50 protein-coding genes (1 of these 50 running past the window's edge) are annotated in these 56,182 nt (G+C 43.2%); 35 read left to right on the plus strand and 15 right to left on the minus strand.

Annotated features, from left to right (window positions below; genetic code table 11):
- Positions 1-51, minus strand: the 5' portion of a protein-coding gene (locus tag FN961_RS15995) for an AraC family transcriptional regulator (protein WP_144041183.1). The gene continues 831 nt to the left of window position 1, outside the view; only the first 51 of its 882 coding nucleotides appear in the window; the start codon lies at positions 49-51; the stop codon falls past the left edge of the window.
- A 1,381-nt stretch (positions 52-1,432) separates the two neighbouring features.
- Here FN961_RS15995 and FN961_RS16000 point away from each other — a divergent pair.
- The gene (locus FN961_RS16000; RefSeq protein ID WP_144041184.1) at positions 1,433-1,831 is read left to right on the plus strand and encodes a hypothetical protein; all 399 of its coding nucleotides are present in this window, start codon (positions 1,433-1,435) and stop codon (positions 1,829-1,831) included.
- 85 nt (positions 1,832-1,916) lie between these two features.
- On the opposite strand, the gene FN961_RS16005 is transcribed toward FN961_RS16000, so the two are convergent.
- Both FN961_RS16005 and FN961_RS16010 read right to left on the minus strand, forming a co-directional pair.
- Positions 1,917-2,249, minus strand: a complete 333-nt coding sequence (locus FN961_RS16005; protein ID WP_144041185.1) for a hypothetical protein — start codon at positions 2,247-2,249, stop codon at positions 1,917-1,919.
- Between the two features lie 282 nt (positions 2,250-2,531).
- Positions 2,532-3,392 carry a LysR family transcriptional regulator gene (locus FN961_RS16010; RefSeq protein WP_144041186.1) on the minus strand — a complete coding sequence of 287 codons (861 nt, stop codon included), beginning with the start codon at positions 3,390-3,392 and terminating at the stop codon, positions 2,532-2,534.
- A 571-nt stretch (positions 3,393-3,963) separates the two neighbouring features.
- On the opposite strand from FN961_RS16010, the gene FN961_RS16015 reads away from it, so the two are divergent.
- Both FN961_RS16015 and FN961_RS16020 read left to right on the plus strand, forming a co-directional pair.
- Positions 3,964-6,234 carry a lipoxygenase family protein gene (locus tag FN961_RS16015; protein ID WP_144041187.1) on the plus strand — a complete coding sequence of 757 codons (2,271 nt, stop codon included), beginning with the start codon at positions 3,964-3,966 and terminating at the stop codon, positions 6,232-6,234.
- A 16-nt stretch (positions 6,235-6,250) separates the two neighbouring features.
- Positions 6,251-6,595 carry a hypothetical protein gene (locus FN961_RS16020; RefSeq protein ID WP_144041188.1) on the plus strand — a complete coding sequence of 115 codons (345 nt, stop codon included), beginning with the start codon at positions 6,251-6,253 and terminating at the stop codon, positions 6,593-6,595.
- Positions 6,596-6,979: 384 nt separating this feature from the next.
- Here FN961_RS16020 and fdxA read toward each other — a convergent pair whose 3' ends face one another.
- Positions 6,980-7,303 carry a ferredoxin FdxA gene (gene fdxA / locus FN961_RS16025; protein ID WP_144041189.1) on the minus strand — a complete coding sequence of 108 codons (324 nt, stop codon included), beginning with the start codon at positions 7,301-7,303 and terminating at the stop codon, positions 6,980-6,982.
- Positions 7,304-7,510: 207 nt separating this feature from the next.
- Between fdxA and FN961_RS16030 the strand changes: the two genes are divergently transcribed.
- Together FN961_RS16030 and FN961_RS16040 are read left to right on the plus strand one after the other, a co-directional pair.
- Complete coding sequence (locus FN961_RS16030; RefSeq protein ID WP_144041190.1) at positions 7,511-9,118, plus strand: NAD(P)/FAD-dependent oxidoreductase; 1,608 nt, start codon at positions 7,511-7,513, stop codon at positions 9,116-9,118.
- A 409-nt stretch (positions 9,119-9,527) separates the two neighbouring features.
- Positions 9,528-10,247: a pseudouridine synthase gene (locus FN961_RS16040; RefSeq protein ID WP_144041191.1), complete on the plus strand. Its 720-nt coding sequence runs from the start codon at positions 9,528-9,530 to the stop codon at positions 10,245-10,247.
- Positions 10,248-10,333: 86 nt separating this feature from the next.
- On the opposite strand, the gene FN961_RS16045 is transcribed toward FN961_RS16040, so the two are convergent.
- The 3 genes from FN961_RS16045 to FN961_RS16055 all read right to left on the minus strand — a co-directional run bounded on the left by FN961_RS16045 (position 10,334) and on the right by FN961_RS16055 (position 13,680).
- The gene (locus FN961_RS16045; protein WP_144041192.1) at positions 10,334-11,167 is read right to left on the minus strand and encodes a leucine-rich repeat domain-containing protein; all 834 of its coding nucleotides are present in this window, start codon (positions 11,165-11,167) and stop codon (positions 10,334-10,336) included.
- Between the two features lie 341 nt (positions 11,168-11,508).
- Complete coding sequence (locus FN961_RS16050; protein WP_144041193.1) at positions 11,509-12,702, minus strand: Nramp family divalent metal transporter; 1,194 nt, start codon at positions 12,700-12,702, stop codon at positions 11,509-11,511.
- An 84-nt stretch (positions 12,703-12,786) separates the two neighbouring features.
- A complete protein-coding gene (locus tag FN961_RS16055; protein WP_144041194.1) occupies positions 12,787-13,680 on the minus strand; it encodes an FAD:protein FMN transferase in 894 nt (297 codons plus the stop codon).
- A 154-nt stretch (positions 13,681-13,834) separates the two neighbouring features.
- On the opposite strand from FN961_RS16055, the gene FN961_RS16060 reads away from it, so the two are divergent.
- From FN961_RS16060 to nqrF, 8 genes are all read left to right on the plus strand, one after another.
- Complete coding sequence (locus tag FN961_RS16060) at positions 13,835-15,481, plus strand: amidohydrolase (protein WP_144041195.1); 1,647 nt, start codon at positions 13,835-13,837, stop codon at positions 15,479-15,481.
- Between the two features lie 278 nt (positions 15,482-15,759).
- Complete coding sequence (locus FN961_RS16065) at positions 15,760-17,121, plus strand: Na(+)-translocating NADH-quinone reductase subunit A (RefSeq protein ID WP_144041196.1); 1,362 nt, start codon at positions 15,760-15,762, stop codon at positions 17,119-17,121.
- An 85-nt stretch (positions 17,122-17,206) separates the two neighbouring features.
- Complete coding sequence (locus FN961_RS16070) at positions 17,207-18,418, plus strand: NADH:ubiquinone reductase (Na(+)-transporting) subunit B (RefSeq protein ID WP_144041197.1); 1,212 nt, start codon at positions 17,207-17,209, stop codon at positions 18,416-18,418.
- Complete coding sequence (locus tag FN961_RS25850; RefSeq protein WP_185972812.1) at positions 18,408-18,545, plus strand: hypothetical protein; 138 nt, start codon at positions 18,408-18,410, stop codon at positions 18,543-18,545. The genes FN961_RS16070 and FN961_RS25850 overlap by 11 nt, the downstream gene beginning before the upstream one ends.
- A gap of 2 nt (positions 18,546-18,547) precedes the next feature.
- Entirely contained in the window at positions 18,548-19,318 is a 771-nt protein-coding gene (locus FN961_RS16075) for a Na(+)-translocating NADH-quinone reductase subunit C (RefSeq protein ID WP_144041198.1), read from the plus strand.
- 1 nt (position 19,319) lies between these two features.
- Positions 19,320-19,943, plus strand: coding sequence for an NADH:ubiquinone reductase (Na(+)-transporting) subunit D (locus FN961_RS16080; protein WP_144041199.1), 624 nt, complete (start codon positions 19,320-19,322; stop codon positions 19,941-19,943).
- A gap of 9 nt (positions 19,944-19,952) precedes the next feature.
- Positions 19,953-20,561, plus strand: coding sequence for an NADH:ubiquinone reductase (Na(+)-transporting) subunit E (gene nqrE / locus FN961_RS16085; RefSeq protein ID WP_144041200.1), 609 nt, complete (start codon positions 19,953-19,955; stop codon positions 20,559-20,561).
- Positions 20,562-20,619: 58 nt separating this feature from the next.
- Positions 20,620-21,837 (plus strand): NADH:ubiquinone reductase (Na(+)-transporting) subunit F, encoded by a 1,218-nt coding sequence (gene nqrF, locus FN961_RS16090; RefSeq protein ID WP_144041201.1) that lies wholly within the window; start codon positions 20,620-20,622, stop codon positions 21,835-21,837.
- Positions 21,838-21,975: 138 nt separating this feature from the next.
- Here nqrF and FN961_RS16095 read toward each other — a convergent pair whose 3' ends face one another.
- The 3 genes from FN961_RS16095 to FN961_RS16105 form a co-directional block, all read right to left on the minus strand.
- Complete coding sequence (locus FN961_RS16095) at positions 21,976-23,148, minus strand: hypothetical protein (RefSeq protein ID WP_144041202.1); 1,173 nt, start codon at positions 23,146-23,148, stop codon at positions 21,976-21,978.
- A 25-nt stretch (positions 23,149-23,173) separates the two neighbouring features.
- A complete protein-coding gene (locus FN961_RS16100) occupies positions 23,174-23,932 on the minus strand; it encodes a hypothetical protein (protein WP_144041203.1) in 759 nt (252 codons plus the stop codon).
- 275 nt (positions 23,933-24,207) lie between these two features.
- Positions 24,208-26,025 carry an alpha-1,3-galactosidase-related protein gene (locus FN961_RS16105; protein ID WP_229814756.1) on the minus strand — a complete coding sequence of 606 codons (1,818 nt, stop codon included), beginning with the start codon at positions 26,023-26,025 and terminating at the stop codon, positions 24,208-24,210.
- 375 nt (positions 26,026-26,400) lie between these two features.
- On the opposite strand from FN961_RS16105, the gene FN961_RS16110 reads away from it, so the two are divergent.
- Positions 26,401-27,984: a methyl-accepting chemotaxis protein gene (locus tag FN961_RS16110; protein ID WP_144041204.1), complete on the plus strand. Its 1,584-nt coding sequence runs from the start codon at positions 26,401-26,403 to the stop codon at positions 27,982-27,984.
- 41 nt (positions 27,985-28,025) lie between these two features.
- Here the strand turns inward: FN961_RS16110 and FN961_RS16115 are convergent, their stop codons facing one another.
- Positions 28,026-28,526 carry a GNAT family N-acetyltransferase gene (locus FN961_RS16115; RefSeq protein ID WP_144041205.1) on the minus strand — a complete coding sequence of 167 codons (501 nt, stop codon included), beginning with the start codon at positions 28,524-28,526 and terminating at the stop codon, positions 28,026-28,028.
- Between the two features lie 420 nt (positions 28,527-28,946).
- Between FN961_RS16115 and FN961_RS16120 the strand changes: the two genes are divergently transcribed.
- Positions 28,947-30,266 (plus strand): coproporphyrinogen III oxidase family protein, encoded by a 1,320-nt coding sequence (locus tag FN961_RS16120; protein ID WP_144041206.1) that lies wholly within the window; start codon positions 28,947-28,949, stop codon positions 30,264-30,266.
- A gap of 530 nt (positions 30,267-30,796) precedes the next feature.
- Positions 30,797-32,440: an endonuclease gene (locus tag FN961_RS16125; RefSeq protein ID WP_144041207.1), complete on the plus strand. Its 1,644-nt coding sequence runs from the start codon at positions 30,797-30,799 to the stop codon at positions 32,438-32,440.
- Positions 32,441-32,522: 82 nt separating this feature from the next.
- On the opposite strand, the gene FN961_RS16130 is transcribed toward FN961_RS16125, so the two are convergent.
- Both FN961_RS16130 and katE1 read right to left on the minus strand, forming a co-directional pair.
- Positions 32,523-33,071, minus strand: coding sequence for an ankyrin repeat domain-containing protein (locus FN961_RS16130; RefSeq protein WP_144041208.1), 549 nt, complete (start codon positions 33,069-33,071; stop codon positions 32,523-32,525).
- A gap of 176 nt (positions 33,072-33,247) precedes the next feature.
- A complete protein-coding gene (gene katE1, locus FN961_RS16135) occupies positions 33,248-34,774 on the minus strand; it encodes a catalase KatE1 (protein WP_144041209.1) in 1,527 nt (508 codons plus the stop codon).
- A 275-nt stretch (positions 34,775-35,049) separates the two neighbouring features.
- On the opposite strand from katE1, the gene FN961_RS16140 reads away from it, so the two are divergent.
- The 11 genes from FN961_RS16140 (at position 35,050) to FN961_RS16190 (ending at position 45,371) form a co-directional block, all read left to right on the plus strand.
- Positions 35,050-35,634: a Crp/Fnr family transcriptional regulator gene (locus FN961_RS16140; protein ID WP_221936131.1), complete on the plus strand. Its 585-nt coding sequence runs from the start codon at positions 35,050-35,052 to the stop codon at positions 35,632-35,634.
- 81 nt (positions 35,635-35,715) lie between these two features.
- The gene (locus FN961_RS16145; RefSeq protein ID WP_144041210.1) at positions 35,716-36,234 is read left to right on the plus strand and encodes a YgjV family protein; all 519 of its coding nucleotides are present in this window, start codon (positions 35,716-35,718) and stop codon (positions 36,232-36,234) included.
- A gap of 311 nt (positions 36,235-36,545) precedes the next feature.
- Positions 36,546-37,271, plus strand: coding sequence for a sterol desaturase family protein (locus FN961_RS16150; RefSeq protein ID WP_144041211.1), 726 nt, complete (start codon positions 36,546-36,548; stop codon positions 37,269-37,271).
- 112 nt (positions 37,272-37,383) lie between these two features.
- On the plus strand, positions 37,384-37,872 hold the full coding sequence (locus FN961_RS16155) for a hypothetical protein (protein ID WP_144041212.1): 489 nt from the start codon (positions 37,384-37,386) through the stop codon (positions 37,870-37,872).
- Between the two features lie 133 nt (positions 37,873-38,005).
- Positions 38,006-38,500 carry a DUF3592 domain-containing protein gene (locus FN961_RS16160; RefSeq protein WP_144041213.1) on the plus strand — a complete coding sequence of 165 codons (495 nt, stop codon included), beginning with the start codon at positions 38,006-38,008 and terminating at the stop codon, positions 38,498-38,500.
- A gap of 255 nt (positions 38,501-38,755) precedes the next feature.
- Positions 38,756-39,277, plus strand: coding sequence for a M23 family metallopeptidase (locus FN961_RS16165; protein WP_144041214.1), 522 nt, complete (start codon positions 38,756-38,758; stop codon positions 39,275-39,277).
- 118 nt (positions 39,278-39,395) lie between these two features.
- Positions 39,396-39,722 (plus strand): DoxX-like family protein, encoded by a 327-nt coding sequence (locus tag FN961_RS16170; RefSeq protein WP_229814757.1) that lies wholly within the window; start codon positions 39,396-39,398, stop codon positions 39,720-39,722.
- 187 nt (positions 39,723-39,909) lie between these two features.
- The gene (gene sodC / locus FN961_RS16175; protein WP_144041215.1) at positions 39,910-40,422 is read left to right on the plus strand and encodes a superoxide dismutase family protein; all 513 of its coding nucleotides are present in this window, start codon (positions 39,910-39,912) and stop codon (positions 40,420-40,422) included.
- Between the two features lie 698 nt (positions 40,423-41,120).
- Positions 41,121-42,095 (plus strand): ferritin-like domain-containing protein, encoded by a 975-nt coding sequence (locus FN961_RS16180; RefSeq protein WP_144041216.1) that lies wholly within the window; start codon positions 41,121-41,123, stop codon positions 42,093-42,095.
- Between the two features lie 11 nt (positions 42,096-42,106).
- On the plus strand, positions 42,107-44,209 hold the full coding sequence (locus FN961_RS16185) for a LodA/GoxA family CTQ-dependent oxidase (RefSeq protein ID WP_144041217.1): 2,103 nt from the start codon (positions 42,107-42,109) through the stop codon (positions 44,207-44,209).
- A gap of 13 nt (positions 44,210-44,222) precedes the next feature.
- The gene (locus tag FN961_RS16190; RefSeq protein WP_144041218.1) at positions 44,223-45,371 is read left to right on the plus strand and encodes an NAD(P)/FAD-dependent oxidoreductase; all 1,149 of its coding nucleotides are present in this window, start codon (positions 44,223-44,225) and stop codon (positions 45,369-45,371) included.
- Between the two features lie 16 nt (positions 45,372-45,387).
- On the opposite strand, the gene FN961_RS16195 is transcribed toward FN961_RS16190, so the two are convergent.
- Both FN961_RS16195 and FN961_RS16200 read right to left on the minus strand, forming a co-directional pair.
- Entirely contained in the window at positions 45,388-46,068 is a 681-nt protein-coding gene (locus tag FN961_RS16195; protein ID WP_144041219.1) for a Fe2+-dependent dioxygenase, read from the minus strand.
- Between the two features lie 117 nt (positions 46,069-46,185).
- Entirely contained in the window at positions 46,186-48,414 is a 2,229-nt protein-coding gene (locus FN961_RS16200) for a TonB-dependent receptor (protein WP_144041220.1), read from the minus strand.
- A 115-nt stretch (positions 48,415-48,529) separates the two neighbouring features.
- Here FN961_RS16200 and FN961_RS16205 point away from each other — a divergent pair, with 115 nt between their 5' ends.
- The 8 genes from FN961_RS16205 (at position 48,530) to FN961_RS16240 (ending at position 56,042) form a co-directional block, all read left to right on the plus strand.
- On the plus strand, positions 48,530-49,513 hold the full coding sequence (locus FN961_RS16205; protein WP_144041221.1) for a DUF3450 family protein: 984 nt from the start codon (positions 48,530-48,532) through the stop codon (positions 49,511-49,513).
- Positions 49,506-50,837 carry a MotA/TolQ/ExbB proton channel family protein gene (locus tag FN961_RS16210; RefSeq protein ID WP_185972813.1) on the plus strand — a complete coding sequence of 444 codons (1,332 nt, stop codon included), beginning with the start codon at positions 49,506-49,508 and terminating at the stop codon, positions 50,835-50,837. The genes FN961_RS16205 and FN961_RS16210 overlap by 8 nt, the downstream gene beginning before the upstream one ends.
- A 309-nt stretch (positions 50,838-51,146) precedes the next feature.
- Positions 51,147-51,548 carry a MotA/TolQ/ExbB proton channel family protein gene (locus tag FN961_RS16215; protein ID WP_144041223.1) on the plus strand — a complete coding sequence of 134 codons (402 nt, stop codon included), beginning with the start codon at positions 51,147-51,149 and terminating at the stop codon, positions 51,546-51,548.
- Positions 51,520-51,921: an ExbD/TolR family protein gene (locus tag FN961_RS16220; RefSeq protein ID WP_144041224.1), complete on the plus strand. Its 402-nt coding sequence runs from the start codon at positions 51,520-51,522 to the stop codon at positions 51,919-51,921. Before FN961_RS16215 ends, FN961_RS16220 begins: the two co-directional genes overlap by 29 nt.
- Before the next feature lie 68 nt (positions 51,922-51,989).
- Positions 51,990-52,556 carry an energy transducer TonB gene (locus tag FN961_RS16225; RefSeq protein ID WP_185972814.1) on the plus strand — a complete coding sequence of 189 codons (567 nt, stop codon included), beginning with the start codon at positions 51,990-51,992 and terminating at the stop codon, positions 52,554-52,556.
- Positions 52,553-53,947, plus strand: a complete 1,395-nt coding sequence (locus FN961_RS16230; RefSeq protein WP_144041226.1) for a tetratricopeptide repeat protein — start codon at positions 52,553-52,555, stop codon at positions 53,945-53,947. The genes FN961_RS16225 and FN961_RS16230 overlap by 4 nt, the downstream gene beginning before the upstream one ends.
- A gap of 5 nt (positions 53,948-53,952) precedes the next feature.
- The gene (locus FN961_RS16235; RefSeq protein ID WP_144041227.1) at positions 53,953-55,101 is read left to right on the plus strand and encodes an alpha-hydroxy acid oxidase; all 1,149 of its coding nucleotides are present in this window, start codon (positions 53,953-53,955) and stop codon (positions 55,099-55,101) included.
- Positions 55,102-55,610: 509 nt separating this feature from the next.
- Complete coding sequence (locus FN961_RS16240; RefSeq protein WP_144041228.1) at positions 55,611-56,042, plus strand: GFA family protein; 432 nt, start codon at positions 55,611-55,613, stop codon at positions 56,040-56,042.
- Positions 56,043-56,182 lie beyond the last annotated feature (140 nt).

Raw genomic sequence — 56,182 nt, forward strand, 5'->3', positions numbered from 1 at the left:
GAGGGGAGGCTTATCTTCATTGTGTTCGAACTGAATGTTAGGGATCATCATATGCTCGCTTACTTTTCACTCTCATCGTTCAAGAGATTATCATGCGCGCTCGTCTGAATTGGATCAAATTTATCGGTGGCAAAGGTTAATTTGAGACTGACTTGTCCTATTATGAGCGCGTCTATCTCTATTCGCTTATTTGGATTAAGCGTGGTTAGATTTCGATGGGGTACACTGGTCGCCATGGTCTCTGTTTTCTGTTAGGCACTAAGGAGTGCGATTAGCAAATTTTTGGTGAGATGGAGTTTTTAATTTACTATTTGTGCCAGCTTAATATTATTGCCGAAATGACCTTGAAATAGCGATTATCTGTGGTGATAAACTGTCGCGAGTGTTAACGGTAAAACCAAGTTTACGCTGTTTTTGGCAGTGCTATTGTTATCGAGTCATTTAAGCTTATAAAAAAGCCCCGTTAAACATGAGTTTATCGAGGCTAGCTATTTAAGCCGCTTTATACAGTTCAGTATTAGACTGTGATTCACTCTGTTCTTCTTGCTGTTGATTGCTCTTCATCATCAGTAAACAGAGTCTTTTAGCTCGTCTCATTCTGATCTTCTGTACTCTGGTCTTTACTCTAATTGTTCTGGGTTTTCGCATGGCAGTTAGGTTATCTCTGTCATTAAAAAATTAAAGTTAAGCAATTATAGAATATTCTGCCGTTGAAATTAAGTCGTTGCTAAACTGTTTTCCGTCGATTGACGACGAGAAACAACTAAAATGCCTAAAAATAATGGTTTAATATCAATTCCGTTAAATAAGTGATCAATTCAGAGCTACTCAAGTTTTTCAATTCAAGGCGCATTGATGAAGGCATGGTTATTCCCTTTTAAGTTAATGCAAAGCAGAAGTGGAATACCTGAGACGCTCACATAGTGCGGCCGATGTTCAAAGCAAATGGTAAAGCGCTTTATGCTGCGTTTGGGGCTCTAGATATACGACTGAATGGATTCAGGAGGTAGAGTAACGCAGGAGCAATATATTGACCTTGCCTACAGGGCTTTGTACTCCCGCTGAAAGTTCACATTATTAGTGGAATTGGTATAAGTGACTGCAATGACATACATCAGCGTTTATAAAACCAAACCTTAGGCATAGGTTACATAACACCTCAATACACCTCATCTTCGATGGTGAGGTAGTGATTTAAATATTTTAAAACAAAAGCTTAAGCCGTTCCGTGAAAGTCATTGTAATCCGACTCACTCGATAGGGTATAGTGAGTCGGTTCAATGTGAGTATTTTTCAAGGTAGACTTTCTGCCAATGTATTCTATTGTGTTCCCATGTAATAATTTGGTATGTTAATAAAAAGTAAATATTGTTAATGGTTAGTCTTAAATACAAGGATGTATAAATGCCACTAGAAATGATGGAGCAGGGCTATGAATAAACAACTTACTGATATGACAAGTGTTAATGAAGAGCCCGTTTACAGCGAATTATCTTTATCTGATATCGTGGCAAATGGGGCTTTTCAGCACGAAAAGGTCAATAGCGATGAGAACGACGCTGCTTCTCCAGTCTTAGCGCGAATACATAAAGAGGGTGAATCAGGCTTTTTTGGGCAGTTCATATACCTTATCAATATGTTGGATGTCGCCATTGAGGTCACCCTCAGTAATGTGATGACCAGATACAACAATCAACCTGGCTGGGAAAAAACAGAATCATACGTCGTACCTGCAAAACAGAAGCTCCATTTGGGGATGAGTAGCTCAGGTAAGGTCACTAATGGTGCTGGTTTTGAATATGCAGTGCAGGCATCTAAAGTATTGGAATAAATCAAGCATATCTCTTAGCTGGCTTGAATAGGTCAGCTCGCTTAATCAAGCAGACCTAAGGCCATTGAAGGATAAACCAGACTGGCTAGGCAATCGCCATTTGTGGTGGAGGGCATATGGTAATCTTGGTTCCATCAGGAGTGATGATGGTGTAACAACCGCTGCCACTACTGGTACCACCGCCTCCTCCATTACCGCCGCACCACCCAGTTAACTTGCAACCGATATCAATAATATCTCCAATATCGTCTAGTATATTTTTGGTGAAGGCGACGTTTTCGGGAGCAATGAAGGTTGTTCCATTATCAAAATCCATCTGAATTGATGTTTGTTTACTTATCCTTCCTCCCATTTCTAATTTGCAATTTACACCTGTTTCTTTCCCTTTCTCTTTCTCTTTTGATTCGTTTGTCATCATAGACTCCGTTTGATTGTTAAATACAGATCCTGCTTAATTCATCACTCGATAGGGGGGTGATGTTGGGGATGCACAACCTAGTGACACTAAAAAGCGAAATAGGTGGATGCAGTAGGTAGGCTCGTTAGGAGTCGCCGATTGTGTGTTAATGAATCCATTCATATTCTTGCTCTCAGCATTTACTTAGTCGCAAACACCATATAAGGCTTAGAACGGCTTGTGAAATCGTCATTTTCTATTGAGTGATTAGCAAAATTAATTGCCTGCTTAGCAAAGAGGAGGTTATGGCCGTAAAAAAAGGGGCGCTCGATTAAGCAGAGTATCAATGACTTTTTGATAGAGTCGAGTTAAATACTGATTGCTATGGTAGTAAAGAACCAGAGGGTTACTTACCGTTTTTGAGTAGGGAATGATCGCTATTTCATCTAGGTTTTTTAGCAGATGACGAGAGACGATAGCTTGACCAAACCCTAGTTTTACTCCATCGATAACACCATAAATATCATCATAGTAGCAGCGCTTTAGGCACACATCGCCCAAGCCCTGATTCTTCAAGAAACTAAAGGTCGTCATATCCTGAATGTCATGATCTAAGAAAACCTGGTTTGCATCTTTATGATCCCGATGACGAGCGTGGACTATCTCCTCTTCACCTATCTTGACCTTGTTGAAGTTAACGAGATCGTTGAAGTGATCGAGCACAATAAAATCGGCTTCACCAGTTTTAAGCATGGTAGGCAGTTCGCGCATTTCACGACTGAAGAACTCAACATGGATATCAACTGAGCTATCTAATATAGGCTTAAGTGCTGGCATGATGACAGAGCGAAGCACTGAACTGTATGTCGCTATTCGTAAGGTGCCGCACATTCCACCATGACTCTGGCCTGATATTTTCGCTAGCACTTCTAGCTCCATACTGGATATGTTACGTACATATTCTAAGAGCAGTAAGCCCGATTGGGTAAGGGTGACACCATTATGTCCTCTGATAAAGAGCGTCGTCTCTAGTTCCTGTTCTAGCTTGAGCACTCTTTGGGAAAGGGCTGGTTGGGTAATACAAAGTGCACGAGCGGCTTTGTGGAAGTTTTTTGATATAGCAACCTGATAAAAAGCCGACAACCGATCTTTATTTATCTTCATGTAGACCTTATAAAACTCATTGCCAGCTGCTTATTTTTACATAAGTTAAAAGCGATGGGTAGTGTGTTTTTTGTACAATAAAATTTACGGGAAGGGAGTAGGTTTTTCAGTTTCAATTACAGAATATCTGTGGAGTTTTACCTTGGTTATTCTAAAAAATGAAGTCAAATCATGGCTTGTTAAACCTCAATCTGAACCAAATATCGCCTCAGAACAATAAAAACATGCTATCGATGATTTGTGTAACTAATTGTATCTGATTGACATTTGAAGACGTCATTTCTCAAGATAAGAGACTGGCATGCAATGACAAAGAAAGATGAATTAAATTGTGTAGATTAACTGCAGATGTGGTGCTTCACTAGGTTTGTCTATTGTCCGGTGCGTATATAGATAGGCGATAATTAACGTTTCACTCCTGCGGCCACATCCATTTCCCGAGAGGGTTTAGGGACAAGTAGTAAGTTGTATTGACTGCTTGTTGAAATTTAGGTTGTGGTTAGCTTAAGACAATTCATAACGATGATGAGTCATAGCTGATCACACTTTTTAGAGTGAGATAGGCACAGTTATGACAAACAAGAATGACAATCAAGCGTTTTTAGATTCGCCTGAATATCTTAAACTACAGGAGCAGCTAGCACTGTATGAAGATTTAAGAAAAAACGGTGTCCCTGAAAACACAGCTTTTCAGCGTAGTGCACAGTCAAATCGAAGTGCGCAGCGAGCTGCAGCGAGTGATTATGAAAGACTATGTGCGATTGGCTCAGATGATCCAGATTTTAGACCTGGAGCTGTTACAGGCGCTGGTATGCATGAATTACCAGAATTTCCATTTCCTGTGCTACCACAGAATTCTGATACAACCACCGAGATTTTACGTAAGCGTTTAGTTCAACTTGCTTCAGAAAATAACTGGCATGATTTTGATCGATTAAATGGCACTCCAGTTCATGGCAATGTGAACTCTGATGAAGTAGAAAACAACACTCCTTGGACAATCAGGGGAACGGCAGCATCTCGTGCAGACAGAGCCCAAGAGGGAGACTTTGGTGTCGATGATGCGTGTTTACAGCGTGAAGATGATTGGCAACTGTTTGATGCCAGTATTCGCTACGTTAGCGCTAACTTAGGGCGCTTAGTGCTCATAGGTGGCCCTGCACTGGTATCTGGTCTTATTTTTCTACTGACTAAGTTAATCGAATTAATCTTAACCGGTGGTGATGCAAAATTTGAGATCATTGAGCCTATCACTGCAGCGGTGCCACCAGTGCGCGTACATGATGCAAGCGATCTACTATTTTATCCTTACGATGTGGATTCTAACGGTCAAAGACATGATGATCCTCAGTACCCACGTCCTTCATGGCATGAAGATTGGGAAAATGATGATGTGATTGCGGATTTACAAACCTCTGCTCAAACCCCTGTTTTTGATTACTTTAAGCCTTACACTCAACACCAGGATAATTTTCCTATCACCAATACGATGTTTAGACGTATTGCTGGTTTTGAAAATGACAATCTCGATAGTGCGATGAATGAAGGTAGATTGTTCATTACCGATTTCCATGAGTTTAATGATGAAGTACTCGCTCAGTTCCAGCATGGACGTGATCAGTCTGATGTGCCTAATTCAGGTGGACGTCTCTACGCTTCTATCGCCTTGTTTGCGGTCGCTAAAAATAGCGACAAGCTTAAAATTATTGCGATACAACCGACTCAAAGACCGCCTGCAAGCGATTTTGAATGGTTTTGGTGGTACAACCTTGGCTGGGGCAACAAAGCCAATCCGCCTTCGAAAATCATTACTCCGGCAGACAGTGAATGGACATGGAAAATGGCCAAAAATACATTTACGACTATGTATTCGATGTCCAATGTTGTCGATCATCTCTCTACCCACGTATTTCTGTACCCAATAGCAACCGGGTTTTATCGTAATATTCCCGAAATGCACCCGCTTTCAGCGCTGCTCTTGCCACATTTGACGTCATTAGCCTTTAACAACTTTACTGGCATTTTCTTTGAGGTTGGCACTAAGTTGGAAGATGAAAATGGTGATGTAATTTACGGTGACCCACATAATGGTTTGTTGACTGGCGCGGTACGATTAATCTCTGGCTACAGCAGTAAATCATTCTTAGATGGCACGGTGAGACGTTCAAAGCACTATCACTTTGTTGAACATGGTCAGCCAGTAAATCGTGCTGAAGCGACTGAGTTTAACGCCATTGGTGATTTCCCTCACCATGATGATAACACAGAGACTTGGGGGGCTATTCGTCAATGGGTGAAAGGTTACATACGTCTTTATTATAAAGATAATGCCGATGTTAGAGATGATTATGAACTACAGGCATTTTTAACCGATGTTGCTGGTGCGGGAGTCAATGGTTTCCCTGATTCAGTGTCTAACAGGCGTGAGCTTATCAATACCTTGACCCACCTTATTTACTGGATGAGTGTCAATCACGCTCTGGGTAATTTCTCAGCATTTCAGCCTTTGGGCGCGTTGGGTTATTACTCATCTCTGCCGTTAGACCCTAATCATGGCCGCAGTAAGCATGATTGGCTTGGCGCAATACCGCGTCTAAATGTTGGTATGGCGCTGTTTGAGTTTACTCGGCTGTTTGTTGACCTGCCTACACCTTGGCATCGTTCTTTAGGCAAGTATCCGCAAGGAAATTTCATGCATGATCCGCGTGTGTACGCTCATTTACATCGTTTTCAGAACAGAATTCAAGAGATTGATGACGGGCTAAGAGAGAAAAATGATAACAGACGCTGGGCCTATGATCTTAGGTATCCTTCAACAATGACGGTGAGTCCTTGGAACTAATTAAGCGGAGATAAAAATGTCAGAAAATACAATAAGCCGTAGAAATGCGATGAAGTTGGTGGGTAATGTGACGGCAGCAGGCATTGTCTTGTCCTCCACGAGTGTGAGTGCAACATCTGCTTTACTATCTAAGGATGTTGATGAAGCAACGCTTACATCAGAAGAGTATATCGTTAAGGTTTTATCACGGAAATTTGCGAACAGTAAGCAAGTTAACCCCGCTGAAATAAGACTATTTTCACAGAGGTATGTTCAGCATCGAGGCAAAGACTTTAACGCTAAAGAGAGTTTGAAATCTCCTTTAGAAGAGTTGACCTTGATGAGGGAGTTTGTCGTCAGTGTGAAATATAGAGCTGTGTAGTTCCCAAAGTAATTAAGCTGTTTAATGGCTTTAAGCCAAAGGCCTGCCTCCTTTGGCTTATTTTTTACTTACTATATTGGTTTTAATACCAACTCCATTAAACAAGTGTTCAATTCAGAGCCACTCAGGCTTTTCAATTCAAGGCGTATTAATGAGGAAATGGTTGCTCCCTTTTAAGTCAATGCAAAGCAGAAGTGGAATGCCTGAGAGGCTCACGCAGTGCGGGTTTTAAAGCCCTTTATGCTACGTAAGACGTTTTCGATATAGAATAACTATTAGCTTCAAACATCCGCCTTGCCTACAGGGCTTTGAATTCCCGCTGAAAGAGCACATTGTTAGTGGAATTGGTATAACAGGGAAGTAGCGGACAAAAGTTTGGTTGAGCTAAAGGATCAAATGCTCTCTTTTATCTTTTACGCCATCCCACTCAGCCGCATCTAGTGGGGCTTCTTTTATCTCAGTGATCACAGGCCAGATCTCAGCCAGTTCAGCATTGAGTTCAAGATACTGCTCCATGCCTTCAGGCAATTCATCTTCTTGAAAAATAGCCGCCGCCGCACACTCGGGGACGCAAAGTTCACAATCAATACACACGTCAGGATTGATGGCTAAAAAATTAGGCCCTTCGTGGAACGCATCCACAGGACAAACTGCCACGCAGTCAGTGTATTTGCATCTTATGCAGTTATCTGTGACAACAAAAGCCATATTATTCTTCGCAACTTTGATTTGATTTCTGTTAAACTTCCGCCGAAAGTCTAACTCGCAGTGCCGGGATCATACGGATCCAATCACGAATTTCAATATTTTTCGACATCATCAAGCAAGATGAACTGACTCGATAAAAATATGAAAATCGTCTGCTCAGTATACCGCACCACTTTGACGGCCAAGTAACATAAATCTGGAAAAACCATGATACGCCTCTCTAATATAAAACTCGACCTCGATCACTCTCCAGAAGAGCTGACTCAAGCAATCTTAACCATGCTTAACATCTCGGCTGATGAGCTGGTTGAAACAGTGGTGTTTCGTCGTGGCATCGATGCACGAACTAAAAACCGTATCTTCCTGCTTTATACACTCGATGTAACCACATCGAAAGATGAAGCCTTGCTTGAACAGTTTGCTGACAATCAGTCGATTAAAGTCACGCCGGACATGAGCTATAAGTTTGTGGCTAAGGCACCTGAAGATTTAGGCGAGCGTCCTGTTGTTGTCGGTTTTGGTCCATGCGGCATTTTTGCCGGTTTAGTATTAGCGCAGATGGGTTATAAGCCTATTATTCTTGAGCGTGGTAAAGAGGTACGTGAGCGTACTAAAGATACCTTCGGCTTTTGGCGTACTAAGAAGTTAAACACAGAATCAAATGTACAATTTGGTGAAGGTGGCGCGGGCACATTCTCCGACGGTAAATTGTGGACTCAGATTAAAGATAAGAAACATTATGGTCGTAAGGTGCTTAATGAGTTTGTCGCAGCTGGCGCACCAGAAGAGATTTTGTATGTGAGCAAGCCTCATATCGGCACGTTTAAGCTGGTTAGCATGGTCGAAAAGATGCGCGCTAATATTATCGCCTTGGGTGGTGAGATCCGTTTCAGCACTCGAGTGGATGATCTTCATATCGAAAATGGCCAAATACTGGGGTTAACCTTAGCGGATGGCTCTGAAATAAAATCGAAGCATATCGCGATGGCTATTGGGCACAGTGCCCGCGATACGTTCCAAATGATCCACGACAGAGGCGTTTATGTTGAAGCTAAACCTTTCTCGGTTGGTTTCAGAATCGAGCATAATCAGTCGGTGATTGATAAGGCTTTGTTTGGTCAATTTGCCGGTCACCCGATTTTAGGCGCAGCGGATTACAAGTTGGTTCACCACTGTAAGTCAGGTCGCTCTGTGTACAGTTTCTGTATGTGTCCTGGTGGTACCGTTGTCGCGGCCACATCTGAAGAATTTGCCGTTGTGACTAATGGCATGAGTCAGTACTCACGTAATGAGCGTAATGCTAACAGTGCTATCGTGGTGGGAATTGACCCAAGTGATTATCCTGATCATCCTTTAGCGGGCATTGATCTGCAGCGTCAACTTGAAAAAGCGGCTTATGTACTTGGCGGCGGGAACTATGACGCACCTGCACAGCTAGTGGGTGACTTCATGCAAGGCACCTCTTCAGCCGCTATTGGTGGTGTCGAGCCTTCATATAAGCCAGGCATTAAACTGACCGACATGACCAAACTATTACCTCAATATTGTGTTGATGCCATTCGTGAAGCCATCCCTGAGTTTAATAAGAAGATCCGTGGCTTTGCCATGGAAGATGCTACCTTAACTGGGGTTGAGACGCGTACATCATCACCGATTAGCATTAAGCGTGGCGATGATTACCAGAGCATTAATACTAAAGGTTTCTATCCATCAGGTGAGGGCGCAGGTTACGCAGGTGGCATTATGTCATCAGCGATAGACGGCATTAAAGTGGCTGAGGCCATGGCATTAAGCATCAATGAGCAAGCTCAATAATACTGATTAGTTGATGTTTAATGACTAATAGGGCCTTTCGAGGCCCTTTTTGTTGCTGGTAAACTGCTCTTATACCAATCAGTATAAGAAGTTGATCTACTCAGAGTGTTTTTTGGCAAACTAATTCAAGGCGAATGGATGACATAATGGTTGTTCCCTTGTGAGTTCATTCAACGCAGAAGTAGGCAGCCAAAAACACTCCTTACAGGCGAGTTTTAGCGGTTCTGATGCTGTGTTAACGAGCTTAACCGTAGAATAACTATGCTCTTCACTCGCTGCCTTGCCTCAGAACCGCGAAACTCTCGCTGAGCGATCAAATCTTTATACTGATTGGTATTAGATCTTCAATAAATCCGTAGGTTATGAGTCAAGATTCTCGATAACGATTACCTTTTACAGAGTTTCAGATATGCGCCTCGATAAATTTATATGTAAAAGCACAGAGCTAAGCCGTAGCGAGGCTACGGGATTGATTCTGGCCGGAAGCGTACTGGTCAATGGTGAAAGTGTGAATATTGCTTCGGCTCAGGTTCATGAAAATAACCATATCACCTTAGATGGACAGCAACTTACTGCACGGCCTTCTCGCTATATCATGTTGCATAAACCTGCCGATACATTGAGCTCTAATGTCGATGGTGATCACCCAAGTGTGTTTAATTACATTCAACTGGATAAAACCAGTGAACTGCACATTGCAGGGCGTTTAGATGCCGACACCACAGGTTTGCTCTTGATAACAGATGATGGCCGCTGGTCATTTAATGTGTTTAATCCTAAATATCGCTGCGAAAAGGTCTACCGAGTTTACTTACGTGACTCCATTGAAGGCGACATTGTTGGAAAGGTTGCAGCGGACATTCGTCGTCGATTTGAGCAAGGCTTACAACTACAAGGTGAGGAAGCACTCACACTTCCGGCAAAGCTTGACTTTGTTTCTGCAAAGGAGGTGCTGTTAACGATAACGGAGGGGCGATATCATCAGGTGAAGCGGATGTTTGCTTGCATTGGTAATCGAGTGAATGGTCTGCATCGTGAAAGCGTGGGTGAGATAAATCTTGATATCCCCCTTGGGCAGTGGCGTTTCCTCACTGCAGATGAAATAAGTTCAATTCCGCAATATAGCTAGCTTTTATTATTAGTAGAGAGCGAAAGAGGCCTCACTACAGCCTCTCATGCTTGTTCGCTAAACCAGTTCTACTCGCCACATCAGGTTTATTCGCTTACTTCCACATCGTCATCCACTTCATAGTCATCAAGTTTGGGATTTTTTGTGATATCCAATTCGGCCAGCGGGTTTCCTGTTGCCCACAGATCCCTAAGTTTTGGGTTTTGACTGACATCAATATGGGTGAGTTTGTTATCGGTTAAATAGAGCTTGGTCAATTTGTGATTATGACTGATATCCAGTTCGGTTAACTGGTTATACATTAAACCTAAGCTGTTTAATTTAGTGTTTCTACTGACATTGATGTTAGCAACTTTATTGCTAGTTAAGCCTACTTGTACCAGTTCTGGATTGTGACTGAAGTCCAGAGAGGTAAGCCGATTCTCTTTCGCCCAAAAGTATTTGAGTTTTGGGTTATGGCTCAAATCTAACGTCTTGAGTTTATTGCCTACCACACCAATATCGGTCAACTTGGGATTATGACTTGAGTCTAATGAGGTCAATTGGTTGAAGCTGATATCGAGCTCTTTCAATTCGCTGTTGTTACTCAGATCGAGCTGAGTAATCTTAGTCTTAGTGATTGAAACTTCAGTAAGATTAGGATTATGACTTAAGTTTACGCTAGCCAGTTGAGGACCTGATAACCAAAGTTTCTGCAGTGCAGGAAAGTGACTGAGCTCGTCGACTTTATTTATCGACATCCGGCGACAGATGAGTTTCTTGATCGCCGCAGGATCGGTAATGTTTTGAGCTAATACACAGGTTTTAAAGTTACTGTCCTGAAACGGGATGTCGTTAACATTTTGATAATCGGCTGCGATGCAACTGCTACTAACAGCCAGAGCGATAAAGGTCATGGCTAGCGGTTGTTTATGGTCCATATTGTGGTTTAATCCTTTATGAAACAACGGAAGTATGAGCAAAAAACAGGATGTAGCTGTTGTTTAGAATATTACCTTTTATGTGCTGTAGGATAAAGAACTATTCCTTAATAGGTAGTTGAAAATTTATTGTATTTTGATAGGCAGCAACCTTCTCGCTAGCGCTAAGAATAACTTGCACTAAGGAGATAAGATGCACTGAGAGGTAATCAGTTTGAGTAAACGACTTAAAGGTGTTCATGAAGCTGAATTTACCCCATCGACTTGTCTAATTTATTCCTATTCCCCACCGTACATGCTCACTTAACCCATGGTCATTACAGTAGATCAACTTGATGATATTAAATAATCGTGTAGAGGGTTTTTACACTTAAAATCAAAGTGATAATAATGACGATAGCCCCGAATAGATTTTGTATCGGCGTGTTTTTGTATTGCCCCAGCACTTGAGTCTTGTTGACAATCCAAAGCAGTAGGCATGCAAGTAGCGGGAGTAATAAGCCATTGGTGATCTGAGCAAACTTAATTATTTCAATGGGTCTGAGTTGCAAAGAGGAGCAAATAACGCCAACAATGATCACCGTTAGCCAGATTAATCTAAATCTGAAGTCTTTTAAGTTCGCTTTCCAACCAAAACAGTGTTGACCCACAAATGCGGCAGCCAATGGCGCTGTGATGGCTGAGGTTATACCTGCTGCGAACATACCAATGCCCAGAAACAGCGTCGAGAAAGTGCCAAATAGGGGATTAAGTCCTTTGGCTAGATCCAGCAAATTCTCCACATTGCCACCCTGTATTGAAGCGGCGCAGATGATGATGGCTATCGAGATCACACCGCCAAATCCGACAGAGATAAAAGTGTCTTGTTTGACGGCCTTAAGTTCATTCGGGTGATGCCAGACCTCTTTGACCAGTGAGGCGTGCAGGAAGAGGTTATAGGGCACCACTGTTGTGCCAATCAGTCCTATGACCATTAACAAGTTTTGAGAGGAAACTTGCGGGGTGAATAAGCCGCTGAGTACCTCGCCCATATTGGGTTGAGTGAGTAGAGCGGTGATGAAGAATGAGAGGCTCATCGCCAGTACGAGCCCTATCAACACTTTTTCGAGCAGTTTGTAACTACCGATATACAGAAGTATGGCTGATATAGTGCCAATAAGCATAGGTAAGAAAGGTAAGCTGCCTTCACCTAATAGGGCGGACAAGCCCAGAGAAGCCCCGGATATGTTACCCGCTTCATAAGCGATATTACCGATAACGATGGCAGAGAAGATAAGCAAAACGATGACATTGCGTAGCCAACCTGAGGGGATCTGCTCCTTGATCACAGCCGCTAACCCTTTTTGGGTGATAAGGCCTAATCTGGCAGACATCTCTTGCAATGTATAAGTCGCTACAATCGACAGCAGTATAACCCACAGTAATCCATAGCCAAATTTTACTCCAGCTAAGGTACAAAGGGTCACAGTCCCTGGACCAATAAATGCGGCGGCAATAAAAGCGCCTGGACCTATCTTGAACGTTTGTTTCTGCATGGTTGCTTTATTGTTATCGTTGTTAACAAGCGTAATATTGCATAGACAGATCTGAATTGAAAGCTGTGGCTCAGTGGTTATCGGTTATCTGAAAACCTTAAATTCCACTTGTTGTTGATTTAAAAAGTGTTCTGCATCAACTCCCTCTAGCATCGCCATGGTGGCTAACATGCCTGCGGTGGTGCAGTTGTTAGCCAAAACGGTGACAGAACGTGGTGCTCCTTCGACAGGGTAGCCATCTTTAGGGTTGATGATGTGGCCAAATCGTCTGCCTCGATGTTCTATAAAACGTCGTGTATCGCCACTGGTCGCTAACCCACCTTGGCGGATTGATATCATGGCAGCAGCGTGATTGAGTGCTTGAGGGTTTTCAATACCCACTTGCCACGGGGAGTTATCATCGGCTTTTGCTATTGGGCAAGCAATATCGCCACCGAAATTGACCAATACTGCTATCTCTTGCCATATTGAGGCAAGTTGTTGGGCGACACGGTCAGCGGCATACTCTTTGCCTATGCCGCCAAAATCAAGGGTCATTCCTTTTGGAATGGTGAGTTGAGTTTGGTTGAGCTCGACACGGGAGAAACCGACAAACTGGCGGGCTTGCTCAAGCGCTGTTTCTGTTGGCGGTTGGCTTTTATCATCGAATCGCCATTGTGATATTAGGGGGCCTGCGGTGATATCAAATCTGCCCTCACTCATTTGATAGCAATGCTGTGCAAACTGGAGCAAGTTGGCTGTTTCAATATCAATATCGATGGCTTTTCCTTGTGAGTGGTTAATCTGCCAGAGCAAGTTGCCCTTGATAAATCGGCTATATTTTTGTTCAATGCGGGCAGCTTCTTTGCAGGCGAGGTGCATCATGGCATTCGCCACCGCTTCATCACGACTTTCAATCAATAGCTCACAGGGACTGGCCATAGCACTAAATTTGCCCATGTAACCCCAAGGCTTAGGCGTTAAATTGTACTGGAGCATCGTCTTTCCCTTTTCATTAATTGGTATAACCTTCCTTTATTTTATGACTCATGACTGTTCATTTACTTGTTTTCTTACACTCAGTTGCACAAAATTTAGCCCGTGTTAAAATCAAAAATAACGAAAGGAAATCGTTTTGAATGGATACATTATCATGATTGTATTTGCTAGGCCGCTAATAGCTTTTAGTCTCTTGTTCAGCTTCACTTCTCTTGCTCAGACTCATCTTATTACTGATATCTCTGGATATAGTATCAATGATGGTCAGCTTGTCGAATTCAGTGCTATGACATTTGATGACGACGGGGTGACACAACTCTATCGTCACGATGATCCCTTACCTAACGATGAAACCATGATACGTATTGATGGCAAGGGACAAACCCTGCTACCGGGGCTTATTGATGCCCATGGTCATGTTCTGGGGTATGGGTTGAGCTTAATGAGAGCACAATTGAGAGAGGCTCAGTCTGAATTAGAAGCGGTAGAGTGGGTCAAGCAGTTTCGTGACAAACAACCTGAGCTAAATTGGATCCAAGGGCGGGGTTGGAATCAAGTGTTGTGGGCCGATAAATCATTTCCTACGGCAGCATCGTTAGATCGATTATTCCCCGACTCTCCAGTATGGCTTAAGCGTATTGATGGCCATGCCGGTTGGGCTAATACGGCGGCGATGATCCTTTCCGGTGTGAATGTGCAGACTCAAGCGCCTGAAGGAGGGGAGATCCTGCGTGACGAAACAGGCAAACCAACGGGAGTCTTTATCGATAATGCCATGTCGCTTATCACTAAAAACATCCCACAGTTGACAGAAACAGAGCAAAAAGCAGTGTTGCTGACATCCATGCAAGCACTGGCCAAGCTGGGACTAACTGGCGTGCATGATGCTGGCGTGGGAGCTGAGACGTTAAAGGTGTATAAAGAGTTGGCCAAATCCGATGATATCCCCATTCGTATCTATGCCATGGTAGATGCCTTTGATGATCAATTTAACGACTTAATGAAGTTGGGGCCAATTAAAGATCCCGGTCAAAAGCTGGATATCATCAGCGTGAAAATCTCTGCAGACGGTGCTTTAGGCAGTCGCGGCGCTGCTCTGATTGACGATTATAGCGATCTTCATGGGCACAAGGGGTTACTGCTTCACTCTGAAGATGAGTTGAATAAACTGATGGAACTCGCCATGGAGTCAGGTTTCCAGGTCAATACCCATGCCATAGGCGACAATGCCAATAAACTGGTGTTGGATAACTATGAAAACTTAATTAAGCAAACTAGCACGGGGAGGTTAAGACACCGAGTTGAACATGCTCAGGTGCTAAGGCTGAAAGATATTCCCCGTTTTTCTAAGCTCAACGTGATTGCTTCTATGCAGGCGATCCATGCAACGAGTGATAAGAATATGGCATTGGATCGACTCGGTGAACAACGGATTAAAGGTGCCTATGCGTGGCGAAAATTGCTTGATAGTGGAGCTGTGATTGCCGCAGGTTCTGATTTCCCCATTGAATCCGCCAATCCATTCTTTGGTCTGCATGCTTCAGTTACTCGCCAAGATCAGCTAAATCAGCCTAAACGAGGCTGGTACGGTGATGAGATCATGACCTTGGTTGAAGCCCTTAATACCTTCACAAATGCTGCGGCCTATGCAGCCCATCAAGAGTCATTAGTCGGTCAACTCAAACCTGGGTTGAAGGCTGATTTTATCTTGGTCGATAAGAATATCTTCAAGGTTTCTCCTTCAATACTTTGGCAAACACAGGTGAATCAAACGTGGGTCGATGGCAAACGTATTTTTTAAATGGTGAATGCATTCATAAATTGTTTAAAAAATGATTATTTCAGGTGATTTTTAAGCCTAGGTTAAGACTAATTTAGTATGTGCTACAGCACGTTTATTTTGTCATAAAACAACATACCCATTGTAATGCTCTGATATTGATAGATCTTGGTCACATAAATGACTGAAATTCTGTTTGTTACTTACGGCTAGAGGGTGGAATGTGACCTCTTTATCGGAATTTAGATTAACAAACATTTAGAGTTAATCATCCAATTTTTTAACGGTTGATGTTTGTGATGGCTGAGTTCAAAGACCAGATAAAAACAGTAACAAAAGGGCTTAATGTGCCCATAGCCGGTGAACCTAAGCAAGTGATTGAAGAGTTGTTTAACGCCTCTCATGTCGCGCTTCTCGGTGAAGAATATGTCGGTTTAAAACCTACCATGATGGTTGAGATAGGTGATCTGGTTAAAAAAGGCCAACCACTTTTCGAAGATAAGAAGACACCAGGTGTCTTATTTACTGCACCGGCAAGTGGCGAAGTTATCGCGATTAACCGTGGTGAACGTCGCGTACTCCAATCGGTAGTTATCAAGTGTCACGGTGATGATGCTCTGGTATTTGAAGCCCATAAAGATGTGTCTCGTTTAAGTCGCGAACTTGTGCAGGCTAACTTAGTGAACAGTGGTTTGTGGACTGCACTTCGTACGCGTCCTTTTTCACGTTTAGCTCAGCTAGACACGCTACCTGCCGCTATCTTTGTGACCGCGATGGACACCAACCCTCTAGCAGCAGAGCCTCGCATCATTATTGCAGAGCATACCGATGCCTTTGCTATTGGTATGGCAGCGTTAACACGTTTGACTGAAGGCAAAGTGTACCTGTGTCAAGACAGTGGTGATGCGTTACCGGGTAATGAACTGTCTCAAGTTGAAATCAAACGCTTTGCAGGTGTTCACCCTGCGGGTCTTGTCGGTACGCATATACATTTCACACTGCCAGTGAGTCTGGAACGTCAGGTTTGGCATATTGGTTATCAAGATGTCATTGCCTTCGGTAAGTTGTTCCAGACCGGTGAACTCTTCACTGATCGCGTGGTGTCTATAGCGGGTCCTAATGTGATTAGCCCCCGTTTAATTCGTACCCAATTGGGCGCCGAGTTAACTGAGATTGTGAATGACCAACTTAAGCCTGGATTCTCTCGCGTGGTATCAGGTTCTGTATTGTCCGGACACACAGCAACGGGAGTGCACGATTACCTAGGTCGTTTCCACAATCAGATCTCTGCACTGACTGAAGATGCTCAACATGAGCTTCTTTCTTGGGTTCGCGGCGGCTCTGAAAAATTCTCTATCACTCGCGCAGTGACTTCACGCTTTAAAGGTGCAAAGAAACTGTTTGATATGACAACTCACACCGGTGGTTCTGCTCGCGCCATGATGGCTTTTGGCCAGCTGGACCGAGTGATGCCGCTTGATATTCTGCCAACCTTGTTAGTGCGCGATCTTGTGGTTCGTGACACCGATGAAGCACAACAGTTAGGCGCTTTAGAGTTGGATGAAGAAGATTTAGCACTTTGTACCTTCGTCTGCCCAGGCAAATACGATTTTGGTAAAGAGCTGCGTGCTTGCCTAGATATTATTGAGAGGGAAGGGTAATGAGTTCAAACAAAAAGCCTGATCTACAGGAAGTGTTAATGCATGCTCCTGGTTTTTTCGAGTTAGTGGCTGAGAGGGAAGGGTAATGAGTTCAAACAAAAAGCCTGATATACAGGAAGACTATTACGCTCCTGGTCAGGCGATGAAGGGCTATCTTAGATCCCTTGTGATAGCTAATGGTCGTAGCACCAAAGGAAAAGTACACGTTCGTGATGCCATTGACGTGAAACGTACCATGACCATGGTGGGTTTGTGTTTACTGCCTGCAATTCTATTTGGTTTATATAACTTGGGATTACAGGCGCAAATTGCCGTGGTATCTGGTTTATCAACGCCGAATGTGTGGCAGCTAGGTTTATTCAACCTGATTTCTGGTGGCTTAACTGAGCAAACCGGATTAATTGGCCTGTTCCTCTATGGCTTGAGTTTCTATTTCCCTATCTATCTTACTGCGCTGTTGGTGAGTCTATTTTGGGAGATGGTATTTGCTAAGGTACGTGGTCAAGAGCTGCACGAAGGCTTCTTTGTTACCGCACTGCTATTTACCCTAATTTTGCCAGTATCGACTCCGCTTTGGATTGTTGCCATGGGCATCACCTTTGGTGTTGTGATAGCAAAAGAGCTATTTGGCGGCATGGGATATAACTTCCTTAACCCAGCATTGGCGGGTTTATCGTTCATCTTCTTTGCTTACCCAACAGAAGTTGCCCACGTAAGCCAGCTTGTTGCTGTCGATGGTTTCTCTGGCGCGACAGCATTAGCGCAAACCGCGGCAGGCAAGCTTAGCTTTGTTGATTACACGTGGTTTGATGCGTTTCGCGATCCTAACTGGTGGAACTCTTTCCTAGGCTTTACACCGGGTGCCATTGGTGAAACCAGCACATTAGCTTTATTGATTGGTGGTGGATTATTACTGTTAAGCCGCTTAGCAGACTGGCGCATTGTTGCTGGTGTGATGCTAGGTATGGTGTTGACGGCCATCATGTTCAACCTGATTGGTTCAACTAAGAATGACCTGTTTGCAATGCCGTGGACTTGGCATCTTGTTACTGGTGGTTTTGCACTGGGTATGATGTTTATGGCCACCGATCCTGTGACCACCTCATACACCCGTAAAGGCAAAGTAGCGTATGGCTTGTTGATCGGCTTTATGACGGTACTTATCCGCGTGATAAACCCCAAAATGCCAGAAAGCATGATGTTAGCCATTTTATTCGCTAACTTGTGGGCGCCTATTTTTGATTACCTTGTCGCGCAAGCGAACATCAAGCGGAGACTGAAACGCCATGCTCTCTAACAACAAGGTTGGACCCGCAACAGGCATGTTGGCGATTCAGATTGCCAACATCTGGACATCAATATTTGAATACCTTTTGTTTGGTCGTTCAAATACATCGGATCAAGATAAAGCAGGGGTTAAGTAAGTATGGCCTTTAAGAAAGATACCATTGTCGGAACGATGATCTTTACCGTCACGCTCTGTTTACTGTGTTCATTTATGATCACTGGCACCGCTGAGCTGCTTAAAGAACGTAAGTTAGTCAAAAAACGCGATGAGCTTCAACGCTATGTGTTGATGGCTGCCGATGTTGATATGAGCGGGGATAAAGACTTCCGTGAAATATTCAAAACCTCGGTTGTCCCTATGCTGGTGGAACTCGACACCGGTGTGGTGAGCACTGAAGGTAACGTCATGGATTTTGATGATCGCATGGCGGCCATCAATCCTGAAACCTCTATCAAACCAAAGAAAGACACTGCCAGAATTAAAAGTCGTGCGAATCAAGTGCGTGTGTTTAAGATTCTTGACGATAAAGGCGAGCTTGCAAGCTTAGTCGTACCCGTTTATGGCAAAGGTCTATGGTCAATGCTTTATGGCTTTGTAGCAGTTAAATCTGACATGAACACCATAGGTAATTTGGTTATTTACGAGCACGGTGAAACCCCAGGTATTGGTGATTTTCTCAATGATCCTGAATGGACGGATAAATTCCGTGATAAGCAGATCTTTGACGAGAAAGGCAAAGTGGCGATTAAAGTCGTGAAAGGTGGCGCTAAAGAGGGCGACATTCATGGGATTGATGCCGTGAGTGGCGCAACCATGACAGGTCGTGGCGTACAACGTTCGATCCAGTTCTGGTTCGGTAATGAAGGCTACCAAACCTTCTTAAACAAGCTAAAAGCTTCGGAGGTTTAAGGTGAGTACTCATACAGCATCCACCCGCGATATACTGACTAGCCCAATCTTTGCCAATAACCCGGTCGCTATGCAGGTGCTTGGGGTCTGTTCGGCATTAGCCGTCAGTAACTCAATGAAAACAGCCTTGGTGATGACGTTAGCTGTGACCTTCGTATTGGTGTTCTCTAATCTGATCATCTCATCTATTCGCAGGCTCATCCCAAACAGCGTGCGTATTATTGCGCAGATGACTGTGATCGCATCCTTGGTGATCATCGTTGATATGGTGCTGCAAGATGTGGCTTACGAGTTGTCTCGTCAGCTGTCGGTCTTTGTCGGACTTATCATCACCAACTGTATCATCATGGGCAGAGCAGAAGCATTTGCCATGAAGAACCCGCCACATTTAGCTGTCGTTGATGCCTTAGGTAATGCGATGGGTTATGGCGTGATCTTACTTGGTGTTGCCTTTGTGCGTGAGCTACTGGGTAGCGGCAACCTGTTTGGTTATGAAGTGCTGCAAACCGTTGAAAATGGCGGTTGGTATCTGGCCAATGAGATGTTCAAACTCCCCCCAAGTGCGTTTTTCCTCATTGGATTAATGATCTGGTCCATTAACGTTATCCAACGTAAACGAGGTTAAGGAAGAGATATGGAACATTACATTAATCTGTTTATTCAAGCGGCCTTTATCGACAACATGGCACTGTCTTTCTTTATGGGCATGTGTACTTTTCTTGCCGTATCTAAGAAGGTCTCAACCTCCTTTGGTTTAGGTGTGGCCGTTATCGCCGTGATGATGATTGCAGTACCGATTAACCAAATGATCTACGCCAATGTGCTTGCGCCTGGCGCACTCGCTTGGGCTGGATATCCTGAGCTGAACTTGAGTTACCTGCAGTTGATCACCTTTATTGGTGTGATTGCCGCACTGGTACAGATTCTGGAGATGTTCTTAGACAAGTACATCCCAAGTCTATACGACTCATTGGGGATCTTCTTGCCGCTACTCACCGTCAACTGCGCCATCTTCGCCGGTGTGATTTTCATGGCTAACCGTGATTACAACTTAGGTGAGTCAGTGGTGTTTGCCGCGGGTTCAGGTTTTGGTTGGGCTATGGCCATTGTGATGTTGGCTGGCTTACGTGAACGAATGAAGTTTCATGCGATTCCTGAAGGATTGCAGGGAATAGGCATTGTCTTTATCACGACTGGCTTGATGGCACTAGGCTTTATGGCTTTCTCTGGTATTTCTATTTAAGTCGTTATCTTTAGAGAGAACATAACTTAAAGAAAACGAATAAGAAAAGGTAGATTCGATGGAAATGGCAATTGGTATCGGCATGTTCACCTTCGTGGTGAGTGTGTTGGTCATGGTGATTTTATTCGCCAAAAGTAAACTGGTCTCCACGGGAGATGTCAGTATTCGCATCAATGATGACGATGAAAAAAGCATTACTACGTCCGCGGGTGACAAGTTATTAGGTGCATTGGCTAACAAGGAAATCTTTATTCCATCGGCTTGTGGTGGCGGTGGTACATGTGGTCAGTGTCGCGTTATCGTTAAATCTGGCGGTGGGGATATTTTGCCGACAGAACGCGATCATATCACTAAGAAAGAGGCTAAAGAGGGCTGTCGTCTAGCGTGTCAGGTTGCAGTGAAAACTGACATGGAACTTGAAGTTGAAGATGAGATTTTTGGCGTGAAGAAGTGGCAGTGTGAAGTTATCTCTAACGATAACAAGGCTACCTTCATTAAAGAGTTACTACTGAAACTGCCTGAAGGCGAAGACGTTAAGTTTAAGGCCGGCGGTTATATTCAGATTGAAGCACCAGCGCATCAGGTGAACTACAGTGATTTCGATATTCCGACTGAGTATCGTGGTGATTGGGAAAAATATGAGTTATTCGACTTAGTTTCAAAAGTTGATGAAGATGTATTGCGTGCTTACTCAATGGCTAACTACCCAGACGAGAAAGGCCGCATCATGCTCAACGTGCGTATTGCTACGCCGCCATCTGCTGGGCTACCGCCAGGTAAGATGTCATCGTACATCTTTAACCTAAAAGCAGGCGATAAGGTCACGATTTCTGGGCCATTTGGTGAGTTCTTCGTTAAAGAGACCGATGCTGAGATGATCTTTATCGGTGGTGGTGCTGGTATGGCGCCTATGCGTTCTCATATCTTTAATCAACTTAAAGGTGTGAAGACTAAGCGTAAGATGACCTTCTGGTACGGTGCGCGTTCAACTCGTGAGGTCTTCTACCAAGAAGATTTCGATAAGTTGGCTGCAGAGAATGATAACTTCACTTGGCATGTAGCTTTGTCGGAGCCGCTTCCAGAAGATAACTGGACGGGTTACACCGGCTTTATTCACAACGTGTTGTTTGAGAACTACCTTAAGAATCATAAAGCCCCAGAGGATTGTGAATTCTACATGTGTGGACCTCCAATAATGAACAGTTCAGTGATTGGCATGCTTGAAAGCTTAGGTGTTGAACAAGAGAACATTCTGCTAGATGACTTCGGTGACTAGTTATTGTTAATCATTGTGATTGGCATGCTCGAAAGTTTAGGTGTGGAATAAGAGCATATTCTGCTCGATGACTTTGGTGACGAGTTCTAGTTTTTCGATAGATAAAAACGCAGCCATCTGGCTGCGTTTTTTTATGGGTTACTTGGTATTGGCCGTTTTGCTGTAAACGGTATTTTTACCTCTGGCACTGCTGTTGTTGGACTGACTGACTTTTTTGGCATAGTTGGACAGAATCATGGTGTTCTTACGTTGCTCTTTGCTGATCCCTGAAGAGTCGAGGCGTTCATCAAGCTGGGTTTTGATCACACTGGACCCTGAAAATTCAGACGTTAGAGTATTACTATTGATGGTGACTTTGTTGACATTATCCACAAAAATACCTGGTGCGTTCTTAGCTTGGTTATTGATGGTATTGTTGTTAATCGTGATGTTCTTTTGGCATTTGTCAGTGCTCTCAACATGACGTCCTCTAGCACTGTGGATTAGCACTGATGGACCATGAAGTTGTTCGTTGAAGGTGTTATTGCTGACCGTTACAGAGCTGTTGCACTGACCGTTGCTGCCATCATCACTTCCAAGCCACACACCGCCATTACCATTACGAGTAAGGGTGTTATTGGTGATATCACCAAAGGAAGCGTTAGCACGTATACCACGACCTTTATTGTGCCTCAGGACATTGTTTTGAATTTTAAAGCGATTTCCCGGTAAGCCAATGGTGGCACTGCGGCTACCTATATAATCGCCCGCATTCGCACCGCTAAACGCTTTATCTAGCGTAAGTACTAGATTTCCATCTCCTGTGCTGTTTATGCCTATTACCGTGAGCTTTGCGTGGCTTCGACGAAGAGTTTGAGAGCTGAAAATATCCAAGATGTCGTTGAGGTGAATCGACTGTGCTTTCTTCTCATTGACGGTCACTTGGTTTGAAGCTGAGTTGATTGCCGTCATCGCGATGTTTTGCGAAAACAGTCCTAAAGTATCGTCAGCATTGTGATCAATAAGGGAGTTTTTAATCGTCAATCCACCACGAAGGGCTTGGATGATATAGCCGCCTGCTGTTCCTGCCATTAATGGTGCGATATCACTGTTAGTATTGATGTGGCGGCGAATGTAGTTGACGTTATCTAGCATTAAATTGCTGCCCCCAGCCCAAGAGCGAATTGCGACAGCAGGTGCGTTTGAGATATCAATATTTCTACCGGTAATATTGTCGCTGTTGTAGAAATACAGGCTTTCCCCACCAATTTTAGGCGACAAAGTGACTTTGAGTGTCGTGTCATTACGGTGGTAGTTATACAGGAATCCCATATTGTCTCTGTTAATGTTGAGTAATTCATAGCGGCCCCCCCCCCAGATCAGTAAAGCCCTCAAATTGTATATCTGATGGTACCTTCTCGAAGGTCGTGTCCGATTTATAAGTTACGATAAAGCTTTTATCTGTGGTATTTCGGGCGAAAGGTTGTGGGGCACCATAACCAGCATCCATTTTGATTATCACATTAGTATCGGTTCTAGAATTGATAGAGCTCGGTTCAATGATCCCTTGGGAAAAGGGATATCTGTCATGAGTCAAACTCAAATCGCTGATACTGACATACTTGCTGGCAAGCACACTGATACCATTTAAACGTATGGTACTGATACCATTGTTTTGTTGAAACCCGATAAACTCGAGTCTGGTCATGTTAGCGCCATCTTTTCCCCGCCCTTTTATCTGTAAAAGGTTGTTTGAGGTTTTATTGGCAATGGCAATTCGAGAGTCATTGAAGCTGAACTGCATGGTGCTGGAATGACGACTAATGGCTGATGCTGAGACTGGAGAGGCAAATTTGTATGTGCCATTGCCGAATTGAATATCAACGGTTTTGTTGATGGATTGTGTGGTGGCAAAGTCAGTCAACTTTTTGAAACAAGAGCTATTATCAGCGTTGGCTGTTGTTACGCCCCAACGACTGACGTCTAATTGGCAATGGGTCGAACTGCTATTATCACAACTGTTGGGCAGAGGATTAAGACTGCATTCAGCAGCAATAACCGATCCGTTGAGTAGCATAAGTGAGCTTGTTAAAAAGACAATGTGCGATATTTTCATAAGTGAGTCTCAATGAGTATTATTTTAGTTATTTATCTTACAAGTTAACTTACCATAGAATTGTTAACATTTACTCAACGTGAGGTGTTTTGAAAATAATGGGCTAACACTATGAATAACAATTTAAAATTGGCCGTTACTCTTGTAATGCTCTTAGAACGAATAATTATATTGTATGATAAATATACTGTAGGTGAGTTATTTGACTTAAGAAGCTGGGTTCGTCAAGCAAAAAGCGCCCGTAGGCGCTTGTTGATTTTATTAAAACAATATCGCTAGTTCTGGCGAATGGAATCATCATTTTTAAGGGTTGCACGGGAGGCATTGTCACTCTTTATCAAAGTGTCTATGTCGCCGGTATAATGGTTATTGATTAACTCCACGTTCTTGCTGTTGGTGAACTCGAATATAGGCGCGTTGGCATGCAAAGGTGGAGTGATGTTATTACTGATTTTAGTTATATTATTGCCTTTTATGACGAGGCCATTAACCCTATCGGCCCAAATGATTCGATTATCGAAGGTGGTGATATTATTGTCTTCAAAACGAATATTGCTGTCGAAATATTGAGTCTCATCAAAGGTTTTCCCCAAGCGAGGAGTGATGTAAACAACAGCATGCTCTTTAGCTGAGTGGGCGCAGTTATTAAAGTTGTTCTGACGAATAGTGACATCGTTAACGGCGCCTGATTCATACCAGTAGAAACTTTCCCCACGAAAGAAAATACAGGACATCATGGAATAGAAATGATTATTTTCTATCAATATTTTCTTAGGGGTTTTCAACACAATACTTCTGGCTCTATGGTCGCCAATATGGGTACCGCGCAGGGTGAATGTTGGGTTCCATGTTTTGTTCTCGAGTAAATCGCCTTTTTTGAGCTTCGTCGGCAGAGGCTCTTTAAAGGTCAGCTGTATATATTGCTCATTGATAGTATCAACGGCGCTAACCTCATTCACCGAACGGCGACGCACATCGGGCTGGTGAACAAACCAGACTTTATCCCCAGTTGCTGCAAACTGAAAACCCTGTTGTTCAAAATGCTTGAGTTCTACTCGCACGGTATTGCTATCAATTAAAGCATCGACAACCACATAGGTACCATGGACGTTAACACCGTCATCGAGCATGTTTTCAAAGCGGCTGTCTTCAATGAGTATGTCGCCCTTACAGTTGGCGAAGTGAGTCGCATCGGCAGTTGAGGAGATGACTCGGTTGCCATTTTCTTTATCTCGTAGGTATACCCCACTTGATATCAACTCAATGTTTTCAGAGCGTTCAAATAAGAATCCCATTCCTAATGCGTGATGAATCACCACATCTTTAAACTGGATATTTTGGGAATTGCGGACTTGAAAAGCGGGAGCATAACGGTCGTTGTGCCGATCTCCTTTTGATACCCACCATGAACCTACTGGTGGGTAATATTTTAGCTCCTCATGAATTCGCAGCACACCATCTCTGCGTTTTTCTACTTTTTTAGGCTTACTGTGAATATCTCTGGCTCCGTGGACGACTTTCTTTTTTTCAGGTTCAAAAAAAAGGGTAGAACCTAAATACTCATAATTGAAACCATCGATATTGGGGAACAGGATTTTTTGTCCAGCGACCTTAAAACTCATACCGGGTAAAGGTTTGACATCCACCCAACTCTGCTTACGGTTCACAGCAAGTACTTCAGCTGTAAATGTAAAAGGCGTATCCCAATCTATAGACAAGTTACTGACAGAGACTTTGTTATTACGGTAAAACTGGAAAGGGGCAACTTGACCATGAAAAACCAACTCTGCACCATTACCTTCTATTTCAACAGAGGAAAAGTCCTCCAATGAGAAAATGACTTTTTTTACCCCATTACCATGATTGGTGATCACCCTATAACCAGATTCTGCGTAATCTGGTAAAAAGGTGTACACACCTTCTTCAAACACAATTTTTAACTCATCATCCTTTACGGCGGCCAGCGCTTCACGTACCACTGGTGTCATGTCTGCTGTGGAAGGTGATAATTTAATCGTGTGTACGGCGTCACAGTTAGTCGCAAAAAAGCCACTCAAAATCAGTAGGGCCAAGGGGGGCAAAAGCTTCATCATTTCTATCTCTTTATCCAAGGAAGGGAGAATTAATATAATTAGTAACATTTATACTATTTTTTAATAAAAAAGAAAGAAATATTACATTTCTTTAACTAACGCTTCAGTGGCGATATATCCGTCATTTAATTCAACTGACTGTTATTACATGATTTAAGCTTAGTGAATACTCCAGACAAAGCTAAAACCTCTATGAGGCCTCATTGCTCAGTAAAGCCTATTTTGTCTCTAGGTGGCTCTTTGTTTGCTGTTTTGTTAGAGGCGACTAAGGTCTAATCCCCAATTGGTGGGATTTTACACACTATAAGTGATAGCAATAAATGCGCTCTGATCTTTTTGTCAGGGATACCGTGTTATCAAAACTCTTGGTGATGTATGGCTGAACAACAAAACCTCAATCGATTGATCACTGTTTTTATTATTATCCTATTTTATAGCTCGCTGTTATCTATCTTGCCATGGCCGTTAACTGCTTGGGTCTCCAGCCTAATAGTGGCTTTTCTGAGCGCCATTAGTCTCTGGGCTATTTTACGCCGGAGCGATCATCGAGCCAGTCAAGTTGCCAACATTCAAGGTCAAACGGCTGAGCATGAGCAGTCCAATAAAGCGGCTAAACAGATAAGCCTGCACACCAGCAAGATTGCTATCGGTGCTGCAGAGGTTTCTCATTTTATTGACGGACTTAACCTTTCGATTGATAAAAATGGGCAGAGTGCAAGCCAGATCTCGGTTGCCGCGGAAGAGCTGAGTGTCACAACGAGTCAGCTAAGTGACAATGCGGCGCACATTTTACAGCAGGCGCAAGATGCTGAACGTTTCAGTGTTGAAGGTCGCGCTCAAGCGGAAGTGGGCGTTAAAACCATAGAGTCCTTAAGTTTGGATATTAACACTGCGGCTATGCAGGTCCAGTCATTAAAAGAGAAAGCGCAAAGTATTCAAAAGATCACTGAATTGATTAATTCAGTGGCAGAGCAAACCAACTTGTTAGCGCTTAATGCGGCGATAGAAGCAGCGCGAGCAGGTGAGCAGGGACGTGGTTTTGCAGTGGTTGCCGATGAGGTTCGTAATCTGGCAGGTAAAACAGCCCAAGCCACCAGTGATATCGCCAAAATGTTACTTGAAGTCAGCGCTGAAACCGATCGTACTTCAGGTTTAATGGAGCAAGTTGTCAAACGAACAACGCAAACAGTCGATGTGATGGGAAAGCTGGATGTGAGCTTTAATCAGATCTCCTCATCGATAGCCCTATCGGCTGATTCATTGAGCCAGATGGAGGAGTCGCTCAAAGAGTCGACCAATACCACTCATGAGATCTCAGGATCTGTAGGGCGGATACATGAATCGCTAGAAAATACGGCTGTGCAAAGCAGTAAAGTGTCAGCGCAGGCCTTTGGGTTATCTAAGACCACTGAAGGAATATTCACTGAGTTGGCTATGTTCGATACTCAAACCCTGGAGCAAGACATACTTAAGCAAGCTCAAGAGGGAGCAAAAGAGTGCGGCGCGATATTGGAAAAAGGGTTAGACACGGGAACATTTAACGAGCGAGAGTTGTTTGCTCCTAATTATCAAGCGATCCCTAATACGGTTCCTGTGAAGTACTGCACTGGCTTTGATGCATATACCGATCGTCACTTCCCTGCCATTCAAGAACCCATACTCGGCAGACTTAAAGAGATAGTGTACGCGGGATGTGTGGATATGAAGGGCTACTTCCCAACCCATAATCTTTGCTTCAGTCAAAGATTAACGGGGAAAACTGAGATTGATGTGGTGAATAATCGCACCAAACGATTGTTTGACGATCCGACCGGCATTCGCTGTGGGCAGCATGTTCAAGCTGTGTTGCTGCAAACCTACAAGCGAGATACTGGCGAGGTGATGCACGACCTGTCAGTTCCCATTTTTGTAAGAGGGAAACACTGGGGCGGTTTTAGGATTGGATTTAAAGCAGTTTAGGCTGGTTTGCACTCTTGCTGGCAGAGGGCACCAGCAGAAACCTAAAGCTGCTTCTCGAATACGTTGACCTTATGCCCCATAAAACTGTCACGACCGCGTTCGGTCATGCCAACTTTTCTGGCTAGCGCCTCAGAGCCTCTATTGCCTAATAGAATGAGGGCGATGACATGGTTAATATCAAAGCTAGGGATCACAGAAAGTGCGGCATTGGCTGCTTCAAATCCTATTCCCGTGCCCCAATATTCAGGCAGGTAGCGGTAACCCAGCTCAACCTCATTGAACTCTTGTACAAATGTCGGGCCACAGAAACCAATGACTTTGTTGTCGGCTTTGTGCTCAACAGCCCAACGACCAAATCCAAACTTTTCATAACCGGGGAAGACGAGATCCTTTAAGATGGTTTCAGCCTGATCTACCGATGACATTGGTTCTCCAGGAATATAGGTTAATATCTCTGGAATACTGTTTAATTGAAAAACTGCATGTTTATCCTCCGCGGTGAAGCGGCGTAATATGAGTCGTTCAGTTTCGGTAATAATCAAACCTTGTTCTCCTTCTTAAACTCTCTAATTTCTGTTAATCAAAATACACTATACCATTATCGAACATTATTTGGTCTGTTTAGTGTTCCCCTTGAAATACCATGCTTCTATTAAGGTTTAATGTAGTCAATGTTAAGTCAGCATGTAAGTTAGCATATTAAATAAGCGATAGGTAATTAGGCACAAGCTTGTTTACAAAGTGAATCCATTTCTTGGTTGAGTTGAATAATGTGCGCCAATAGACAAATTTGGTTAAATTCAACAGATAATATCCATTATCTCGCATACGTATCAGTTTAATAGCTCGGCTTTGATTAGTCTGAACTTACTTTGTTTTCTTGTTCAGTATTGTTTTCATTTATCTATATTTGTTAAGTCATGCAAAGCATAGATATTAGGCTAACAGTAAGGGAATACGTTATGACATTTTCATTATCAAATTCGCGCTTATTAATTGCCGCTGATAGTCTTGATTGGATGATAAACTGGACAATTCAGCACTCTCTTTCATTAGCTGACGCATCTCCATTAGCCTTCGATGGTCGTGAAGAGCTGGTGCCAGAATCGCCGATAGAAACCCTGTATATCCATATCCCTTTCTGTCATACCCTGTGTCGATTTTGCTCCTTTCATAAAGTGAAATATAGCGAACCTTTGGCCAGAGAGTATTTCAAGGCTTTACGACAAGAGATCCGCGAGGTTATTGCCAAAGGTTACCGATTTAATCGGGTGTATATTGGCGGAGGAACCACGACAATATTAGAAGATGAACTGATTAAAACGATAGAGATGATTAAGGGATTGACTCAAATCCGCGAAGTCTCTTGTGAGAGCGATCCCATCTATTTTAAAGAGGGTAATCCTGAACTGCTCAATGGACTCGTTGACAGAATGTCCATAGGTGTACAAAGCTTTGATGATAAGATTCTAAAAGCCAGCGGGCGTTTTGAGAAATTTGGCTCTGGCCTGCAACAGGCGGATTATGTCAGTCGTGCTATCGAGCTTATTCCAACAGTTAATTTGGATATGATGTATGGTTTTAAAGGGCAGACTCCCGAATCTATTCAGTGGGATCTTGCTCAGACTGTTAGGCTACACCCAGATCAAATTACCACCTATCCTTTGACGTTAGGCATAGGGAAAAACCGTAAGAAAGCGGGTTGTCTTGCTGGTCATCCACACGAATTATGGCCGCACTTTCTGGCAGTGAAAAAGGCGCTGAGTGGGCGATATTTGATGGATTTCCCTTGGACCTTTAGCCGTAATTTTGGTCAGCCAGTGGAGAACAAGTACGTACTTGATGGTGAGGACTGTTTCGGTGTTGGCTCTGGTGCGTTTGGCCGTTTTGGCGAGCAGTTTAGGATCTCAAGCTTTGATATCCCTAATTATATCCAACGGGTAAAGCAGCAACAAAATGGCACTTGTTACATTAAAAATATAGAAAACAAAGCATTACTGCAGCATCATTTAATGATCATGATGGGCCATGGCCGTCTCGATAATCGAATTTTTAATGCCCATACTGGCAAGACATTATGGCAAGCTTTCCCGCTAGAGATGAGTTACCTACTGGGTGTGGGTGCCATCAAAAAGCAGAGCGATCATTATATCACTACTGAAAAAGGCCAGTTTATTGCCCTTAAGATGTTCACTGGCTTCCTCTCTGGGATGGATTACTTGAGAGAGCAAGCAAGAGAGTTGCCTTTATCTCATCATGAAGTTGAATTAGAAAAGGTGTAAAGCCAGCCTTTGAGCGTGGTAAAAAGAGTCATATTGTAACCATTATTGATGTGTAGACTTAGTCAGATCGATTCTAAGCCTACACATTCACTCTCTGTGTTGGTCATTTCCTGTTCAGCATTAAATTAAATAACTCACTATTAGATTCATCTTAAATTATTAACTATTGAGGTGGCGTGAGTCCTATCTCAGTTTATTTAATCTTGAATCTCTGCATAAAGTTTCTACACTTTCGCTTGTTTTATTACTTACTGTACTTTTTAAATTGGAATGACGTTCTCATATTTTGGAATCCATCTGCATTTACGACTATGTATTGATTTTAAATAATAGTTATCAACTTGATGATTTAAGTGTTTCATATTGTAACTTTGCATGGTTACTATGCTACATGTGCTTTTCTAAATTCATCAATATGGATGGAGAGCATGGGGTCAGTTCAGAATGCCTAAGCCACTTCAAAATGCGGAATCTTGGAGCTGTTCTGGTATCGATGCTGAATTAATAATAGTTACTAGAGAGTGATATTAATGATGGAAATATCAAAATTATCTATGGTCGCATTGCTGTCGGGATTGGCATTTAGTGCCAATGCCAATCTACTGATTAGTGAAGTCTTATATGACGCACCTAATAATGACAGTGTCGAAGAGTTTGTTGAGTTGTTTAACGCGGGGTGTAGCAGCGTTGATCTGAGTCAATATCAAATCAGTGATAACGGTAGCAGTTATGGCCTGCAGGGAAGTCTAGCGTCGGGAGCTTACTTTACCGTTGCAGCAAATGAAGCTGGGTTTACGAGTCTGTTTAATGCAACGCCAGATCAATTTCCTATGTCACTAGCACTGGGTAACTCAGGTGACTTTGTTCGATTGAAAAAAGGGGCTGAGCAGGTTGATCTTGTAGCCTGGGAAGGCGGGGTAAGCGGTTGGTCCTTGAATGTGCGTAATGTCTCTTTGCATCGCACCACGGTGATCAATACTCAATCTGCGGCGGATTGGGCGGCCAGTAATAATGCTGGCAATCCAGGCTCTGGCTCGTTAACCACAAGCTGTGGTGGTAACGGCGGCGGAGATGGAGGAGGTGATAATAACCAACTGGGTAATGGTCAAGCTAAAACAGGGTTAAGTGCAAGTACAGGTCAGACGCTTAAGTATATTGCCGATCTTCCTGCTGGTGCTACGCAGGTGAGTGTGAGCATGAGCGGGGGAACGGGTGATGCCGATCTTTATCTGCGTCAAGGCAGTGAGCCTACATTGAATACCTATGATTGTGCTCCTTACCTTACGGGCAATAACGAGCAGTGTGCTGTAATCAACCCCGTTGCTGGGCGTTATTATGCCAATATTCAAGCTTACCAATCTTTTAGCGGAGTGAGCTTAGTGCTGAATTACACCGCAGGAAATGGCGGTGGTGATGGCGGCGGAGGAGGAGATGGCTCTGGTGGAGATAATGGTGATTATGTCTATGCGACCTATTATGCCAACGCCATAGGAAAAACAGGCAGTGCATTGAAAGCGAGCCTTAATGGAAAAATTAAGGCCCATACGCGTTTCAGCTATAGCCAGGTGTGGGATGGATTGGGTTATGCCGATGAAGATCCTGCCAATACCAGTAATGTGATTTTGCTGTACACCGGCCGCTCTGAGCCGAAAACCAATCGTGCAGGCATGAGTAACTCTCAGGATGCATGGAACCGTGAGCATGTGTGGGCTAAAAGTCATGGTTTCCCTAGTAGTGGCAAGCACGCTTACACGGATATGCATCATCTACGTCCCTCAGATGTTTCTGTGAACAGTAGCCGAGGTAACAAGGATTTTGCCATGGGTGGCAGTGAAATATCAGAGGCGCCAGGTAACAGAACTGACTCCGATAGCTTTGAGCCAAAAGATGAAGTTAAGGGCGACGTGGCGCGCATGATCTTTTATATGGATGTCAGGTATGAAGGTAACGACAGCAGTGGCACACCTGATTTAAGCATTGCCAATGGGATGACAAGTACGGGACAACCCTTACTTGGCGATCTTTGTACCTTGCTTAGCTGGCATCTGCAAGATCCTGTCAGTGATTGGGAACGCCGCCGTAATAATCGTATTTTCGAATGGCAGACCAATCGTAACCCCTTTATCGATAACAGCACTTGGGCCAGCGACATATACGCGAGTTCTTGTCCTTAAACGGCTAAGGTGACAGAGGGGTTGTAAGCTTTAATGTTAATAAACGCAGCATGATACGATTAGGTATTAGTGGCTGCGTTTATTATTTCGCTGCTAGACTCGCATCGCGCAATCGTTCACTTTGGCCCCAGAAGGTGGCAAATTCTTCAAGTGACATACCCGATTTGTTGGTCATTTCAGCGTCACACTCTTGGCTATAAAGCTGTTTCATGATTGAAAACTCAGCCTTGATCACCGCGCCCATTATCGCTGTGTTGCCCCGTTTATCCTGCAGACATGCATTGGCACCCTGTTCGAGTAAGGCTGCTGTTGCTAACTCCTGACCGTTATAGGCTGAGACCATCAGCGCGGTATAGCTTTGGGCATTGCGTTGATCGACAGGAAACCCCGCTTCGATAAAGTGAGTTAACACCTCTACATCGCCAGTTCTGGCAGCTGCAAAGTAGTAATCCATAAGTAATTGAGTCTGTTTCTCGATAGCTTGCTCTACAGGCTTATCTTTGTGAGAGTGCTCGGCTGTAAGCGGCGCGGCGAGAGAATAAGAGACATAAAGAGCTGAGATGATAATGCTTGCGCCTAAGTTAGCACAGAGCAAAACAAACATTGATTTCAGTGACAGTGAGCTAAACATGGATGAGGCCTCGATTAAAAAGATATTGCTTATTTATCTAGTGATTCCGGTTGCCCGCAAGACGCACTCTAAACAGGGCAGAAAAGAGCAAAATTGCGTCTCGCGGGGCTTACTCGGTACTTGTTATACTGATTGGAGTTAATACTTGCCCTTTAGTATTAAATATCGATCGCTTGTTACATGAGGTTTTTCTGGCGCTTCACTCTTTGCTTCACTTCGTTTAAGTCACCATTAACGGCCTTAGTGAGTCGCTTACCAAAATCTTGGTCAGCGAGGTAGAAGTAGCTCAACATCTGATGCTTAACATTACTGTCTCTTACTTGACCAAGGTCGCCAGACAAGTTGGTGATCAAGTCACTCTTATCTTGTTTGCTTAGGCCGCGATAAAAGATCCCTGCTTGCGTAAAGTTATCTTGCTTACCTATGACTTTTTGCTGCACGGTGCCAGTAACTGGCGTATTCACTGAGCGGTAACGGTTATCTTCAGCGAGAGCTAAATGACTGCTTGGCTGATAGTTAATGTCACTTGTAGTGTGGCCGTAATTCGATGCGCCATCTTGGTTGTGATTTGCAACTTTCACCCGTGCTTGGTTAATCGGCAGTTGTGACAAGTTGGCGCCTAAACGATATAGCTGTGTATCGGCATAGGAGAAGATACGCCCTTGCAGCAATTTGTCTTCCGACGGCTCAATACCTGGGATCAAGTTAGAAGGAGCAAATGCAGCCTGTTCGGTTTCTTGGAAGAAGTTACCCGGAACACGGTTTAAGGTCATTGTGCCTACTGTTGTTTCAGGCACATCAAGCCACATTTTCGTTGCATCGAGCGGGTTGTAATCAAACTTACTGAGATCCTCTGGGCTCAATACTTTGACTTTGAGATCCCATTTAGGGAAGTTGCCTTTATCAATCTCGCTATACAGATCGTCGGTCAGATGGTTGAAGTTTTTACCTTGCATCTGTGTGACTTCAGCAGGTCTTAGCCCTTCAACACCTTGCTGACTCTTCCAGTGAAACTTGACGTACTTAACTTGGTTATCGTCATTAATAAACTTATAGGCATGTACGCCCCAGCCATCCATTTTACGGTAGCTCGATGGCGTGCCTAAATTGGTGTAAACCCACGTGAGCATGTTGGTTGCCGTGCCTTCATGGCTAAAGAAATCAAAGTAACGATTAGGGTCTTGGATATTGGTAATAGGTGACGGCTTTAGTGAATGCACCATGTCAGGAAATTTAATGGCATCACGGATGAAGAACACTGGCAGGTTATTACCGACGAGATCCCAATTACCTTGCTCTGAATAGAAGCGTGTTGCGAATCCACGAGGATCACGTAACGTTTCCGGTGAACCTTTTGAATGGATAACCGTTGAGAAACGGACAAATACTGGCGTTACTTTTCCTTTTTCAGAAAAAAGCGCTGCTTGGGTTAGACCGCTAAGGTCATCGCTGGCAACAAACTCACCATGCACACCTGTGCCTCTGGCATGAACAACACGCTCAGGTATACGTTCACGAGCGAAACGTTGTAGTTTTTGAATCAACTGAACGTCCTGTAAAAGCACGCTGCCGTTACTGCCTGCAGTGATTGAGTTTTGGTTATCGCCTACAGGGGCACCATTGTCACGGGTTAAGGTTTCAGCTTGGACACTAAATGCCAGACTCATCGATAGTACTAAACAGCTTTTTCTTGTTAGATCCATTGGGATTCTCATTATCTACAACACACGCTCTTTCTGCCTGCAAACAGTGTAGAACGGAAATAGTGATTAAAAAAAGTGATCTTTATCGATTGGATGAATCATTAAAATCTATTAAGCCTATATTTCATGTGGATTTTTTAATTCTCTTTAGTAATTCCCACTGAATGCTGCATTTCCAAGTAGTTTGGGTATATATATAAAAGTGTTCGAACAAGTATTTCGCTTTATCACGTATGATGAAATCCAGCCCAAAATTGATGAATCAGCAATAACAGATGGCCGATATGATCCCAGAAGAGACAACAAGACTATTTCAATTTCTATCAGAGTTGGGGCTCGACAGCGAAAGCATCGAAGCCGCATTTCTAGGCACTAAACCTCTCTCTTTGCGTGGCAGTGAAGTGTTGCTGACTCAAAACAGTGAGCAGAAATGTGGTTACTTTATTCTGTCTGGTATTTTACGTGCTTGTCATTTCGGTGAGCAGGGAGTGGTGCGCTGCAAGGAGTTCTATTTTCCCGGTGAGCTGTGTTTTCTCTACACCAGTTGGTTAACTGGTGAGCCTGCACAATATCAGATTGAAAGTTTAGACAAGGCGAGGGTAATTCAACTGCCATTGAGCTTACTCTCTGAGCCAAAATGGATCCCCGCTCAGCTCAATTTACTGAAACAACAGTTGCTGTTTAAAGAGCAGAAAGAGGCTTTTTTACTGCTAAAAACACCAGAACAGCGATACCAGCATTTGCTAGCCGACTGGCCTTTATGGGCTGAGAATCTTAATAACATTCAATTAGCCAGCTATATTGGCATTAGTCCAGAGAGCCTGTCGAGATTGAAAGCCCGTCTGAACTCCTTAGCGTAATTAACTTAAGTTAATTCCTTTAGCATCAATTCGTTGCATAATTATGTTCTCGTTGAATTGATACAGTACAAGGGGCGTCTAGTGTCAGTATTTGTTTGGTCTCAAGTGTTAATCGTCATCGCTATTGTCTTCGATATAGCCTCGTTTCAATTTAAGCAACGACAGCAGATTGTTTGCTGTTTATGTGTATCGGGTATTTTGATTAGTGTGCATTTTATTCTACTTGAACAGTGGACGGCGGCAGGCTTGTTGATGTTGGCAAGTATTCGATATTTCTGCAGTATTTTTACAACCTCAAAACGATTGATGTCCGTGTTTCTGTTATCCGCGCTAATCATCACCGTCGGTACCTTTTCAGGTCTGCTCAGCGTGTTAAGTTTCACGGCGACACTCTTTCAAACCACGGCTGCGTTTTGTCAGAGTGATCAAAGATTACGACAACTCATGATAGTCGGCACATCACTCTGGCTAGTGCACAATTACCTCGCGGGATCGCCGACAGCTGTTTTAATGGAAGTGCTATTTATTGGCAGTAATCTGGTTGGATATTATCGCTATTATGGGGTTAGCCTGCAGGTTAAGAAAGTGGCCATAGAGTGATGTGAGCAATCTTCAAATGAAGATTGATTTATTTTACCGTCATCCTGAACCTGTTTCAGGATCCAGCCTCACTCTTAATTTTCTCAAGATCCTCAGTGTTCTTTGTGGCTAATATGAACGATTGAAACCCGCATTTACACTGGATGATTTGAAGCAACAATATCACTTCGATTTGGCTATTGGTGCTGCTCTTTGTTTTTGCAAGAAACTAGCTATTTACAGCAGTAACTTAGCAGTGTTACGTTAACAAAAAAACAACCAAGTAGAACGGAACGTTATCGTGCTGCTATTGAATAAGCTGTTAGGTGCTTATGGAACTGCTCACTTTATCAATCATAGTCACACTTTTTGTTTGTATATTTACATTTGAAGTCATTGCTCCTGCTTCAAAGAATAGCTGTGATCGTCGCTGGATGATTCTTTCATCAAGTATTAGCTTATTTCAATCCGTCACAACTATTGCAGCAGGACTCATTTTTGTTGGGACCTTTAGAGGTATTTCCTTTTTTGAATTCCATAACTTACATTTTATAGAGCAAGGCGTAATTGGATTTATTTTTACAAGTTTTGTAGCTTATTGGTGGCACAGAGCTATGCATAAATATGACTTTTTATGGCGAACTTTTCATCAATTACATCACAGCCCAAGAAGAATTGAAGCATTAACCTCATTTTTCATGCATCCATTTGACGGTATCGCAGCTACGCTACTTAACGCAATTTGCTGTTATTTAATTTTAGGACTTGATGCTATAGGCACTGGTATAAGTCTTATTTTTGCAGCTTTATACAATATGTTTATCCATGCAGATCTAAAGACTCCTTACTGGTTAGGGTATGTTTTACAAAGGCCGGAAATGCATAGGGTTCACCACAAGTATTTACACCATGCGCAAAACTATGGATTAGCTTTTTGGGATCTATTGTTTGGCACTTTTAGTAACCCTAAAGAATATATTCAAAAAGTTGGCTTCGATGAAAATAGAGAAGTACGCATTTATGATATGTTAAAAACGAAAGATGTATACAAGGGGTAACAGCACCTAATAAGGTGTTCAAACGGGCAAAAAACAGTTTGCTGTTTCACTTCGTTCACAAATTTAGCCAACAATTATTTGCTTCTTTAATGAGGCGTTAAGGAGCGCTTCCATGAAATTAGCATTTGCACTTTTTATCAGTTTTCTTAGTGTTCAATTAAGTGCTTCGGAGTTATCTTTTCAGGGGATAACTCTTCTTCAACCAGATATAGTGTTCGAAGAGAAGCAAATTAATGTTGAAGAGGTTATGAATTATATAAAGGAAATCCAAGGCTTATTAATTAAAAGAGTAAGTGGGATGAAATTACCAAAAAAATCTGGTTACTTTGTTATTGCAATTAAAAATGGAAATAAAGCAAAGCTCTGGCTTGATTTTAAATCTGAAATACCTATAAAAAAATCTCAAGCCTTGCAAGATGTTATTTCGAATGTAAAAGCTTTTAACGTCTCAAATGGGGCTATTATTTTTGCGTTAAATGCATCTGTTGATGGTTCAAATGACTCATTAACATCCCCATTTCCTGAAGAATGGCGCATTTTTATTAAGTCTCAAAGTGAACCAATGCAAATAGAGCAACTTGTAAACACCATTTGGCCCTAATAAACAATTAAATAAAGACAGGGTAAAGCTGACTTTGCTCCTTCGTCGCTGATTAAAACCAACTGTTTTATTGCCTGTTAATATTTAATTATTTTTAAAATTAACTGTTTGTGTTGTATCGAAGGAATGGCGAATGGATTTATCGGAGATTATAGACAAAGCTCCATTTTTTATGTTGTTAGTTTTTGTTTGCCTTGTTTTAGGCTTCATTTATTACTTACTCGTGTCCATCCCTAAAGCGGTCAAAGCAAAATATTACCCATCCGTTTTAGGTAAGATCACGAGTAGTGAGGTTGGTACTCCCACAGCAGGATCTGGTCGTGAAAGTGGAGACAGAATTCAAACTTTCGCTTTAGACATAACCTATAAATATGTTGTAAATGGAAAAACTTATTCATCTAAAAAACGACGATGGCATGAAGTTCAATCCTCTTTTCATCGTTATCATGACTCTATCGCTAGGAGGTACCCTCTGGGGAAATCTGTAACCGTTTTTTATAACCCTAAGAATCCCAAAGTAGCGGTGTTAGAGCCAGGTCTGGGGCTAGGAGCTTTGACGGGCTTATTGATTTTTATATCATCTATCGCTTTTTTAACTTTTTTCATATGCTTCACCGTTTATACATAATCATTTGTTAAATGATGGCTTTATTGGCTATTCAATTTTCAGAGGTCAGTAGTGCTTATGAGATACTTGGAAATCCTTCAATGTCTGGCAAAATGAATTATTTGTTTATCGGTAAGAAGATTGACGGTTTAAATTACTATGGCGTCAATTGCTAGATCTAAGCGTTTGGCGCTTTCTCAAGATTGTTTAACCGCGTAAATAGCAAAGTCACGCATTGTAAATATTATCCAACTCTTACTTTGGGCTATATATGCCATGAAGAAAACCGCTAACGTATTCAAATACAGTATTCTGAGTCTTATATTCTTGCTGATAGCAGGATTATTTTTGCCTGAAAAAGTCACTATTCCAGTTCAGGGGGCAACGTCTGCTGATTGGAATCACAACACTTTTTGGTATGCACCTTGGGGAACGTCGGGTGTACATAAAGGCATCGATATTTTTGGCGTGAAGGGGACGCCTGTACTCGCGGCAACCTATGGTGTTGTGATTTATGTCGGTAAGCTCGGAAAAGGTGGCAATGTCGTGGCGGTATTAGGGCCGAAATGGCGTATTCATTACTTCGCCCACCTCAACGACACTTCAGTGAGTGTTGGTAAATTCGTAGGAGTTAGCAGTAGATTAGGTACACTGGGAGATACGGGTAATGCTGCTGGAAAACAGCCACATGTGCACTACTCAATTTTGTCTCTTATTCCTATACCTTGGCTTGCGACAACTGAATCCCAAGGGTGGAAAAAGATGTTCTTTTTAAGTCCACACAAAAAGCTCATCTAAATCAGATATTGCAGGACATTCATTGTTATTAATCTCGCAGGCTATGTCTCTTGTTTTAATATTTAACTGGCTAGATTATTTCGCCTTAATAGGGCTTATCAATTTAAGGGATAATTAGGTGTCATCAGAGAAAAGTGCCCGATTCATTATTGGTTTAAGTTGGTTGTATCATGGAATATTCCCTAAGTTGATGCATGTTGCTCCTCTCGAAAAGACAATGACTGGTAGCCTAAGTTTTTCTGAAGAAATTTCCTATTTAATTACTAAATTTGTTGGTGTTAGTGAAGTCATTTTTGGCTTAGTGTTTATCGTACTTTATAAGAATCCTATTGTTGTTTGGTTAAACATTATAGGGCTAACAGGTTTACTGTGTTTTGTGGCTATCCTACAACCTCAACTTCTCGTTGGAGCCTTTAATCCTGTAACAACGAACATCCCCTCATAGGCTTAAGCTTCATTCTGTTAAGGAGCATTTAACCTAGGAATAAGACTTAAACTTTTAAAGCCAAGTGTTATCTTTCAACGCTAGCCTTCTAATAGGTTAAAGCGATTAGGTGGTTAGGTTTTATTCGTTATTTGTAAGGTGTTTACCGTGGTATAAAATAATGGAATTAAAAATTAAGGATAATTCCATGATAAATAAACTTATATTTACCACTTTGTTTTTGGCATCAACAGCAGTGAGTGCATCTTCTATTTCAGTTGATATGAAGGATGTAAATTCAGGTAAAACGCTTGGTTCTATATTGATAGAACAAAATGAATATGGGGTTGTTTTTACTCCTAACTTATCTGGATTACCGCAAGGCTTACATGGTTTTCATATCCACGAAAATAACTCCTGTGATACTGCGAAGAAGAATGGAAAAACCGTGCTAGGCGGTGCTGCGGGTGGACACTACGATCCAATGAAAACAGGGCAACATGGTTTTCCGTGGTCCAATAACAATCATTTAGGTGACTTGCCACCGCTTTACATCAATATGGAAGGAGTGGCCGTTCAGCCCGTATTGTCTCCTCGCATTAACCTTTCAGATCTCTCCGGCCGTGCGCTTATGATCCATGCCGGTAGCGACAACCATTCAGATCATCCGCACGCACTAGGAGGCGGAGGTGCCCGCTTAGTCTGTGGCGTCATCCAATAACACAACAACCACATCAAGATGATGTTGAGCTAATGCTAGGTCATTCTCTGAATGAGAGGCCTAGCCGCTCTGGGTTTACAGGTACTTATTACATTTACTTTTTTAGCCCCCATGAGCCTGACCAAAACTAAAATCGAAGAGATAAGCACTCAAGTGTGAATAGTACTGTGAGCCTCCACAGAAGGATTTACGGCGTCTCACAGGAGTGTTTACTGGAAGTTATAAATGGCATTGAAGCCATGGTATCGAGCAAACCAGCCCAATGAACCCAATCCAAAAAATATACTTGAAACTTGAAATCTGGCAAGTTAATCAACCTTGTGACCCGACAACTCCACCTAAATAGTAGAACTCACTCCATCGACACCTTAGGTTGGTTTAGTCTTTGTTTAATAATGAGTTTTACGCTATACCTCCATAAAGAACTCGTCTGTTCTGTTCACCACTCTCAGCTCCATTAAGAAGCTATGTTACGGAGGTGACAGCTCTTATCCTTACATGCTGATTCTTTGTAATACGGTGTAATGTTTTTTTGACCATAGGCCTACTAATATTTTGAAACCACTATCAGTGGCACTCAGTAAGTGTTTGATCTTTTATCTCATTCAAGTATCGAAGACTGCTGTGAATGGCACTGCAATATCAATTATAAGCCGTGCTTCTTTAGTGCCTATTTACATCAAGAGAAATGGAGTTTCATGAAAAAAGAACACTTAGACTGGGCTACGACACATTTTAATAGCCATTTACAAGGTGCTGTTGAGTTAGAACTTTGGACCATTCCCTATTACATGTCAGCCATGTATTCGATTAAAGACCGTAGTTCGGATGCATATCAATTAATTCGAACTGTCATTAATCAAGAGATGCTTCATTTACAATCTGCTGCCAATATTGCTAATGCCTTTGGGTTATCGCCGACGATAGCTCCACCAACTTACGAAAAGAACAAAATTCCACACCTCAACTTGAGCTTTAACCCTTCATCGGCAACTGAACCATACATGAACCATAGTTTTGATATTGGGCCTCTTGATGAAGAGCGCGTTAATGGCATGTGTCTCGTTGAACTGCCAGATCAAGGCACGACAAAATCAGAGTTAATACTAGAAACGCTCATCGATCAATACAGCAGTATCGGTGCATTTTACGATGCGTTGCGTTTTGGAGCATCAGCCTTAAAGAATGACATAAAAGGCGGCGTAAAGCAGGTAGACGCTTTTGCTGCCTTTTATCGCAACATGCCTAATATGGTGATCTCTGAATCTGGAGGAACGGGTCTTGATCAAGTGAATCTGTTAATTGACCTTATTACCGATCAGGGGGAGGGCCAATGCAAAAATGGCATAGAGGTACCTGCAGTATTTCAAAATACAGCAGACGACATAGAACCAGAAATTGATCACTTTGAAAAGTTTAGGCAAATCAAAGACAGCGGCAAACTCCCAGAAACTTATGCTGTTAAAGACCCTTGTGATTACACCGCGGAAGATAAAAAGTTAGAACAGATCCTTATTCAGCAATTTGGTCAGTTAACTGAACTTCTTCAAGCCCTGTTTAATGGTGATAACCCTCAGAACTTCTTCCCTGTGATGGCTGGCGTAGGCGCTGCAATCACTAACTGCTGGAAGCATGGCGTCACACCCAAGTACAGCGAAACTAATCAACTTTAAGGGAAGCAGCAATGAATAATATCGTATTTAGGGTACACCCAACCGTCAATTTTGCTCGCTTTGGTACTAGTGATGAATATATTCTTTCGCCCGAAACGAGCGCTGGATTACCTCAAAAAGGTAGCAAGGTAACCGGTGGTCTACCAATTAAGAAAGGGACTGACAATACCCCGATCTCAAGTAAAGACTTGCGTGATGAAGATGGTAACTTAAAGAAGCAAGCTGCCCGTTTTCGCATTTATGCCTATGAAAAACAGAGTGAGGCAACTTACCCCGATAACAATGGCCTTAAAGACAGTAAGGGGGTTGATATTGAGGTGACTATTGGTACCAAATTACCTGATGGTCGCACTGTGACAGATCTCCTGTGGTCCAGTCACCTAGCCAACAAAAAAGCGGCGGTTTATAACGTCGTCAACAATAAAGGCATTAAGGCTTATGCCGATGGTCAAGTTCCACAAATGCGCAACCCTGAGGTGCATGGCAAGATAGATGATCCTTCACGGCTTAATGTTTTGATGATTGATGCAGGACCAAGAGCGATTAGCGCTTCAAGTAATGAAACGGCCAGTTTTAATCGTTGTTCCACTGCATCATGTGTCAGAGATCAGGCTCAGATAGAGTCCCTACCAGACTATCCCATTCGCTTTCCAGAAGATTATAACGATGAGCTTTATGAGCCTAATGGTCCACTAAATACCTTGGGTGATATGTTAACCGATGATCAAGGCCGTTTACTGGTTTTATCAAGCTCAGGTAATTCGGTGGGCCAATACGATGAGTATGGTGTGCCGATACAGATGACAGGCGATCTCAATAATGTCGGGTGGTTTGACTCTGCAGCGGATGGTCCTGTTAATGTCACCCTTGTTTTTGATGACGGGAGCACTGAAGCCGCTTTCGGTGCTTGGGTGGTCTGTGGTGATCCCGCTTATGCGCCGCAAATACGTAATGTTGTGTCGGTATGGGATGATGTTTATGACATGTTTGTGCGAGATTTAAGCTTGCAAGATAATCTCTATAGCAAAAAGAATAATGCCTTAGAAGGCACTTATAAAGAGAGTTACAAGCCTAATTTTGCCGAAGATATTAAACCTATCTTTATCGCCTGCGACCTGCAGCGTTGGACTGCGAACTTACCACCTATGGCATTACACGCTCATAGTGCCGTCGTGAATATTACTGAACAAAACGACCCTAATGAAACCATTATGGCCGCGCTCAACTTTATTCGAAACCCGAATAAGGATGAAACAAATATTGGTGCGCCACTAATGCCATTATCACTTGGTGCTGCTGGCACATCGTTTCTAACGGTCACTAAAACTCAATACTTTATGTTAGAGCAATGGAGCAAAGGTCATTTCACCAAAGGGGATGACAGTAAACTCTCTGCCGGTGAGCTAATTGATATGGCATCAATGGCAAACTGTCTTGGAGGTCGGTACGTTCCGGGGATTGAGGTGAGTTATACCATCATGGATAGGGATATATATATTCAGGATTGGAAAGAGTCTGGTTCAGGGCCATTTCGAATCAAACATGATCTAGCAACACTAGCTTATCGCGGCTTAAATTCAGATACTCCCTACCTTTCTAGTGGCTGGATCCCTTTGCACGATATGACCGATGGGTTGCAACCGGGAGATATCTCTAAGTTTATGGCGACCCCTTGGCAAACGGATTACAACTCTTGCTCTATTCACGCCACTGCAATTAATACTGACGGTACGAATAAGAGTAACGGTGCTGAATCTACCTTGTACTGGTCGTGGCCTGCACAGCGTCCAGATGCTGTCTATGTGGCAGAGGAAGTGTTTAATAATGTATTGCCAAAACAGCAATGGTCTATTCGAGGACCAGGAACCTATGCAATAAATCCTGCTGCTGCTGCAACTTTTCAAGACCCGTTACAGTCAGTTAGCGATTGGCATAAGATTGGCTTCATTATTCAAGGCACTAACGTGGATATTGATTCACAAGATTTCTCTCCTGAGCTCTACCTTGAAGTGCAGAGTCAACTGAGTAGACCTGGTGATGCAACTGATCCAGTGCCTGCATGGCCATTTAATGCTAATTCACCCAAAGCGAAGCGAAAGTGTTCGCATAAATAGAGTCGGTAGCCTCATGATAAATACAAAATATGATGTTGTTATCTTGGGAGGTGGCCCCGCTGGTTTAGCGGCGGCCATCGCTATTCGAACCAAGACAGATGCATCGGTTCTACTGGTAGATAGACAGCATCAAGGTGAGGTTAGAGTCGGTGAAAACTGTCCTCCTGAGACTGTACTGCTATTAAAACAGTTAGGAGTTGCTAAGGAGTTTTATCGTGGTGGCCATCAGACTTGTCCGGGGTATGCCTCCGTATGGGGGCGTGACACACCGGGTTATAATGATTTTATCGTCAATCCTCAGGGGCCTGCTTGGCGTCTCAATCGTCAAGCTTTTGATAAAATGTTAGCGGATAGGGCAGAGTCTTGTGGTGCCCAAATATCTTGGTCTACGCGCTTTATCGATGCACAAAAGCATAGTAATGAAGCAGAGGGCTTCACATTACGTTTAGTTAGAAAGTCAGAAGATAGAGAGTGTGAAGTTCAGGCGAGGTTTGTTATTGATGCCACTGGCTCAACAGCCTGTTTTGCTGGCAAGCTGGATATTAATAAATCTGTCGATGATGAGCTTTTTGCCACTGTGCGTTTTTCTACTCTAGCTCAGGGTAGAGGTTCGAAGCAGATCCAGTTAGAGGCGGTTGAGCATGGTTGGTGCTATCACTCACTTTTACCTGCCGAAAAAGTGGTGAGCATGATTGTCACTGAGAAAAAGCATCTTGTCAGCCTTCGTGAAAATGAGTTTCAGGGATTTGATGATGCATTGCAGAATACAAATCTTATAGGTTCAAGTATTGCTAAGTTGGATCTAAAAGAGTCTAGCTACCACACCTATTGTATTCGTCCTGGTATGTTAGCGGCTGCGGAAGGCAGTAATTGGATGGCGATTGGAGATGCCGTTGCCAGTTTTGACCCAATAGCAGCTCAGGGGATATATAAGGGATTAAGTCACGGACTGCAGGCTGGTAAAAAAGTCATGACTTGGTTTGAAAATAGAGAACAAAATAATTCAAACTTTTCGCAGCAGGTAAAAAATCAATACGGTGACTATTTACGCAATCGCAATCATGTTTATAGTCTTGAACGCAGGTGGAGTAACGCCCATTTCTGGCTTAATCGCTCAAGTAATAATATTGATTATTCCCAATTGATTAAGAACGAGTCCTGATAATCTAAATAGAGTTTTATGTCTCACTCCACTGGCGCAAAAGATTGTGATAAACCCCTGTTAGCCTGACAAGCTCTGTCTGGTTTGGGTCTTGGGTGGTTAATGCTTGAATACTGTTGTCCAGATCGAACAATATTCGCCGCTGTTCATCGCTACGAACCAGACTTTGTAACCAAAAAAATGATGCTAATCGACGTCCAGAAGTGACCGGACTGACTTGGTGTAGGCTGGTGGAAGGGTAGATGACCATGTCGCCAGCGGCAAGCTTGATTCTTTGTTCGCCATAGGTGTCTTGTATGATCAGTTCGCCGCCTTCATAGCTTTCTGGTTCACTGAGAAACAGTGTCATTGAGATGTCAGTTCTTATCTTTACTGGGCTATTGGGAATTTTGCGAATGGCGTTATCTACATGGTCACCAAAGGTGCCGCCACCTTGATAACAGTTGAACATGGGTGGGTAGATTTTATTGGGTAAGGTTGCAGTCATAAAGGTTTGCGATGTGGCTAAAGTTGCCAGAATAAAGTTACCCAGTTCATTGGATAGCGCCGAGTCTTGTGGCAGTTGCAAGTTATGTTTCGCTTTTATGGCTTGATGTCCTGCGGTGCTTTTACCATCGACCCAATTCGCTTCTTCTAATAAGTTGCAGCACTCTTCAACCTGAGATTTTGACAATACATTGGGGATTTGGACTAACATCTTGCATTCCTATTTGAATGAATTGAAGGCGGCTATGACTTAACTTAGATACGAATAGTGTGAAGTAATAGCCGCCGATTTTGCTTAAGCTTATATGGCTCTAGCGAGTGACTAAGGCTAGAACTGGTAGCGTAAGCTGAACTTCATGTTACGGCCAGGACCGGGGCGGAAGTGACCCTTGGCGCTATAGTCTGTTGCATATTCTTTGTCGGCGATATTGTCGACGTTAAATTGCAGCAGCAGATTATCGCTGAAGGTATATGATGCCATGGCATTGAAGAGCGTTAAGCTGCCTGAATCGAAATAGGCGGTGTTACGACGCCAGAAAATATCGCCTGACGAGTATTGTCCACCTGCACCAAAAGTCCATTTATTGAGATCATAAGTGACCCAAACACTGGCTGTATCTTCGGGGGCGGCGGTTAACCCATTCCCTTGTGTTTCAGAATTAAAGTCTTTGGTGACTTCTGTTTTTTGATGGGTATAACCAGCAAGTATATTGACGTTATCGCTCAATTTACCCGTTGCAGTCAGCTCAATACCTTTCGCTTCCTGTTCACCGCTGAGAAATGGCGTGTTGTCATCATCTCTATCAGCGACGGTTTTTTTAGTTAAGAAAAGCGCTGCGCTGACTTGAAGAGACTCATCTAACAGATCCCATTTTGCCCCTACATCATAGCTAGTGGCTTCTTGTGGATCCAATCCATTGTATTGCTTTAATTGCTCTTCACTGCGACCACTGAAAGCTAACTCTCCACCAGTTGGATCTTGTGAATTTGCGACACCGATGTAATAGGTACTGTTGGCATCAGGTTTATAGGCCAATGCGGCATTCCAGCTGACAAAGGTACCATCCACTTTTATGTTTTCAAATAAAACTGGGTTTCTGCGGAAATACGTTGAGCCTTTTGCCTCATAATCTTCAAATCTAGCGCCTAAGGTCAGTAACCAGTTGTCGCTGATTGTCATGGTATCTAATGCATAGATGGCCCAACCTTTGCCTTTGGTATTGGTCGGTTTGCCATCGATATCGACAGAGCCCGTGTAAGGGAGATTAGAATTTGGATTTGTCAGTGACACATAAGGATTGGCAAAGACACGATTATCTTTCAGCTTTTGCTTAGTGACCTCCTCTATGTAGTATTCTGCACCCAGTACTAAATCGTGACTTATTCCGCCAGTATCCAGTTGAGTTATCGCATCAAATTTGGTGACAAAAAGGCTGTTTTCTTGATCAATATTCTGCGTTCTTGAATGGATATCTATTTCATTGAAGTAGGTATATTCTCGAGTGTCGGGATCTCGAACACTTCTTAAGATTGGCCGTGAGATCGTGGACTTTTTTTCGTTTTTAGCAAGGCGAGTTTCGCTGCGAAGCGTCAAGCTGTCACTGATCTGATGTTCAATTAATAACGTCCCCATCGCGATTTCAACTTCTTCGAAATCACGATCTGCGACGCCATAATAGTTACCCCACAATGAGGAGTCGATTGCCCCCTCCGGAAGTCCTAATTGAGCGGCAGCGTTAGCATTAATCCAAGGCAAACCTAGCATGGGGTTATTATCTTGTTTCATGTACATAAAGTCGGCCGCGATATTTGTTTTATCGCTAATGACATACTTTACCGATGGGGCGATAGCTAAGGTTTCATAGTCTTCAATACCATTGTCTAGTGGATCGCCACCTTTGGTGTAAAGGGCGTTGATACGTCCAGCAAGGGTATCGGATATTTGACTGTTGGCATCGACCGTAAGACGAAAACGCTCAGCTTCGTCATAACTGATGTCGGTGTTGAGAAAATCATCTTGTACGGCATGTTTAGTCACTAAGTTTATAGTGCCGCCGCTTGAGCCTTTCCCGCTAATACTTGAGCTTGCGCCCTTGGTGACTTCGAGTTGTTCGATGTTGAACATGTCACGAGAATAACCTGCAATATCACGAATACCATCAATGTAGATATTACCGTTGGCATTGAAGCCACGAATGGTGATTTTATCATTGGTGGTGATGTTGCCACCGCCACCTTCACCAGCACCAAATGTGGATACTCCGGCCACGTTGCGCAATGCGTCGTTTAGGCTGGTAACACCTTGATCCTTGAGTACTTCACTGGAGATGATATTGATGGTTTTAGGTGTGTCGAGCAAGCTGCCAGTGTATTTAGGTGAAGAGGCTTTTTCGATCTTGTATCCCGCTTTTTTCTCTTCTTTGACATGAGTCGTGCTTAGCTCTTTAACTTCATTTGCTTGCGCACTGAGTGCCATCGATACCAGCGCCAATCCCATTGATTTAACAATTAACTTCTTAGTGAATTTACTCTTACTCTCTTTTATTACTGTCTTCATGGTCCCCTACCTGTTTCTAGTACTTAAGTCTACGTAAATAAGGTTGCGAATCTTAATGAAAATAATTATCATTAGCAATTAATGTTTTAACATTTACAAAAGAGAGTTAACAAAGATGGTAAGTCGTATCATCACTGGGGTTTGTTGCAGTTTAAACCTTAATAAATTCAGGCCATTAAATGGTCGTGAACTGTTCTATTTTATGAAGATGTTTTATTTTTGTTACAAGAAACCTAAGACTAATATCCTATTGGTTTGTCAATCTTTCGTCTTACTGTTGTTATCTGTTCAGGGAGCTTCTGCTCAAGGTGTGGTAGCAGAATCAGATGATTTAGTGACGCAGTGGATCAATTTAGAGCAGCAATCTAATGCACTAAACAGTCACTGGATCATGAGTAAGCCGGTTTTGGAGCAAAGAGTTGAATTGCTTAAGCGAGAAGAGTTGCAACTGAAAAGTCTGCTATCAGCAGATCACAGTGCAACAACACAAGTGGAAGCTAAGCGAAGTGAGCTATTGGCGTTGCAAAATAATATGGAGTCAGAGCAAACCACGTTAAGCCAATGGGTGGATGGAGAACTGAGCCAAGCGCAACGCATCATTGAACAACTACCACCACCACTGGCAAAGAGTTGGTGGGCAGCGATTAAAGAAAAGAAAATTAATCTCCAATCCCCAGATTCGATGAGTGTGGATCCTGCAAATAGCACCGTTAACTCCATCGATACCACCAGTAGCAAGCTTGAGCTGCTGCTCAGTCTTTACTTGCAGTTAAATGAGTTTGAACAAAGAGTCAGCAGCTACGAGACACAAATAGAGACGTTGGACGGAGAAGTACGACTGGTGAAACAGTTATACCTTGGGATATCCAGAGGCTGGTATGTCACCTTGGACTCACTCAATGTTGCCGAAGGAGTATCAACAGCAACAGGCTGGCGCTGGCAGGTGAATGAATCCTTAGCTCCAGAGACCATCGAAACTGCACTTATGATGATTGCTCACAAAAAAGAAGCCAATTTTATCGAGTTGCCATTTAGCTTAACGGCCGATGTTAAGCAGACGCAAATCCAAAACAAAGTTGCAGGAGCGAGTGATGAATAAGTCTACCATTTTGGGGCTGATGCTGCTGTCTCTGATCCCGTTTGTAACTCAGGCTAATGACGTTAATAGCAGTTTTATTAAAGACATTAAATCGGCTCAGAACAAGTTAAATAGAACGGAAACCAACATAGCAAAAGAGAAAGCGGCGTTGAGTACTCAATTAAGTCGAATTGAAAATCGAGTGCTCAAATTACGTGACCAAACGGCTTTAGCCAGACGGATCTCTGATGAAAAAACCTTGAGTTTGGATCAACTGCAAACACGCCTTAAACAATGGCAGCAGCAGAGCGTTTATCAGAATAACCTATTGCAACGTTTTGCTCAGCAAAGTGGACTTACCTTAGCGAAGTCAGATGAAAATGGACTGGCTGATAGTGAGTTAACTCATTACTTGGCTGACTTGAGAGGGGGTCTATCACCTCAATGGCGTGAGGCTGACGTTGCCATGGAAGACGGTCGTACTCAGGCTGTGCTTGCACTCGACGTGGGGCCTGTGAGTTGGTATGTCGATAACGCAGCGCAAAAGGCTGGCTTGTTGATTAAGGGTAATAGTTCAAATAATGCCGAGTCTGGACAGATAGAGAAGTCGGGTCTGCTGTTTGGTGACGAGGTGTATCAATCACTGAACCAGCTGGCTCAAAGCGGCGAGGGCAGTATTACGTTAGATCCTACCTTAACTCGCGCCGTTAAGTTACGTGGTCAGCAAGAGTCTGTGGCTCAACATGTTGAAAAAGGCGGTGTGTGGGCGTTGCCCATTCTCGCTTTTGGTGTTTTTGCGCTGGTTATCTCGTTAGCGAAAGCGGTTCAGCTGTGGCGTTTACCGCAAATACAGCCCGCGATTTCCGAGCGACTTGGCAATACCTTAGCCATGACATCAAGTGAAGATCGCTTGCGCGATCAACAGCATATTGCCGACAAGGTTAAGGGGATGCAGTCTGAGTTAGTTGAGATTGCTTTGAAGGTGAACTCAGGTACTGAACGAGACGATAAGCTGTTTGCCAGTTTGCTGGAAAGTAAGCACACCTTAGAGTATTGGCTTGGCGCCATTGCCATTACTGCAGCAGTCGCTCCCTTGTTGGGATTGCTCGGGACGGTTAGCGGCATGATTGAAACATTCAAGTTGATGACCTTATTTGGCGCAGGCGATGCCTCTGCGGTATCTGGCGGGATCTCAGAGGCCTTGGTCACAACTGAGTTAGGTTTGATTGTGGCGATTCCAGCTTTATTGCTGCATGCGCTGCTGTCACGTAAAGCCAAAACTTATTACGGCCAGTTAGAAAGCTGCGCAATTCACCTAAGCCAACTACAACCGGAATCTAAGTAATGGATATGAAAATGTTTAATATTGGTGATTGTTTGGGCGATCTTAGAATTTGGGTTACATGCACTGCTATCACGCACAGCCAAAACTTATTACGGGCTATTAGATTAGAAAGCTGCGCAATTCACCTAAGCCAACTACAACAGGAGCCTAAGTGATGGATATGAAAATGTTTAATATTGGTGATTGTTTGGGCGATCTTAGAATTTGGGTTACATGCACTGCTATCACGCAAAGCCAAAACTTATTACGGGCTATTAGATTAGAAAGCTGCGCAATTCACCTAAGCCAACTACAACCGGAGCTTAAGTAATGGATACACAGATGTTTGATAGCGTTATTGTTTGGGCCATTCTCGCCTTAGGGTTATTTGTTTATCAAAAGCTCACCTATTTCATTGTCCGTTTGAAGACCGGACACGGAAACGAGACCGTTCAAGCCTGGAGTGACACCTTAGAAAGGCTGATTTCAGCGCTGCCTTTACTGGGATTATTGGGCACCATTATGGGCTTACTTGACGCCTTTACAGCGCTTGCCAATGGCGAAGGACTGACGGCAACCAGCGCCCTGAGTGAAGGCATTAGTAGCGCATTGTGGACCACTCAACTTGGGTTAGTGATTGCAGTGCCTGCTTGGATGTTATTGAGTTACATGAAAAACCTATCGACCAGAGAGGAGCTAGCGAATGCGATCCAGCCTGCAACAGCGCCTTGAACAGCAACAACAGCACATTGATCTTTCACCGCTGCTGGATGTGGTTTTTATCCTGTTGATTTTCTTTATCGTCACCACGGTCTTTGTTAAAGAGACTGGGGTTGAAGTGGATAAACCACAAGCCATATCGACGCAGAAATTGGAGCGTAATGTGATTATGCTGGCGATCACCAATGCTGGCGAAGTGATTTACGACGGCAATAATATTGGAGTTGCTGGCGTGAGGAATACCGTGGGCCAATTACTGGTACAGCGTCAGCAACCTGTGGTTATTCAGGCTGACAAACAAGTGCCGACAGAGTTGTTGGTGCAAGTATTGGATGAGAGCAAACTGGCAGGGGCGGCGACAGTTAATATTGCCACCATTCGATGATGAAAGTGAAACGGCATCGGGCGTTATCTTTCATTATTAGCCTGCTGCTGCTCGGTGGGGCTTTATCATTGTTATTTATTAATCAATGGTTTGGTGAGTCATACAATAAGACTGTTGAGGTGAGGCAAGTACACCTTGTTTCGCTTCCCCCTCCACCACCGCCGGCTGAGCAGCAAGAACAAGTGGAATCGGTGCTGGATATGCAGCTTGCGATTGAGGGGTCGGGTCCCGCTATTGAGATGACGCTTAACAGTAAGCTTGATCCCTTGGCAAAGCAGCCTCCTGCCAGACCCATATTCAATGCTTCGACCGATTGGCAAACCGACCTCAGTGTCGATTGGCAAGCGTTTGGTCTTGATGAACTGGATGGTTTACCGACCTTATTAACTCAGGCTAAATCGGTTTACCCAAACAGCCTAGTGCGAAAAGGGATTGAACAATTAGTCGTTAAACTCGATGTGTTTATCGATGAACAAGGGGCGCTGACCTTAGTGGCTATTACGGGCACACATTATCCAGAGCTCGATAGCGTGATTAAGAAATTGATCCGCCAATCTCGTTTCTCCTCGCCAATAAAGAATGGCCAACCTGTCAGAGCTCGGTTTATCTGGCCTGTGGAATTTAAAAAATCATGAATGCTAAACGTAGAATACCCCTCTCTCTTTGTTGCTTATTGACTGTCTTGAGTCTGGCGAACGCCAATGCGCAGGTTCCTTTCGATAAGGGAAGTGATAACGGGATGGATTTAGGGACAGTCAAACTGGTGCTCGATAAACCCATTTGGCTTATCTCATCAAACACGCCTTTGTCGGTTAAACAAGAAGCGAGGCTCGATCCTTCTGAGCAGTCATTAGCGCAAAAGCTCAGACCAGCCTTGGATAAGAAAGAGTATAAAACGGCACTGGCACTGTTAGAGGCTCACTCGAGTGACAAAAAGAGCGCTGCATTATGGCAAGTGACTGGGCAAGTTAACATGGCGATGAGCCGTTGGAAGCAGGCCGAAAGTGCTTTTTTACAGGCGATAAAGGTGCAGCCGGGTCTTGCCCGCTCTCATCGCAGCTTAGCCGCCCTTTATATTAAGCAGTCAACATACGATAAAGCGCAGCAACATATTCGCAGCGCACTGGCTTTAGGTCAGCAAGATGCGCAGCTTTTTGGTCAGTTAGCCTATATCAATTTGCAAAACAGCTCCCCTTGGTCTGCGATAAACGGTTATCAGCAAGCACTATTACTTGAGCCTGATAGTCGCCAATGGCAACAAGGCCTAATGTTTGCTTTGCTGGAAGCGAAGCATTTTCAACCCGCACAAGCACTGGTTGAGGAACTGTTGGTTAAGCGACCAAAAGATAAGGCGTTATGGCTACACCGAAGCCAAATCTCAATGGAGCTAGGGCAATTGGATAAAGCGCTATCAAGTTTAGAAGTGGCCTTAAGGTTAGGAGATACCACCGCAGAGAACCTGTTACTGAGTGCGCAGCTTCACCTTAAACAGGGCAGTGTTGAGCAATCGGTTAAGCGGCTCACCCAAGCGTTAAAATCTTCAAATGTGAGCTTTGAGCAAGTGGCTTCATCCATTGAATGGTTGGCTCATTATGGTTATTTAACACAAGCGAATAAAGTGATAAAAGGAGTATCAACCCGCGGCATGAGTGCCAGAGATAAGGGACAGTTTTATGGTGTTAAAGGCAAGATAGCCGCTCAAATGCACAGCAGTGATAAAGCACTGGGCTATTACCTGAAAGCGATAAAATTCTCCCCTGACAATGGTGAGTTGCTATTGGCATTGGCTGAGCATTACCGCACTAAAAGTGAGTTTGGGCGGGCAGAACTTTATTACTTGAGAGCTGAGGTGAGTGCCGATGTACGTGTACAAGCCTTAGTGGGACATGCTCAACTCGCGATAGATCAAGCGCTGTATTCCCAAGCGATTACTTACCTCAATAAAGCGCTGCAGCAAAGTCCTGAACGCCGTGATTTAGCGCGTAACATCAAAGTACTGGAGCGTCTGGTTAGCCAGAATGGATAATATTTATGCCTGATACTGTGAAGCTAACTCAAGATAAACCCGCTGACGCAAACGATGGGGTTTATGCCGTGCATAACCAAATCCCAAGCGATATTGCCTGCGTGGATGACTATCAAATCTATGCTAAGCAAGCTTTATCCCATTCGAGCTGGGAATATATTGATGGTGGGTCAGCAGATGAGCTGACTTTGTCGCGTAATCGCAGTGAGTTAAATAAGATAGGCTTGATGACCAAGGTTTTGTCCGTTAATGCACAGCCCAATACTCACACTACAGTGATGGGCCAAGCACTCTATCATCCAATGTTACTAGGGCCTGTGGCTTATCAACAATTAGCACATCCATTAGGGGAGGTGGCCAGCCTCAAAGCGGCCAGCGCTCAAGATGTTGGCTATGTGTTGAGTACTTTATCAAGTATCTCAATTGAGCAAGTGGCTGATAATAGCGACGGCTCTCCTTTGTGGTTTCAGCTCTATATTCAACCGAATTTTAATCACACGTTAGATTTGATAAGACGAGCAGAGAAGGCGGGATTCAGTGCGCTAGTTATCACGGTTGATGCACCGATAAATGGCTTAAGAAACAGAGAACAACGAGCGAGCTTTAGGCTTCCAGAGGGGATTTTCGCCGTTAATCTATCTGAGTATGTGAGTGCTTCATCGAGTGTTCATGGGCTTGCGGGTGGTTCATTGGCTGATTTACTAAACTCAGCGCCGACCTGGGACACGATTGCGAAAATACAGCAGCACACTTATCTGCCTGTGATCATTAAAGGCATACTGTCAGTGGATGATGCCCTGATCGCTAAATCTTTAGCTGTTGATGGCATAGTGGTTTCCAATCACGGTGGGCGAGTGTTAGATGGCGTGCCAGCCACAATTGAAGTGCTTGGTGATATTCGCCAAGCCGTAGGCCCAGAGATGAGCATCTTGTTTGACAGTGGTATTCGCCGAGGCAGTGATATCTTCAAAGCCATAGCATTAGGCGCAGATGCTGTGCTGATTGGCAGGCCTATCATGTATGCACTGGCCACCGCTGGTCCTTTGGGCGTCGCACATATGTTGAGGCTACTCAAAGATGAGTTTGAGATCACCATGGCCTTATGTGGCTGTAAATCAATAAGTGATATCACCTCAGATAAGTTGTATCTCTAAGTGCTAATGTAACCCTTCAAATCAAGGTTGATTTCATTTTCTGCTTTGCTTCTGGCTTAATTAGTATTTTTGGGGTTATCGTTTTTCGCTTCATTGTTGCTCATTGCCTGACGCAGAACTAAGTGCAGATGCTTTTGTGACACGACACTAGTGTATCCCTATAGTCTCGGAGGTGACGTCCATGTCACGGACGGTTACAGCCGTATCTACACTCGGTTATTTACCTCTTCTATTTAGCATTATTACTGGAATTATGATTCTAAACTATGGATGTGTTGACAGTTTATACGTTGCATTTTTTGCAATCATTGTGGTTCTTTGTTCCACTCAAACGGGAAAATCAATAACTAGAAAGATCCTTATTTCAACCGATTGATTACAAATCGCTTCGCTGTTAGCTTAGAGCGATTAAGCACACTGGTTGTTTGTTCTTATTGAGAATGTTCTTATTCGGAATTCAAGCTAATAAGCTGTTATGTGAGTAATTTCATTGTCCTCGGAGTTAATATATGAATGACGAAAATAAAATCACCAATGGTGGATGTCTCTGTGGTGCAGTTCGATACGAAGTGAAAGGTCCACTCAGAGATATAGTGAACTGCCATTGTAGTATGTGTCAGAAATTACATGGAAATTTCGGCCCTCATACAAAAGCAAGAAAGGTAAATATCAAAATTACTAATAATGAAGGTCTAGCTTGGTACAAAACATCTGAAATAGCTCAAAGAGGCTTTTGTAAGGAGTGTGGCTCAAGCCTATTTTGGGAGCCATTTAACTTAGATGCAACCGGAATTATCGCTGGCTCATTAGATGGAACCACAGGATTAAAAACAATGGGTCATATATTTGTTGGTGAAAAACCTGACTTCTACGAAATAACTGATGATAACCCTCAATTTATCCACTCTTCGGATGGGCAGCTGGTAAATGATTACAAATAGTTGTGTATATTAATCACATAACAAGAGACTATGGCGTCAATAGCTAAAATTAAGACTTTGGCGCTTCCCACATAACACCATCTCTCAGCATCGAATTTAAGATCACAACCATCTTTCTTATGCAGGCAATAATAGCCACT

It is taken from the genome of Shewanella hanedai, assembly GCF_007197645.1.
GTDB lineage: Bacteria > Pseudomonadota > Gammaproteobacteria > Enterobacterales > Shewanellaceae > Shewanella > Shewanella hanedai.

Excerpts from the sequence above, each read along its gene's own strand:
- FN961_RS16000 (WP_144041184.1), top strand. The coding sequence starts at position 1,433 with ATGAATAAACAACTTACTGATATGACAAGTGTTAATGAAGAGCCCGTT.
- FN961_RS16005 (WP_144041185.1), bottom strand. The coding sequence starts at position 2,249 with ATGATGACAAACGAATCAAAAGAGAAAGAGAAAGGGAAAGAAACAGGT.
- FN961_RS16010 (WP_144041186.1), bottom strand. The coding sequence starts at position 3,392 with ATGAAGATAAATAAAGATCGGTTGTCGGCTTTTTATCAGGTTGCTATA.
- FN961_RS16015 (WP_144041187.1), top strand. The coding sequence starts at position 3,964 with ATGACAAACAAGAATGACAATCAAGCGTTTTTAGATTCGCCTGAATAT.
- FN961_RS16020 (WP_144041188.1), top strand. The coding sequence starts at position 6,251 with ATGTCAGAAAATACAATAAGCCGTAGAAATGCGATGAAGTTGGTGGGT.
- fdxA (WP_144041189.1), bottom strand. The coding sequence starts at position 7,303 with ATGGCTTTTGTTGTCACAGATAACTGCATAAGATGCAAATACACTGAC.
- FN961_RS16030 (WP_144041190.1), top strand. The coding sequence starts at position 7,511 with ATGATACGCCTCTCTAATATAAAACTCGACCTCGATCACTCTCCAGAA.
- FN961_RS16040 (WP_144041191.1), top strand. The coding sequence starts at position 9,528 with ATGCGCCTCGATAAATTTATATGTAAAAGCACAGAGCTAAGCCGTAGC.
- FN961_RS16045 (WP_144041192.1), bottom strand. The coding sequence starts at position 11,167 with ATGGACCATAAACAACCGCTAGCCATGACCTTTATCGCTCTGGCTGTT.
- FN961_RS16050 (WP_144041193.1), bottom strand. The coding sequence starts at position 12,702 with ATGCAGAAACAAACGTTCAAGATAGGTCCAGGCGCTTTTATTGCCGCC.
- FN961_RS16055 (WP_144041194.1), bottom strand. The coding sequence starts at position 13,680 with ATGCTCCAGTACAATTTAACGCCTAAGCCTTGGGGTTACATGGGCAAA.
- FN961_RS16060 (WP_144041195.1), top strand. The coding sequence starts at position 13,835 with ATGATTGTATTTGCTAGGCCGCTAATAGCTTTTAGTCTCTTGTTCAGC.
- FN961_RS16065 (WP_144041196.1), top strand. The coding sequence starts at position 15,760 with ATGGCTGAGTTCAAAGACCAGATAAAAACAGTAACAAAAGGGCTTAAT.
- FN961_RS16070 (WP_144041197.1), top strand. The coding sequence starts at position 17,207 with ATGAGTTCAAACAAAAAGCCTGATATACAGGAAGACTATTACGCTCCT.
- FN961_RS25850 (WP_185972812.1), top strand. The coding sequence starts at position 18,408 with ATGCTCTCTAACAACAAGGTTGGACCCGCAACAGGCATGTTGGCGATT.
- FN961_RS16075 (WP_144041198.1), top strand. The coding sequence starts at position 18,548 with ATGGCCTTTAAGAAAGATACCATTGTCGGAACGATGATCTTTACCGTC.
- nqrE (WP_144041200.1), top strand. The coding sequence starts at position 19,953 with ATGGAACATTACATTAATCTGTTTATTCAAGCGGCCTTTATCGACAAC.
- nqrF (WP_144041201.1), top strand. The coding sequence starts at position 20,620 with ATGGAAATGGCAATTGGTATCGGCATGTTCACCTTCGTGGTGAGTGTG.
- FN961_RS16095 (WP_144041202.1), bottom strand. The coding sequence starts at position 23,148 with ATGGGATTCCTGTATAACTACCACCGTAATGACACGACACTCAAAGTC.
- FN961_RS16100 (WP_144041203.1), bottom strand. The coding sequence starts at position 23,932 with ATGAAAATATCGCACATTGTCTTTTTAACAAGCTCACTTATGCTACTC.
- FN961_RS16105 (WP_229814756.1), bottom strand. The coding sequence starts at position 26,025 with ATGATGAAGCTTTTGCCCCCCTTGGCCCTACTGATTTTGAGTGGCTTT.
- FN961_RS16110 (WP_144041204.1), top strand. The coding sequence starts at position 26,401 with ATGGCTGAACAACAAAACCTCAATCGATTGATCACTGTTTTTATTATT.
- FN961_RS16120 (WP_144041206.1), top strand. The coding sequence starts at position 28,947 with ATGACATTTTCATTATCAAATTCGCGCTTATTAATTGCCGCTGATAGT.
- FN961_RS16125 (WP_144041207.1), top strand. The coding sequence starts at position 30,797 with ATGATGGAAATATCAAAATTATCTATGGTCGCATTGCTGTCGGGATTG.
- FN961_RS16130 (WP_144041208.1), bottom strand. The coding sequence starts at position 33,071 with ATGTTTAGCTCACTGTCACTGAAATCAATGTTTGTTTTGCTCTGTGCT.
- katE1 (WP_144041209.1), bottom strand. The coding sequence starts at position 34,774 with ATGGATCTAACAAGAAAAAGCTGTTTAGTACTATCGATGAGTCTGGCA.
- FN961_RS16140 (WP_221936131.1), top strand. The coding sequence starts at position 35,050 with ATGGCCGATATGATCCCAGAAGAGACAACAAGACTATTTCAATTTCTA.
- FN961_RS16150 (WP_144041211.1), top strand. The coding sequence starts at position 36,546 with ATGGAACTGCTCACTTTATCAATCATAGTCACACTTTTTGTTTGTATA.
- FN961_RS16155 (WP_144041212.1), top strand. The coding sequence starts at position 37,384 with ATGAAATTAGCATTTGCACTTTTTATCAGTTTTCTTAGTGTTCAATTA.
- FN961_RS16160 (WP_144041213.1), top strand. The coding sequence starts at position 38,006 with ATGGATTTATCGGAGATTATAGACAAAGCTCCATTTTTTATGTTGTTA.
- FN961_RS16165 (WP_144041214.1), top strand. The coding sequence starts at position 38,756 with ATGAAGAAAACCGCTAACGTATTCAAATACAGTATTCTGAGTCTTATA.
- sodC (WP_144041215.1), top strand. The coding sequence starts at position 39,910 with ATGATAAATAAACTTATATTTACCACTTTGTTTTTGGCATCAACAGCA.
- FN961_RS16180 (WP_144041216.1), top strand. The coding sequence starts at position 41,121 with ATGAAAAAAGAACACTTAGACTGGGCTACGACACATTTTAATAGCCAT.
- FN961_RS16185 (WP_144041217.1), top strand. The coding sequence starts at position 42,107 with ATGAATAATATCGTATTTAGGGTACACCCAACCGTCAATTTTGCTCGC.
- FN961_RS16190 (WP_144041218.1), top strand. The coding sequence starts at position 44,223 with ATGATAAATACAAAATATGATGTTGTTATCTTGGGAGGTGGCCCCGCT.
- FN961_RS16195 (WP_144041219.1), bottom strand. The coding sequence starts at position 46,068 with ATGTTAGTCCAAATCCCCAATGTATTGTCAAAATCTCAGGTTGAAGAG.
- FN961_RS16200 (WP_144041220.1), bottom strand. The coding sequence starts at position 48,414 with ATGAAGACAGTAATAAAAGAGAGTAAGAGTAAATTCACTAAGAAGTTA.
- FN961_RS16205 (WP_144041221.1), top strand. The coding sequence starts at position 48,530 with ATGGTAAGTCGTATCATCACTGGGGTTTGTTGCAGTTTAAACCTTAAT.
- FN961_RS16210 (WP_185972813.1), top strand. The coding sequence starts at position 49,506 with ATGAATAAGTCTACCATTTTGGGGCTGATGCTGCTGTCTCTGATCCCG.
- FN961_RS16215 (WP_144041223.1), top strand. The coding sequence starts at position 51,147 with ATGGATACACAGATGTTTGATAGCGTTATTGTTTGGGCCATTCTCGCC.
- FN961_RS16220 (WP_144041224.1), top strand. The coding sequence starts at position 51,520 with ATGCGATCCAGCCTGCAACAGCGCCTTGAACAGCAACAACAGCACATT.
- FN961_RS16230 (WP_144041226.1), top strand. The coding sequence starts at position 52,553 with ATGAATGCTAAACGTAGAATACCCCTCTCTCTTTGTTGCTTATTGACT.
- FN961_RS16235 (WP_144041227.1), top strand. The coding sequence starts at position 53,953 with ATGCCTGATACTGTGAAGCTAACTCAAGATAAACCCGCTGACGCAAAC.
- FN961_RS16240 (WP_144041228.1), top strand. The coding sequence starts at position 55,611 with ATGAATGACGAAAATAAAATCACCAATGGTGGATGTCTCTGTGGTGCA.